This is a genomic window from Halobellus rufus (assembly GCF_000739575.1).
GTDB lineage: Archaea > Halobacteriota > Halobacteria > Halobacteriales > Haloferacaceae > Haloquadratum > Haloquadratum rufum.
The window spans coordinates 1-49,999 of sequence record NZ_BBJO01000019.1; the positions used below are offsets into that span (position 1 = coordinate 1).

Sequence of the window (49,999 nt, forward strand, 5' to 3'; positions counted from 1 at the left end):
ACAAACCCGAACTTCGGGGGATAGAACCCTTCTATCATAGGAAAAATGGTTATGAGACTTCTGTCACCGGTGGTCCTGATTATGCCCGTAATCACGACCACTTTGAAGTACCCCGACGCTGTCGGGGAAGCACGAATGCTGCAACCGGCTCATACCATCGTTTCCCCCAGGGTAGAGCCGCCAAGAACGAGGTTCAAGATTTCCCTGGGCCCCTCAGCCGAGCCCGCGTGATCTGCGAGGACAGCCTTCGTGATTGACCAGATGCCTAGGACCTATATTACGACACCGCACGAACGGTGATGTATGACTGGGGGTGAATCGAGTTCCGAGGGCCCGATGGAACGCCAACCCACGGGTGAAGACCGGGTACGAATGATCGCCCGGCAGGTTTCGGAGCCGCGGACAGCTAACTGGATTGCCTCCGAAGCGGACTGGTCACACGAACCAACTAAACGTGTCCTCGAACGTCTCGTCGACAACGGCGTACTCCACCGTGACGACACCGGGGCCCACACGACATACTCGCCCGATTATCGTCGTCAAGCGCTCAACGAGGCCATACGCCTCCGGGACAGCGGTCATACCGTCGAAGACCTCACTAAACGACTCACTGAGATGAACGCTCGGATTCGAAGATGGGAAGACGAGTTCGATGTCGAATCCCCGAACCATCTTCGCGGGACGATTGCCGACCAGGGACTCGACGTCACCGAAGAGGATCGTCGCCGAGAGATCGCGCGTGAGTGGGAACAGCTCCAGCGGCGAATCGAAATTGTGGGTTTTGCCATCCGAGAGTGGGACTTTCTGGCCCCAGCGACCGAATGTGGTGAGCCCCTGAGGTGACGGACCTCGTTCTCCGCACGTCCGCTGCTGGCAGATGAATATTTAGGCTGATCCCGATTCACGTATAATGTTTTTATAGTAGTGGTCCGTGATACGGCATATGAACCGCGAGACAGATAGTACGAATTCGTCTGGAGCAGCTATCTCCCTTTCAATACCGCCTTCAGATCCGACTTTATTCAAACACAAGGCAACGAGCGACGCCCTCCTCTTTTTAACAAATCACCGATTCAGTGAGTTCTCACTGCGAGAACTCGCAACACAAATCGGTCACTCACACCAGTCCGTCCGACGGGCAGTAGACGTTCTCAGAGCGAACGACCTGGTCGTCGAATCGCCTGAAAGCAACCAGCGACTCGTACAGATCAACAGACAGCGCCTGTCGATTCCGGACGACCCGATCCTTCGCATTCCCCAACCAGAGTATCAGGAACCGGTCAAAGCAGCGGTCACGGAACTTCGTGAGAACATCACCGACGTGGTCGGCATCATCCTCTATGGGAGTGTGGCTCGGGGCGAGGCTGACCGACGGAGCGATATCGATCTCTGGGTGTTAACCCGATCTGGGCGGGCCGAAAGCCAACGAGAAGCGAACGCCATTGCCCGTGACCTCGAAGACACGGAGTTCGATGGTGATCGATACGCCTACGATATCGATGTCGAAGCCGTCAAAGCGATTCCGGCCTACACTGAGGGCATCCGGGAGATCGTCGTGTCAGGAATTCCGGTCTACAAGACGAGTGACTTCGAAACCGTCGAGAACCTCCTCTTGGAGGAAGGAGTCGCCGATGAGTAACGGCTCGGACCCGACCGCTGTACTCTCAGCACTCGACCGCGCAGAGGATGCCTTCGAGATGGTCGGACGCGGTCGGGCAGCGTTCGAGGACGGGATTAGTGCCGACGAACATTGGAAGACTCAACTGACGAAAGCGTGTCGCCTCCTCAAGGTTGTTGACACCCTCCAGTCACAGGACGGGTACTACACGGCCGTCATCGAGGTCTGTTTCGGCGCGATTGAACGGTCGATCGAGGCGTACGCGCTCGCGATGACGAACGATACGCTTCAGGACTTTCAGGACCACCAGTTCAGCTACGAGCGTGCCCACCAGATCGGGCTGTTTGAGCGGGAGACTGCAGAGGCGATGAAGGACCTTTACAGCGAGAATCGCACAGAGAGTTATTACGGCGGCGGACGTCCAACTGAAGAACAGGCGGAAGCAATGACCGACCTCGCCAGTGCCGTCCACCAGTTCGCAGTGAACCAGATTCGGGAAGGTGGCGTCTGTCTGTGTGACTGACTTGGATATCTCAAGAGAGCACTATGGACCGGACTACACCCACGGAACGAACGCCATTGACCTCACTCTCCGACTCGTTCGAGCGATACCTCCAGGACAAGGGGAAAGGTCGCGGTGGCGACGGTGGAAACTATCGACGGAACGCTGCACGCGAGCTCGAGCGATTCGTCGAGTGGGCTGCCGGCGATCGGGGTCGTGACGACTGGACCGGGATCGTCCCCGACGATGTCGACAGAGAGCCCACCTTCGAGGACCTCGACGAACGGGTCTTCCGCGAGTACGCCCGACATCTCGCCGGCGACCGGGGACTCAAGCAGAATACTGTCCAAACCTACTACCGCTATATCTCCGCGTGGTGTGGCTGGTGCGTCAACGAGGGCTACCTCGAGGCACACTATGCGCAGCGGGCGAGTGCGATGGCGCCGCTGCCGGAAGACGACGGCCGCAAGCCCGGCGACCAGCAGGCCTGGACGTCCGAGCAGCGCCATGCTCTGACCCGCTACGTCGACGAACAGGCCCGTGATGCCGTCGAGGCGTACACGACACTACCGGAGGATACTGACCCCATCGACAAACAGCGAGCGCGCTACGCAGCGCTGAAGGCAGCTCGTGACCGGGCGCTCGTGTTCGTCCTCGCGTACACAGCTGTCCGCGTTGGGGAACTCCTCCGGGATCCCAACGACCCACGTCGGCGCGGCGTCCGCTGGGAGGACCTCTCCCTTGACGACGGGAGTATGGACGTCTACCGGAAGAAACAGCAGTGGGACGCCGCGAGTCTCCCCGATCCAGTGATTTCTCCGCTGCGAAGCTATCGCCAGCTAATGGACCCGCTGACGGAGCGGTGGCCGGTGTTTCCGACGTTCGACCAACGGACGCTCGCGGAGCTCGTCCGGGAAGAGCTAGCCGAACGAGGGGAACGCCCAGAAGCAATCACTGAACGCCGTGCGGAGTACGCTCGCGACCTGCTGCTGGCGCTCGATGAGGACATTCGGCCGCCGTCGATCACGACGGACGGCGCACGGTCGATTCTCCAGCGGCTCTCGGATGCCGCAGGGATCGACATCGACCACCCGAAACACGATTATCTTGCTCCGCACGGCGGTCGCCGAGGGATGGGAGAGGTGCTTGTCCGAGCGTTCGGATACACGGTGGCGGCCCGGTATCTCGATAACTCGGAAGAGATGGTTCGGGAGCGATACTCGCATATCGAGGCTGGTGAACTCGGTGATGTCGCAACCGAAGCACTAGAACAAATCGATTGAAGAGTGAAGGCTATGGACTCTCCCTCAATCATAACAAAAAGGCTCTGTTGGGGATCAGTGTAGCACCTTTCCGATTTCAATGGGGCGCTCTGTGGACGGAGCAGATATCATCTAAGCCGGTTGGAATCTGCCTGAAATAGTGTCACCAGTAGATGGCGACTATTTGCGATTCGATTTGGAGGGCATCAACATCGATAGCTTCTCCTTCACTACCCATAGATCTGCGTTCCTCGAATATCATGTAGTCAGTAGCTTTTGCTTCGTCTTCTTTCGAGAGGGAGACATCGTGGTCTCGAAGATACGTCGCATAATCAGTATAAAAGTCAATCAGTTCTGTTCCGCCATAGGGGGAGAGTGCTGGGACCCCTTCTTCAACTACATACTCGGTTATGAACCCCCGATGAAGATCGTCCCCGACCTCGTCAATCCCTGCTCGTTCATCAAATTCAGCGAGCGTATCTATCCAATCAACTAGATCCGCATCATCACTGAACTGTTCGCTCGCCTCCTCTTTGGCGAGGGCTGCCGCACGTTCCATAAATTGGGTTAATAGCTGAGCCAGCGGCGGAGAGACGGTTTCGATTTTCTGTGCGAGGCTCAGCGGGTGCCACGACTCCTCCTCATACGTCTCTTTGACACGACAGAATATAGTGTAATCTTCCTCGTCAAACAGGGCATCAGGAACGTCTTGCCAGAGCTTTAGGGCGTTCAGCTGGCCCACGATATGGAGTGGCTCCCCGTCAGAATCGTCCGGATTACCTGGCTGAATCCTCCCATTCTTTACCTGGTAACCGAGAACGCGTCCACTCACTGGAATCTCCGCCCCAAACATTGATTCGATAAGCTCTAGGACATCTTCGTCCTCTGGACCAACTGCCTCAGGAATGTTCTCCTGGAGGTACATCATCACCTTATAAAACCGATACAAATAGTGCGTCTCCAGCTCAACATCAACTCGAAGAATCTTCCCTCGGATTACTTCGGAGACATCTACCTTGGTATCCTCGTCCGAATCGATGAGACCGACATCCCCGTCGCGCCGTCGATGCTGATCTAACTGGTCGAAGAGGGACTGGATCGCGTAGTTGTGTACCACTTCGGATGAACTCTCACCCATCTCCACCTGTTCGCCCTCTACCTTCGCGCCCACCCCAGAAATACTTGCATTCACGCCACCAGCAACACGCTTCGTTGACTGACTCCCAATCTGCTCAATCCGTTCCTGTTTGATAGCCCCTTCAATCGATGCGAGAAGACTCACAACACTATCCCGATCCAGATAGACGAACTCTCGAAGCTCCCTCTCGTACTCACGATCGTCTACTTCAACGTCAGGCTCTCCGTCACCGAAGTCCTCAACGGAATCATTCTCTGGTGATTCATCACTTGGGGATTGGTCCTCTCCATTCTCCCTTCCTAACCGGTTCGAAATCCATTCTCTTAGTCCCATTAGTCTGTGCCCTCCTCGGCTTCTTGCTCTCGTCGTCGTTGTGCCTCCTTGTTATTGATTTGTGCCTGCACCCTCTCATAGGCACGTTCAACGTCCATCCGACGAATGGTCGGACTCCCCTCCCTGTCCCGTTCTCCCTTCAGCAGAATCTCTCCAATCTCCTCGAATAGTGATTCCATATGAGCGCCCGTCCACCCATTAGTCTTCTCGACAAGGTCCTCAAGATTCACGGTGTCAGCGAATTCAACGTCAGGTTTGTGGATGTTGAGGATCTCTCGTCGGCCTTCGCGTGACGGGCGGGGGAACTCGATTTCCCGCCCGAACCGACCGGGTCGCCGGAGTGCTGGGTCGATTGCCCCTATCAAATTGGTCGTCCCGATGACTACCACTCGACCGCGTTCTTCGATGCCATCCATCAGCGATAACAATTGCCCGACGGTTCGACGGCCGGCATCCCTTGTTTTGTCTCGTCGTGGTGCCATCGAATCGATTTCGTCAAAGAAGATGATCGCTGGCGGATTATTCTGAGCATTCTCGAACAGCCCGCGAAGCTTCCGTGCCGTCCCGCCAACCAACTCATGAGATAGCTCGGGGCCTCTGATGCTGTAAAACGACGCATCTTCGACTTGATTTGCGACGATTTTCGCCAGATACGTTTTGCCTGTTCCCGGTGGGCCATAGAACAGCACGCCTTTCGGAGCATTCATCCCGACGTCTTCGAATCGCTCTGGCTCCTTGAGGGGGACTTCCACTTTGTATTTCACTTCTTCAACGACCTTGTCCATCCCACCAAAATCAGCATACTCCTTGTCAGGGACGTTTTTTGGTGTGAGATCAGACGAGTCTGTCTCGTTCACCTCTCGCAGGTGATCTAGGGGAGTATCGTCGAGTTCAACGACATCCTCCTTGAATACCTTGTAGAATTCACCTAATTCCGTGAGTAACACACCATCTCCCGGTGAGACATCTTCAGCGGGGTTTTCGAGTATCCGTGGTTCGCTGTTCGTCTGGACTAGAATGTAGTTGTTGGTGACCTTCTCTACTCGTGCATGTTGGCCTGGCGGATCATCATCTCTCGCCACGCCGACCGCTTTGTCCTGTCCAAGAGTGTTTTCAACGTTGACGTAGTCTCCGGGGGTCACCTGGCGCTGAACATTATTCTGTACTTGAATGATAGAACCGTTTTCATTAACCAGTAGATGCTGATCTTCTACAGCGAGCACCGGTAACACCCGGCCATTACCCATATATCGCCAGTTCTCGCCTACTCCTTATGATATCTTTGCCAGGTCACCATCCATTACCCAAGATAATTGAAATACGACCCAGACAAATAGCTCGTAATACGCTTACCAATGACTATGAACTGGCTGACTAGGGCTTGGGGAAGGGCTCCATCTCTGTTCTCCAGAGCGAGGCAAGCGTTTATACAGTAGAAGAACTAAGATTCGGTTGACCAATGAGTCTTGACCAAGCGGTTGACGAAGCGCTCGCGACGTACAATATGTCGCGTAGCGAAGAGGCCGAGGAAACGGGCCGAACGGTCGCCACGCTTCAAGACTAGTAGAACTGCTTAGTCGAGATCCCGGATTTTCCCCGCGAATTCTGCTTTCGAGAGGCCAGACGTGTCTTTTAGCTCCGGATAGCCGGCACGTTCGACAGCCTCCTCAACAAACGTAACCCAGAGATCTTCGTGCTTCTCCGCGTAGACGATTTTCGCCTCACTCGGGTACATATCCAACTCGTATTCAGTCAGATCGATCTCGACTGCGTGTTTTCGCTCAAGCGTCCGCGCACCGAAGCTATACAGATGCTTGAAGAGGACGTTCTTCCGTCGAACGGTCAACAGTCGCTTCGATTCGTTGATGTACTCGTTTACCCATTCCCGCCAGTCGTAGGATTCTGGATCGGTCTTTACAGCGGTTTCCGGCATGGCAAAATCCGGGTTCAGACGCCGGAGGTAGAACTGAATCAACGCTACAGCGGTTCGATGGTTGGCATTCGGAAGCGCGTGTTTGAGGATTAGATTCGAGGCGAGTCGGCCCGCTACATCTGTTGCTGATCCTTCCCACGACGTCCGGTCGAGAACGTCCGGCAGTGCATCGACGTCGATATTCTTGTACGCCTCAACGGGAGTTCCCTCTTCTTCTTCGTTCTGAGCGATAAGTGCGCGGTAAATCTCGAGGAGACGAACGACGATGGTACTGTTGTCGGCACTCATCTCTGAGAGCGACTCGTTCAGGTTAAAATCAATCTCTTGAACAGGTCCACCGCCGACGCGGGATGTGTAGATGACGTAGAACGTTTTGTCGATATCGTATTCTTGGACCTTCACTGCGACATCGTCGCCGTAGCCGACGATCTGCGAGATGATTTCGTCAGGATCTGGATGGACGAAGTCAAGAGAGAACTGCTTGTCGCCGGAGTGGTGGTAGTAGACGTGGCCCATCTGCGTACGAAGTACTCGTCAGCGCTGATTAATCAAGTTCACGAGCGGGAATTTCATCGAAGAGCCGGTGGACTGCTTTCAACGCTACTGATCGAGCGGAACCCCTCGCTTCTCCAGTTGGGTCATCCGTGGGCTGGATTCAGCTATCTCGTTCGAGTGTGTCTTTCCGCTGTTCGTATTCTTCGTCGGTCAGCTCGCCGCGAGCGTACGCGAGTCGGAGTTCCTCGAGTGCTTGGTCTGAGTCACTTCCGTTCCCCGTGATCGCGCGGTAGACGAGATAGCCCCCACCGACGAGGGCGGCGAGGAACAGCAGCTGCATCAGTAGTCCGGCGAGGACCATCCACCCGGGGACCGTTCCGTCACCCCACATATGACCACCCCACATTCCACCCATCATCGGTCCGAACCCCATCATTCCAAATCCCATGAAGAGGACGGGGAGAATGAGGAGGGCACTGAGGACGACGAGGACGATGGTGACGAGCTGGTTGTCGGTTGAAGTAGTTGGCATAATTATCCCCTGAGAGTGTTCTCGGTTGAATATAGGGTCTCCTACTTGATGCTCGTTTCTATTAATAAACCAAGGCTCAGAAGCGAGGATACTTTTGAGATATTGGGTTTATGCTACGAATTTCCACCGAAGGAGAGAGTCAACAGCGACCGGCCGATGTCGTTAATACGTCAACGGTGCCCTCTACGAAACTCTTTCAGTCGCGTTCCCCCTTTGTGGAGGTATGTCTACGACCGTCGCAACACCTGATGTGGACGAGACGTGTACGTACTGTGGGTCGCGTATTTTCGATCACGATCCAATCTGTGTCCGCGACTGCGACGACGACTGTGGCTCGCCTGAGTACTTCTGCAATTATGCCTGTCTCTCGACGTATATCGACGAGAACGATCTGACGACGGGGAATGCGTGTGCGTGGTCACCCGACGAGGGTGATTGCTGTTAATCAGGTTTCTTGCTGTGCTCTCGGTCGGCACAGGGATATTTCACACCCGGCCGAGTAGGTAGAGAGAGTAACCTGATGTGAGGTCTCACGATGGAATCTGATGCCCCTCCAAACCACTCGTCTGCCACGCACGAACACCACGATCACAGTACCGATTCTGGTGAACACGACCACCACCAGGGGGACCACGGTGGGATGCACGAAGGCCACGAGCAGATGTTCCGACGTCGTTTCTTCGTCTCCACGCTCCTCTCGATTCCTGTCCTGCTCTACAGCCCGACCCTCCAGGAATGGCTAGGCTTCACCGTCCCGACGGTTCCCGGCAGCGAGTGGATTAACCCCGTCTTCGCGGTGATCGTCTTCGCGTACGGTGGGATTCCGTTCCTCCAGATGGCTGTCCCGGAGCTGAAAGACCGGTCACCGGGGATGATGACGCTGATCTCGATGGCGATCACCGTCGCGTTCGTTTACAGTCTCGCGAGTGTGGTCTTCCCGACGCAGTCGGCGTTCTTCTGGGAGCTCGTGACGCTGATCGACATAATGCTGCTGGGCCATTGGATCGAGATGCGGTCCGTACGCCGGGCCTCAAGCGCGGTGGACGAACTGGCGAAGCTGATGCCGGATACCGCCGAGCGCATCACCGACGACGGCGACACCGAGGAAGTCCCGGTGAGCGAACTCTCCGAGGGCGACCTCGTGCTTGTCCGGCCCGGCGCGAGTGTCCCTGCTGACGGGATCGTCGAAGAGGGTGATTCGGACGTCGAGGAGTCGATGATTACTGGCGAGTCGAAACCGGTCTCGAAGGAACCCGGTGATGAGGTGATCGGCGGGACGATCAACGGCGACGGGAGTCTCCGCGTGCGCGTCGGTGCGACTGGTGATGAGACGACGCTCGCGGGCATTATGCGACTTGTCGAGGAAGCCCAGCAGAGCAAGTCCAAGACGCAGGTACTGGCCGACCGTGCGGCTGGGTGGCTGTTCTACGTCGCGCTCGGAGCGGCAGTCGTGACAGCAATCGCATGGACACTTGCAGTCTCGTTCGATGCGACCGTTATCGAGCGTGTCGTGACGGTGCTCGTCATCGCCTGTCCGCACGCACTCGGGCTCGCCATTCCCCTTGTGGTCGCGATCAACACGTCGCTCGCCGCTCGGAACGGGATGCTTGTTCGCGACCGGATTGCAATGGAGGACGCACGGAATCTAGACGCGATCATCTTCGACAAGACGGGGACGCTCACCGAAGGCGAACACGGTGTCGTGGATATGGCGACCGTCGACGGCGTCACCGAGGATGACGCACTCGAGATGGCAGCGGCCGTAGAGAGCGACTCCGAGCACATGATCGCACGAGCCATCCGCGAAGCAGCCGACGAGCGTGATCTTCGCGCCCCTGACGCGACCGACTTCGAGGCGATCAAAGGCCGAGGCGTCCGCGCGATCGTCGACGGCAACGAGGTGTACGTCGGCGGGCCGAACCTGTTGACCCAACTCGATAGCGAGATACCAGCCCACCTCCAGCGCTTTGCTGACGAGGCTGGTGAGAACGCACAGACAGTAGTGTATCTCGTTCGCGACGGAGAACTGATCGCTGCCTTCGCGATGGCCGACGTGATCCGGGAGGAAAGCTACGCCGTCGTCGACGCGCTCCACGATCTCGATATCGAGGTGGCGATGTTGACGGGCGACTCTCAGGACGTTGCTAACGCTGTCGCGGACGAACTGGGTATCGACACGGTGTTCGCGGAGGTACTCCCCGAGGACAAGGACAAGAAAGTCCAGGAACTCCAGGATCAGGGGAAGCTCGTGGGGATGGTCGGGGACGGCGTCAACGACGCGCCGGCGCTGACGCGGGCAGACGTCGGCATCGCAATCGGGAGCGGCACCGACGTTGCGGTCCAGTCGGCGGATGTCATCCTGGTCCAGAACAACCCGATGGATGTCGTTCGGCTGGTCAAGCTGAGCAAGGCGAGCTACCGGAAGATGCAGGAGAACATCGTCTGGGCCGCCGGCTACAACGTCTTCGCGATTCCGCTTGCAGCAGGCGTGTTGGCACCGATCGGGATTCTGCTGTCCCCCGCTGTGGGTGCGCTCCTGATGTCGTTGAGTACAGTAATCGTCGCGATCAACGCACAGCTACTCCGCCGTGTGGACCTGTCCATTCCCGAGCTTCCAAGCGGGACACCAGCTACGGAGGCACAGCCCGCTGACTGAGGCTATTCTGGCTACTACAAGAGGGATTCCTTGGGGAGACCATCGCTTCGGATAGTTGGTGGGTGCTATGCTGGAATCGATTCTTTGCTCTCCAAATACTGGTTTTCCCACTCACGTCGTGCTTCTATTTCACGCTGACCACGCTGTGTGACTGTGTATACGTTCGTCCGCTTGTCGAGTTCACCCTTCTCGAGCAGTCCTTTGTTGACGAGATCATCGAGATTCGGATAGAGACGGCCGTGGTTGATCTCCTGCTCGTAATAGTCGTCGAGTTCGTCCTTGATTGCGAGCCCATGTGGTTCCTCGAGCCCGGTTGTTACGTACAAGATATCCCGCTGGAACCCAGTTAGATCGTGCATCTGTCTGTTCCCCATTTTTGAGGGGTGGCATATGTTCTCTCTGGTACTCAGAGGCGAATTCGGCGTGACTGGTTAGGAAGACTACGTGAGAACTTCGAAACTTTATATGGTGGACAGGAGAAATCTGCGATGGAATGTCTGACCTAATCGTCAAAGCAGCCGTGAAGGACGCGCTCTCGGACCACAACGTCTCGGCGGATTTCTACGACGCCCTCAACGAAGAGGTCGCCGAACTGCTCGACGACGCCGCAGAGCGCGCTGAGGCCAACGACCGGAAGACGGTACAGCCCCGCGATCTGTAGGCCTTCATAACGCAGCCACTCCCGTCACCTGAACGTAGCTTTTTGAGGTTCCTGGTCAGAAGGTAGGAAACGGAGATGGCGGACGCACCGGATACCGAACGGCAGGCAGTCGAACCCGATGCGAGAGAGGTCCTTAGCGTGTCCCAGCTGAACGACCGGATCGCGTCGGTCGTCCAGGACACGCCTGCCCTCAACGGCGTCCGCTGTATCGGGGAGGTCACTGACCTCCACAAGAACAGTACGGCGCTCTACTTCACGCTCACCGACGGCGAGGCCGAGCTCCCCTGTATGATCTGGGCGAACCGTTACCGGGAGATGGACGCCGACCTCGAGGACGGGGCCGAAGTCATCCTCGAGGGCGATATCGACTACTGGGTTGAAGGTGGGAAAATCGACCTCAAACCGTGGGAGGTGATCGTCGTCGGCGACGGCGACCAGGCAGCCGCCGTCGAGCGACTGCGAAGCGAACTCGAAGAGCGAGGCTGGTTCGACGACGAGCAGAAACAGCAACCGCCGGCGTTCCCGGAGCAGATTGGCGTCGTCACGTCCCTTCGAGGAGACGCCCGGTACGACATCCAGAACGCAATCCACGGACAGGGCCCCACCGTCGACATCCTGGTGAAGGACGCAACCGTCCAGGGGTCGAACGCACCAACGTCCATCGCGAACGGCATCCACCATCTCGACCGCTCGGAGGACGTCGACGCCATCATCGTCGGTCGGGGCGGTGGGAGCGATTCGAACCTCCAAGCCTTCAACACTGAGCGGGTTGCGGAGGCGATCTTCACCGCGAATACCCCGGTGGTCACCGCGATTGGACACACTGATGACCGACTCATCGCGGATCAGGTGGCGGACGTCGCGACGATCACGCCGACCGCCGCCGGCGAGTATATCGTGACCTCCCGCAAAGAGTTCCTTGCGAGTGAGATTGAGCCGCTGGAGCAACAGCTCGACGCCGCGTACGAGACCTTCCAGCAGGACCACGAACACGAACAGGAGCTCGCCGAAGCAGTCGGTGAAGCGACCGCACCCGAGGGCCTTCCACCGATTTACTACAAGACCGCCATCGCTGTGCTGCTGTTGCTGTTGTTGGTCATCACCGGGCTTTGGCTGGGGGTGATTTAACCGTGGCAAAAGACGCCGAAATCCACGATCGACTGAGTCGCGTCGAGGAGATCATTGATCAGCTCGACGCGGACGAATGCGACCTCGATGAAGGTACAGCCCTCCACGAGGAAGGACAGGAACTCTTGGCCGAGGTTCGAGAGATCCTCGACGAGGGGAGCGGCGAAGTTGTGGAGCTCGAGTAAGCGAGCTGATTCTCGGCTTTAACCAACAATTGCTCTCCACACCCGCGATTTGTTGGTTAAGTTTTCTACGGAGTGAACAAGTAATCCTATTTTAGTTTATCCAACATTCTTGCACCCTTTGATAGCCAGAAAGCATTTAGGAGTCTTCCAACTACCGCGTCAACATGTACCGGGATTCAGCCGGTGCATACCCATACCCGCACGTATGATTACACGGTCAGTCACCATCGAGGAGATCGATGACCTATACCTGATGTGGAACGACCACATCAACGCCTCTGCCCTCTATCGCCGCGCCCTCCGCGAGGAAATGGACGTCCGCGGTATCGACCCAGATGAGCTCCGTGACCTCCTCGACCGGGCCCGCGAACAGGGCTACACGCTCGAAGAGATCGCAGAGGAGACGAACCGTTTCGATGATCTCCAGTCGCTCGTCGAGGAGCCACGGAGCTGCTCACCGGCTGGAGAAGCTTCCAACGACTAACCCGCTATGACACAGGATAGTACTCCCTCCGACCCTGAGCGTAGCTCCGAAACAGACTCGTCGTCGGGAAGCAGGCTTCCCAGGCAAGCCGCAGTTACGATTGTCCTGCTGAGCCTGTTCGCCGTCCAACCCGCTGCCGCGCAGACCAACGCGGTCTGCAGCGCGGATAACCTCCCGAGTATGATTGAGGGATTCTTCCAGCTCACCACCGCGCTGGGGATCGTCGGCCTCGCCATCGTCTGGCAGGCTGACTCCCTCATCGAGATGTTCACCCTCAATCCCGAACAGAAGAAGGGCCTCAAGCGCCACAAACGCTCCGCGATGAAATCAGCGGTCGTCCTCGTGGTGCTCGGTCCCCTGTACACCGTCGCCGGATCGATGATGGGCCTCCCGCTGGCCCAGTGTGTCGACCTCGTCCCCTGGTAAACCGCTCCCACCCCCGCTGTGAGCCCTATGGAACGCCGAGAGCTCTCCATAATCATGGCCGCACTGTGCGTGACGAGTGTAGTCACGGGTATCGTCACGGCTGCCCCACCACGGCCAGGAACTGAGGACAACGGGCTCACTGAGAACGAATCGGCGACGCTGTGGTCTCGCGACTCGGACGACTACATCAGCCAGGAGGAGTACCAAGAGCGGTACGGGGAGTCTCGGACCGCGATGCAACAGCTCGCGAACGGGACGGACATCACGTTCAAGCGCCCACCAGCGACCGCGGCGACGTGGACGCGGAACGACTTCAAGGACCTGAACGCCGGCGGGTCGGACACCTCCATTCACCCACCTCACGCCTCGCTGGAAGACGGCGTCTACATCGAAGATGCGCACGCCACGATATTCGCCGTCCAACCATCGACGCGAGGCCACCTAGAGTCGGGCGAAACCCCGCTCTACATCGCGCCGAACGGGACGATGCGTGGGTTCGTCGACTACCGTGTTCGTGTCCCCAATGGGAGTTCGTCCGGCAATCGGACGGTCGAGTGGTCGCTGACGAACCACGAGGTCGACGAGGTCCGGCTCATCAACGATGGAACCACCATCGTCGAGCAGGAGGGCTCGCACACCCCCGCGTTGGAGTACCAGATCGAGGACGATTGGAGTACGACATTCACCCTCGAAGCAGAGATAGACGTTCGCTTGAAGAAGACGGTCCGGATCGACCGAGGTGATGAGACGGACGTCGATGTCACGTACCAAACCAAGTCGCTCAACGTCACGGATTCAATCAATGTCGAGATCTACGACCTTACGGCGTACCCCTACTACGCCGAATACCCGAACGGCGATGCCGGGGTGGCGATCTTCCAGTCCCGCCCCTGGCAGGGCTACACGCTAACCGAGAACGGGAGTGCTCGCGTTCGCGGTGTCTGGCGGTTCTACACTGCCCGGAACACGAACTGGGATACGCTTGTGCAGTCCAGCCGGACGGGGAGCTCGACCGTCGAGTCCGACGCGATCCCCGTCTACGTCCACGCGTATCCCTCCCGGATCGGTCCCCGTGCTGAGCCAGTCCGTGATGGTCCTGAGATCATCGATACCTGGGGGACGGACCGTCCATCGCCGGTGGGAACCCTCGGGGAGAACATCAACATCGAGATCGTCAACCAGTCCTACACGACGACGTATGGTCTCGCCGTCCGCGCCGAGACAGTCGACCGTGAGGATCTCCACGTTGCAGGCATCGTCCGTGGCGTAAACGCCTCTATCGTCGCACCTGATGCCGGTTCTGAGCGACAGCTTCGGCGCAGTAACCTCTCCGTCGAGGTGATCCGGCAAAACCAGTCACAGGCGACGCTCCGTATCGAGCTTCGAGATAACCAGACGGGAACTCCGATTGGACTCGGCGGAGGCGGTCGCCGGTATCCGATCGGTGGCGGGGCTCGGAACGGATACATCACCATCGCGGACCAACGGGTCGAAACGAACGCGTCTGGCGTCGCAATCGTGACGGTGGAGCAACCGGGGATCTACACCGCCCGGTATCACCCTGGGTCGTGGCTTGGCCACAATCCCGCCTACGTGAGTGATACGGCGACGGCCCGCTGGCATCCACTCGGGACAATCGAGGGCTGGTTTGCTCTCTTCGTCGAGGTCGGATGGCAGCTCCTCCCCTTCTTCGTGATGTTCTACGCCGGGAAACGGCTCCTGCGGATGCTCGGCCCCGAAGACATCTTCCAGAACAATCCATGACGCGAAACAATCACCACCTCAGCAGACGGACCGCCCTTCGAACAGTCGCCGGCGCCGCGCTCGCGAGTGTGGCCGGGTGCCTGGACAGTAACGGAAGTACCACTCCGAATGGGAGTGAGAGCCCCGCAGATGGGTCGGGAGTGTTCCGGCAGGTGACCGTCGATGGAACAGCACTCGTCGTCGAATTCGCCGCCGACTCAGAGTTCGACCAGATCAACCTCATTCAGCCGAATGGGGAGCTGTTCGGTCAGCGGGAAGTCGCTGCGGGGTCACAACAGGTTTCCTTCGATCTCGGAACGAGCTACGCACCGGGCGAGTACGAGGTTGTTGCTCTCAACGGTGAGGAGACGGTTGGTGAGAGTTCCCTCTCTGTCCAGCCGACCTTAGAAATCGTCGAGATGGGAATTGGCAGAAACCAACCCGATGAGATGTGGGATGGACCAGAAGACAAGATCGAAGAGGAGGCTTTTGTCACCGTCGAAAATCGGGGGAGTGGACCAGACGCGGTAACGAAACTACTCTTCATCGGTGATGTTCCCTACCCCTCTGACGAGGAGGGTACGAACTACGTAGACGATGAAGATGTGAGCGGGATCTACGACCCTGAATCAGATTCGGAGGTCGAACAAGTCACAATCGCTCCAGGGGCCCAAGTCACGCTTTACAGTTCACGCTCGCCATTTGCCTTCGTTCCTGGAGCAGGAACTTCCTGCTCTGACGAGGCGAAGACTGGCGAGTTCGAGCTGATCCTAGAAACACGGGTGGGTGGAGATCGCATTACAAAAACGTACAACATCCAGTATTCAGCATCTCAGGACTCAGATAGCTGTGATATTTCCATCAGTGAGGCCTAATCATGGTTGATCTAATCGACGTCGTACTGGAGGGGTTCAAAGAGGTCGTGGATTGGTTTGTCGGCCTCTTCATGGACGGTCTCCGCTCTGGCTACGAGACCCTTACTGAGGAGATGTTCGGAACACCGACACCAGATACCAACGGAGCGTTCGTCTTCGGTGAACCCCAAAATGCTCCCTGGCCTGCAATTCAGGATGCACTAGTCGGAGGTGAGATCATGTTGATCTCACTTCTCCTCCTCGTAATGTGCGTCCAAGGCCGACACACGGTCCGAATCTTCAATATCGGTAGTGCATACGAGGCCAGGCGCACCAAGAAAACCGCGTGGGTCGGTGCGTTCCTAATCATCACCTGGTACTGGGTGAGTATCCTCGGCCTCTACATCGTTGATGGGTTCACCGTCGCCCTGATGCCGAGTCTGAGTTCCTTGGGAGAGGCGATGCTAAACTTCCTCGAAGTCTCCCTTACGAACCCCGGACTTTCGCTCGTCTTCGCCCTGGTCGGTGGTCTTTCGATGTGGGCCTTGGAGGCTCTCTACTACATTCGAGAGGTTCTACTCTACGTCTACGTGTACGGAATGCCGATTGCGTTCGCTCTTGCATATGGCAATATTCCGGTTCTCTCCGATATCGCGATGGGATTCAGCAAGCGATTCGTGCCATTAGCCGTCCTGCCTCTGCCGGCAGCGGTGGTTTTCAAAGGATACGATCTACTGTACTCACAGAACGCTATCGCCCCGAGTAGCCCATTTTTACGCTACTTGGTCGCAGCGTCACTCCCCCTGATTGCGCTGTATCTGACTTGGAAGACGTTCAAGTACGCAACCCCACTGACAGCGAAGGTTCTGGGTGGCGCCACGAAGGGTGCGGCTCTCATCGGCGGCGTGGCTGCCGGGGCCTACGTTGGTGGGGCTGGCGTCGCGACGACCGCAGCCCGATGGGGGCCCAAGGCCGCCGCAGGGCACGCGGTCGCCCAGAAAGCAGCAGCTCGAGGGACGAATGGTGACGAAGACAGCGGGACGCCGTCCTACCGGCGGACCGAGAACGACCCTGGAAGCTACTAACAACCCATGTCGATAGATCAAGACGCAGCCGCACGGCGCATCATGGATCAGTTCGGTGAGGAGAGTCGCATCCCTTACCTCAACATCGAGGAGGGTGACGTGGGCGTCCTGATCGCCTTCCCGATCGTCGGCCTGTTCATCGCTGGCCTCACGGGCATCGAATCGCTTGCGCTTCCGTTCGTCGCCGGCGGCTTCGGCTTTGGCGTCGCCATCGTCTACGTCTCTCCCGATCACCTGAACGCGTGGACATGGACCAAGGACGTCTATCGGTACGTCAAGCGACCGCAGATTACCTTCAGTGCTCCCGAAGACGCTGACGGGAGTACCAACGAGACAGAGCGCAACGAGGGCGGGCTCGCAAACTACACGCCGTTTAAGCCCGACGAGCGGACGCAGGACATCACGAACATCGAGCGGGCGTGGCCGGGCGCAGGAGCCATTCAGCGGGCCGACGGGACGATGGAGGCGTTCATCGAGATCGACCCCGACAACATGGACTTCGCGATGTCCGACGACTGGGCCCAACTCCAGGACGCCGGCGAGGACTTCGCCAACAAAGAGCTGGACTCGAAGCTCAAACTCCACGCGACGACCCGCTCGTTCCCGGTCGAACAGATCACGGAGAAAATCGAGGACCGCCTGAACGACGAGGACGTCACGGAGAATCCGATCTTCAAGGAACTCCTCGAGGAGTACCGGGAGACCCGGCCGAAGGAGATGCGGGAACGGGGTATCCAGCAGGTGCGATACTACATCGGCGTTCAAGTCTCCCCGCTGGAGGTCTACGACCGCTTCCGCGACGAGGGCACGCCCGCTGAGAAGCTCACGCAGTTCCCCGTCATCGGCTTCCTGTTCAACCCGTTCGTCACCCGTCGCGAGGACCTCACTGACGTCGAACGTCGCGCTCAGATGTTCGAGAAGCTGGACAGCCGAGTCAACGACGTGCGGTCGGAGTTCATCCAGCAGGCGTCGGGCTGGTCCGCTCGGCGGCTCAGCACGGTCGAACTCTTCGTGTTGAATATGGACTTCTGGAACGGTCGGGAACACGACTACGACGAGGCAGAGCGTGTCGTTCGCGAACAACCGATCATCGGCCAGTCGCGCCGGGAGGATGCGTTCGATGCGTAGCTCGGTCCTTCAAGCAGGGGGCGGCGTGGGCAGCCAGCTCGTCAGATGGCTCTCCAGTCCGACCTCTACGGAGGGCGCAGCGCTCTATCTCCTCCTCGTCGTACTGCTCGGTATCGGTGGGAAACTCCTCTGGGACTGGTACACCGAGGACGACACAGAAGAAGTCGAGTTCTCGGATGTCCTCGACGAGGAGACACTCGAACAGGGCGAGGCCGAACGCCAGCTCCTCGACGACATCGCCGAGTCACACAAGACGGTGACCGCGCCGGCTGCCGCCGAGTGGGAAACGCGAGCCGCACGAGTCGGCGAGCAGTGGACGACGACGCTGTACATCGCCGACTACCCGGACTACCCCAACGACGGCTACCTCAGCGACCTCTTCGAGATGACCGACGTACAGTTCGACCTGACGGCCCACATCACGCCGAAGAATCAGGAGCGGGCCCGGAACGAACTACAGGACATCGCTGACGATCTTCAGGTGGATGCCGACCTCGAACAGAGCGTCCGGAGTGCCTACCTTCAGGAGCGGGCCAACGAGGCCGCAGCGACGTACACAGCTGTCGAGAACGGCGCGAGCGTCTTCGACCAGGGGATGTTCATCACCGTTCGGGCCGACGAGAAGGACGACCTCAGAGACGCCGTCCAGAAGGTCAAGAGTGCGCTTCGTGACGATCCGGCGAACCTCACGCCGAAGACCGCAATCTGTCGGCAGGACCTCGCCCTTCAGTCCGCCGCGCCCATCGGCGACAACGAGTTCGGCCGCACGTCAATCGCACTCGGCGGCGCCGTCGGCGCATTACTCTCCTCGCCGCACAACGCGACGATCCTCGAGGAGGGCGGCGTCGAGTTCGGGATTCACAAGGACAACCAGAGCCCTGTGGTCATCGACCCGTTCGCCCGAGACAACGGGTACGCGATGTTCACCGTCGGCGACACGGGCTCAGGGAAGTCGTTCAGTTCCAAGCAGAACTTCATCCGATCCATCGAACAGAGCAAGGACCGCATCGGCATCATCCTCGAACCGCTGAACAACTGGGCCGGTGTCTCGGAAGCCCTCGACGCCAAACGGATCACGGTCGGCGGAACGCTCGGTCTGAATCCGCTGGAAATCCGAGAGACGCCGGAGCACGTCCAGCGGGCGATGGGTGAGGACGCGAGCCCGTTCAACGAGAAGCTCGACGACGCGATGAGCTTCCTCACGAACTTCTTCGCCCTCCGCGGTATCTCGCTGGGCGACCGGCGGACGACGCTCGAACTCGGGCTCAAGCGCGCCTACAAGCGCCAGGACATTACGGACGACATCTCCACGCACAGCAACCCGAGCCCGACCATCCGCGACATGATGGACGTCTTCGAGGATATGGTCGACGACCCCGAGGAGTTCGTCGTGCGGTCCGACGAGGAAGCCGGGAAGATCAAAGAGGACGCAACGTGGCTGCTCGACCAGCTCCGCCCCTTCGAGGACGACGGTCGTCACGCCAATCTCGGCCAGGAGTCCGATTTCGATATCCGGGACGAGAAGGTCATCTATCTCGATCTCGCCCAGCAGGAAGGGAGCGTGGACAGCAGCACAGCGCTGACGATGCAGCTCCTCATCTCGCTGGTGTACGAGCGAGCGAAGGTCTCGGACAAGGAGGTCGTGTTCTACATCGACGAGGCCCGCTACATCATGCAGGACGCCGCCAGTCTGGCGTTCCTCGAGACTGTCTTCCGGCACCACCGCCACCACGACCTCTCGATCCGGCTGGTCACACAGACCGTCGACGAGTTCTTCGAGCACGCCGAATCCGAGGCGATCCTCGATCAGTGTGCCGTCAAGCAGTTCCACCGCCTCGACGGGATGGACGAGGAGTGGGCCGACGAGTTCGGCCTGAACTACGCACAGATGCGATTCGTCCAGGATGCGGTGCCTGGAAACGAGGACGCCGGCTTCTCCGAGGCGCTGGTGGGCGTCGACGGCGAGTGGCGCGGCATCCAGGTCAAAGCGATGCCGAAGGAGAAACAGGTCATCGACTTCGACCCGACCTCCCAAGTTCGGTCCTCACTCCCCGGCGCCGGCGACAGCGCTGTCGATAGCGAGATGGAGGAATTCCAAGCGGACCTAGAAGAGAGAGTAACGAACGGAACGAACGAAACGAACACCACCGAAGATGAATCCGACGCCGTCGCAGCCGAGCCAGACGGCGGGTCAACGGAGGGAACCGACAATGGCTGACTACCTGCGCGTCACCCCGACCTCCGAACAACTCGATGCCGAAAGCATCCCCCGCGTCCTCGACAGCCTCTACAAACTGACCACGCCGGGGTCGTCGGGCCTCGGAGCAAAGCTAAACCCGCTCAACAGCGAGACACCGCCTCGGTTCGAGTTTCTCGCGATCAGTGAGGGGCCGGATGAGCCGGTGGAGTTCTTCTACGGCGCCGATGCCCACCTCGATACTGTCGAAAAGCGGCTCCGCTCAATCTACCCGTCCACGTTCGATATCGAACGCGTCGACGTCGACGTCGCCGACCGTCTCATTCAGCCGGTCGAGTTGACACCAGAAGAGTTCGTCGAGCACTACGAAGCCGGGCGGCTTCAGTACGAGTTTGGTCCAGGGGAGCAGTACGAGCACGTCGACGAAGAGCCGGCTGACGGTGACGCAGCCAATACGGACCCGGTCGTCGACGGCGGCACGGTATCCGCCACAATTCCCGACCATCACGTTGTCGTCGGCGACTCCGTTCTCGAACTTGCCTCCCCTGAGACACTCCCTGAGGATGAGCAGCAGCCATCGATCGAGAAGCCGACGATGACGACGAGAGGTACGATCCTGGCACGGCCAGCCGAGGACGCCGTCTCCCCGCTCGGTGTCCAGTGGTGTGGGTCCGCGTCGCGGAAGCAGGACTGGATGACGTCGCTGACGCCGTTCACAGCGGACGAGTCAGACGGGAATCTCTCCTCGGTCGACCAACCCGGTGCCGCGCTCGCGACGCTCATCGACCACCTTATGGAGGCGACAGCCCCGACCGCGTTCCAAGTCGTCTTCCAACGACGCAGCAGCTGGCAATCCGACGCAGAAGTGCGGAAAGAGGACCTCGTCGACGGCCGCGATACGTTCTTCCAGGAGGTAGTCGGGTCGTTCCTCGAGGTCGAAGACCACCGGAGCGACCAGGACGAACGACAACTCAGTGAGTCCGTCGAGAAACGGATCGAGTACATCGACGCGAAAAACGCCAAACGGTCGTTCACGGCGAACATCCGCGCCGTTGGCGTCCCTACTGATGGCACTCGCGACGACCTCGATGCACGCATGGATTCGCTTCTCCCGGTGTTCGATCCGCTCGACGGGCCGTTCTACGAGGTCGAGGGACAGCGTTTCCGAGAGAGTGGTTTTCGTGAGAAAACAAAGGAGAAAAACGCACGGGCCGCGCTCCAGCGTCTTCTCAACCGAGAGCTGACGACGGGCCGGGGGAAGACCCGACCCGAATTGGTCCTCTGTGGGACGGAGCTCGCGAACTTCATCCTCGTCCCTTCCTCCGAACAGTTGACCGTTGAGGGAACACGGGGGACTCGAGCCGAACAGCAGAGCCGCAATCCGCTCCCGTGGCCGAATCCCGACCTGATCCAGCAGTTCCAGGACGGGATGGAGATCGGGTATGCCCTCGACGATAACGGGGAGCCGCGACCGAATCCGATCCAAATCCCGCCGGACCTGTTGCCCACGCATTACGGGCGGTTCGCGTCGACTGGTGGCGGGAAGTCGAAGGCCATCATCAACGACGCGCTCTCGCTCCGCGAGACGACGGGTGGCCCCGTCGTCCTCGTCGACCCGAAGGGGGACGGAATGTGTGAGAACTACCTGCGCTGCCACTACGAGCGGTTCGGTGGCCTCGACGACATCTACCACTTCCGCGTCCCCGAGACGATCCCCGCGTTCTCGTTCTTCGACATCCGCCCAGCGCTCGAAGCGGGCCGGAACCGTGAGGACGCGATTCAGGACAAGGTCGACCACTTCCACGACATCCTCCGGATGATCATGGGTCGCGAGCAGTACGGCCAAGCGTTCGTCGCGAACGAGATCCTCAGCTACCTCATCAAGGCGCTGTTTGACGAGGAGTACGGCAGCGACGTGTTCGGGCTGGACGACCTCTTCGCCGCCGCCTTCCGGATGCAACGCGAGCAGACGATTCCCCCGGTCTCTGCGGACAACCAGAATATTGAGGAATCGCTGACGCGCCACTTCGCGAAGGACAACCACCAGTTCCAGGTGTCGATGGACGCCGTCGGAAACCGCCTCGACAAGCTCAAAGAAGACGCGCATCTCCGCCGGATCTTCAGCCACGTTCCCGAGCAGAACGACGCCGGCGATTACGTCGACAACCGCTTTGACTTCCGCGAGTTCCTCGATGAAGACACGACCATCATCTTCGACCTCGGCGACCTGCGGCCGGAGGCACAGCGAGCGATCACACTCCTGCTGTTGAGCAACCTCTGGGATGCCGTGCAGGTGCGCCGGCGCGACGGTCAGACCGACTACGAGAAGCTCACGAACCTCATCATCGAGGAGGCGGCACCGGTCGCGTCGACGAAACTGGTCTCCGAGCAGCTGCTACCGCAGGGCCGATCGTTCGGCCTGAGTATGGGCCTCGTGATGCAGTTCCCCGAACAGGTGCGGAACCGGAACGAGCGAGCCTATGACGAGGTGCTGAACAACATCAAGACGAAGCTTATCGGGAACATCTCGATCGAGCGCGACCTAGCGGAGTCGCTTGCCCACGAGGACCTCAGCCCGACCGAACTCCGCAACCGGATCAACACGCTGCCGAGCGGCGAGTGGATCGCCCAGCTCCCGAGCCCGTCCTTCGGGGAGACTGGTCCGCCGCCGTTTTCGTTGAAGCCCCTCCCGATTGCGCCGGGGCATCCAGAAAGCGACCAGCCGCTCACAGAGCCCCAGGAAGACCATTTCGAGTCCGTGTCCCGGCCACGGATGGTCGAGCGGACACAGGCCCAGTACGGACTGACAGCGACGACTGAATCGAGTCCGGCTCCCGAGGAGGCGGGGTGGGGGAGTTCAAGAGCCGACACGACGGGCTCATCGGCTGATGGAGATACGGGGGACGACCCGAACCAGTCCGCGTTCATCAGCCAAGCGACAACCGAGGACGGGTCGACGTCGACGACTCAACCCGAGACGGACAGCGAGTCCGGTGGAGACCACGGGGAGATCAGTTCGTTGTTCGGGGAACCCGCTGCTAGCGATGGTGACCCAGCTCCCGACCAAGCAGCGCAACCGGCGAACGGATCAACGCCCGTTCAGGACAGCGGTGTACCCGTTCCCGATGACGACCTTCGAGAACGCGGGCTCAGTCGCGACGATGTCCGATTCCTGAGCCAAGTCCTTGACGTGATGAACAGGGACGACGACGAGTACACGCTCTTGAAGAGTATGCGCCAGCTGCGAGACGACTACGAGGACCTCCATCTGGAGCGGCTCACGGAACAGGAGCTATTGGACGAGGGATCTGCTGCTGGCCGCAAGTACTACACCGTGCTTCCGGCCGGGCGAGACCTCCTCGGCAGGGAACTGAACGCCGGTCCCGGCGAGGGTGACCTCGGCGAAAAAACCCCGCACAAGGTCGGCGTCCGACTCCTCGAGTTGTGGCTCCAGCAGCAGGACGGCGTCGTTCGCGTCGAACCGTACTACGAATACGACGATGGAATGGTGCTGGATGTAGCCGGGTTCGACGATAAGGGCAATCTGGTCTGGGCTGGTGAAGCGGAGCTCGCGAGTAACAATAGGCACGCCCCGGTCGAGGATTACGACAAGCTCAGCGCCGTGGACGGCGACGCAGTTTGGGCGTTCAACACTCGGGAGACAGCCATCGGCGTGCTCGACGCGTTGGCCGACGCCGACAGGATCGACGAGCCTGTCAGTGGGCGGTCGGCGCGGTCGTTCGCGAACATTAGAGACGCTGTCGAGGAACTCAGTGCTGACGGGCTGACCACCGTTCGGGGGTTCAAAAATCTCAAAGAGGGACTCGAGTCATGACGTGGCGACAGGCAACGCGTGAGGAGATCTATGCCTACTACGCTGAGGAATTTCCCCGCTATGTCGACGACCTGCCGGAGTTCATCACGGGGACCGGTCCGAAACAGTACGCTGTCGCCTTCCGCGAGGCCCATCCGGTGCGCAACGATGAGGTGCCGGACAAGGACTTCATCCGGCGGGATACGTGGCAAACGAATCCATCAGGCGATCGGACGACGGCGGAGTTCAACAGCTTTGAGGACGTCGTTGAGTTCGTTCGCCATCCCGCACGGAACGACCCGCTGGGCCGAAGCGAATTCGCACTTGCTGATCCAGAAGTCTTGGAGCAACCGGATCCACGCCCCGATGCCGTCTACTACGCACTCGATCACTGGGAGCGGCCGTGGGTCCTCCTCGTCGATATCGACGCCAAGGAGATCGCTCGAGAACGAGCCGCGGATGCTGTCTCGGACAACATCGACGACCGGGACGACGAGGCACTCCTCGACGCCGCCGGCATCCTCGACGCCGAGCCAACCGGGTATCCGTACGCCTTCGAAGACGTCGACCGCGCCATCGAGTACGGGTTCGAGGTGCGCGACATCTTCGAGGACGATTTCGACGCCGAGGAAACGATGGTCGTCTACAGCGGGCAAGGCGTCCACGTCTACCTCCTCGACTCTGACCCGGCGCACCGATACGACGAGCAGAGTCGCGAGGTGTTGAACGACCTCCTCCTCAAGACCTACGACATCCCCATCGACCCCGTCGTGACGGCGGACCGCCGGCGTGTCGCTCGCCTGCCCTACTCGCTGCACGCCGACGTCTGTAGCATCGTTCAACCCATCGAGAGCCCGGCGTTCGACGTTCGGTCGGCGACACCCGAGGTGATCGACGAATGAGCCCCAGTACGCCTACCGACGACGAGGACATGGCGTATCGAGTTGCGGCACTCCCGCTGCAGTACGGTGAGACCCGCATCAACCAGCTGTTTACGCGTGGCTACAACCGATACGTCGTCGACGGCGAGGACCAGCCCGAAGACCTCGTGAATGACGTCGAGCGGTTCGGGACGGCAGCGTTCAAAGAGCAGGTTCGTGCCGACGCAGCCAACGAGCCGTTCGTCGACGAGCCGGGAACGCTCGCTGTGCTCGCGACGCTGAGTGCGATCTGTGTGAAAGAGCACCCGAAGTTCGAGCACGCGTCGCCCCGGAACATCCAGGTGCTCTACGACATCCGTGAGTTGTACGTCAACAATCTCGCCTCCCTCACCCGTGCTCGCGGTGATGGGGCACTCCAGCAGGACATCGCCGACGTGCTGTACAGCAAAGAGCCCGGCGAGGATGGCCCGCATCCGGGTCGGGTCTGTACGGGCATCACAGAGATGCAGGAGTTCGGGGATGGCCTGTACCTCGAAATCCCAATGGCCGCAGCCTCACGCAAATGTCTCGTTCGGGAGGACAAGGATTCGACGGGGAGTGACGACGGAGAGATACTGACGCGAGTGAAGGACAACAAGCTGTACGTCCCGGTCGGTGATTTCGACAGCAAGTATCGGGACTACGCTGAGCGGGCGTTCAAGAAGCTCCTGCGAGTCCAGGAGGATGGGCTCTCCAACGACCAGCTGACGTGGCTGACCACGAACGAGTCCGCGATAACGGAGCGGATCGACCGCTTCCTCGAGACCGGCCATCACGAGCGCATCTGGCGGAACTGGGACCGTGGCGAACGGACGATCCGCGTCCTCCGGCGAGCCCTGAGTGACGCCCCCGACGACGTCGCCCAGAGAGGGGAGTTCCTTACAGCGAAAGAGCTCTATCGAGCGGTCGAGGCGTACGAGGCCGATGACGACTGGGAATCGTCTGTAACGGATTGGATCTCGAGTCCGAGCAGTCTCGCCAAGACGTTGGCCGACCACGAGTCACATTCGGCGGTCACCATCGACCGCGACGGGCGCGTCAACACCTATCGAATCGGGCGGGACGGAACCGGCGCTGAACAGATCGAGGTGCGGGAAATCGACGACCTCTTCGAACTCCCCTGTCTGGCGAATATGGAGGAGCGACTACACGAGAAGAAGCCCGTCCGGAAGGACCTCTATAACTTCGCGCGGATGGTGATGTGGCTGCCGCAGTACCGAGACAGCAGCCTCGACGAGATCGTCGCGGACCTCAAGGACGTCTTCTCCAGGTGGCCGTGGTACGACGAGCAGGAGACCGAGTACCAGGTTCGCTACGAATTCTCGAACACGATCGACGGCGACACGCCGTTGCCGATGAACTGCGATAACGACGATCTACAGCGCTACTGTATCGGCCAGGACCAGTGTCCCTACTCGATCTGGGGCAGCCTCCCGTTCCCGGATGAGATGTACGAACAAGTCGACGAGGAGTCCGCAGGCCCCGCTGAGCAGTTCTGAAAAGGATTTTGACGAATGCTCAACGCCCCGAGATAGCCTATCACAAGCCACTCACGGAAGGTTATTCAGATCGGCACGCGAAGTATCCAACTATCCAAATGCGTGACTCCACATCACAAACATCCCCCAGTCAGAGTGCCATAGAAGCGCTTGTACAGAACTTCCCGAATGGCGTTCTTGTTCTCTTCGATGATGATCTCCGATATCGGGCTGTGGGCCCCGATGTATTGCCATTCTCTAATGCGAACGCTACCGAGCTTATTGGACACTCAATTCACGAACTATTCCCAGAACAGACAGCCCGTCGTCTCGAGCCAGAATTACGTGCGACGCTTCAGGGAAACGCACGCTCCTTCGATATCGAGTATGACGACCGCATCCATCACATCGAGACCAAACCCGCGAAGGTCGATGACGAGGCGTATGGTGTCCTCGCTACACAGGACGTGACGCAGGAGCGCGAGACTGCCGATTCACTACAGGAGCAGAACGAGCGTCTGGATCAGTTTGCGAGTATGGTCTCACACGATCTTCAGAACCCACTTTCAATCGCCACCGGCCATTTGCAGTTGTACCAAGAGACCGGCGATCCCGACCATCTTACGAAAGTCGAAGAGACACTCACCCGCCTCGACGAACTCACACAGGACCTTCTGACACTTGTGCAATCAAACGAGATGACGGACACCATTGAGAACGTCTCGCTGCATGCGGTCGCCCACGATGCGTGGGAGATGATCGAGACCCGCAGCGCAACCCTGACTGTCTCTGATCACTCGATAAAAGCAGACCACGGTCAGTTGCAGGCGCTCTTCGAGAATCTATTCCGAAACGCAATCGGGCACGGTGGGAACGAGGTGACGGTGCGGGTTGGGCCGCTCGAGGACGGCTTCTATATCGAAGACACGGGAACGGGAATCCCCGAAGAGAAGCGCGAAACCGTCTTCGAACACGGCTTTTCAACGGGGTACGGGGGGAACGGCGTTGGACTGACCATCGTCAGTCGAATCGCCAATCACCACAGTTGGTCGGTCGAACTGACCGAGGAAGAATCCGGGGGGGCACGCTTCGAATTCACCGGTGTCGATCTCGCTGATTGATTGCTACGCAGGCAGCGAACCCGTTTCCGCTGGAGTGACCATTACTCCAAAACCTCGGATTGTCCCTTCTGAAGTGTAACTGGCAATGATCGTCGCGGGCGCTGTGAACGTACTCCCGTCGCGCTGGCGCCATTCTACGTCTGTCGTTACGTCGCCATCAATGCGAGCAGATTCGATGAGGTCATCGGCTCGCCGTCTATCAGGCCCGTCTGACGAGAGCAGTGTTCCGAGATGTATCCCGAGGCCGTCCCCGATCGAATAGCCTAGGACATCCCTAGCGTTGTCGTTCCACCGGGTCACGTAGCCCTCGTGGTCGAGTGTGTAGAAGGCCTTCTCGTCTGCGTTCTCGAAAAGGTGATAGAACTCTCCGGGATGGGCCGCCGTTGACCGCTCTCCGCTGAGGTCTCGAGCCGTACAGACAATGCTCCCATTTTCCGTTTTCGCCAATCGATGGTCCGTAACGAGCCGGTCCCCCTGCTTCGTGAGACGGACGGTCTCACCGCTCCAGTATCCAAGCTTCGACACCTCTGGGAGGATGCTGTGTTCGAGTCGGTCCGCTTCCTCGTTGTGATAGAGGATTTTCCACGACCGTCCGACGAGTTCGGACCGTTCATAGCCGAAGAGCGTAGCAAATGCAGGGTTCACGTACGAGAACGTTCCATCTGGTTCGACCAGACTGATCCCCTCAGTCGCAGTTTCGATGACGCGAAGTCCGTGGTCCTCCTTGTACGCCGTGATATCTTGGACATAGCCCACGATCCTGACGACGGATCCCTCGTCGTCGAAGATCGGTTTGCTCTGTCCGCGCACCCACCGGACGCCCTGTTCGGGATGCACTACACGATACTCGATCTCATCAGGCGTTCCGTTCGATAGCTTCTCCATCGACGAGAGTGCTTTCTCACGGTCTTGCTCGTGTACGTGGGTGAGAAATGCATCCGGCGTGTCCTCAAGTGTCTCAATAGGGATACCCCAGATCTCCTCGAATGCAGAATTGATGAAAAGCAATTCGTCCCAATCCGCAGTAACGCTAAACAGGATGTCGTCCGAGTTCTCCGCAAGTTCCGAGAATCGCTGTTCAGTCTCTCGGATGGTCTCCTGTGCAGTGTAGCTAGCGACGGCGTTCTTGATCCGATTCGCGAGAATTGTGTACTGGCTGGATCCCGCTTCCTTTTGGAGGTACTCAGTAACACCCGCAGAAATCGCATCACTTGCGACGTCTTCGCTACCTTTCCCTGTATATAGAATGAAGGGTATTCGGGGATGGGCTTCTCGAACCGCTGTGAGAAAGTCGAGACCAGTCTGCCCGGGCATTTCATAATCCGAGACAATGCAATGAAACTCCCCAGCTGAAAAGGCTTCCAACCCGTCACTCACATTCGTTTCAGACTCGACAACAAAGCGATCATCCTCTCGGCTGAGAAACATCGCAGTAAGCTCAGTGAGATCCGGCTCGTCGTCGACGTGGAGGACCCGGATATTGGATGGAAGGGTGTTCATTACCTACCTACAAGTAAATGAGTCTCCATAGTTTAGTGGGGTTTGTAGACAGCTACCCAGCGAATGACTGTCAGAGACGGCCATCTATCAAAATAATTTACTGAATTTGTAGAGCGTGCCAAAACGACCTCCCAGTTGGCCGTCGAGCAATTTCAGCACCTAATACGGACAGAATCTCTTGTTTTGAGGGGTCTCGCGACTCAGGGTACTGAGATGGAGTTCCTCGAAGGGGGAGAATAGATGGAGCAGTAACTCAGAAAAATTCAGATACCGCCGAAATCACCTTCATAGCCCCTTCGTCGAGCAAATTCTGTACTTCAAGAACTATTCGTGAATCCGTCGCGGTATTTTCTACCGCCTCAAATCGGCCCGACGGGGTTCTTCTTCGATTAGAGTCCGTCATGGCGTCTTGCATATCGCGGTTTTCGTCCAAAGAAAGAGGCGATATGCAGTGTGCGAAGGCCGCCGGCTCTCTCGGGCCGAGGGGCCGTCACAGGGGTAGCGGAACTACAGAAGTATCAGATGTAGCGCATAGGTTGACCGGGTGTGTGTCGGTGGTGTCTGTCGCCCCCGCCAGGGGGTGGCGGGGCGCATCACGTGCCCCCGATTGACGATGGCTTCGGACCAACGCAGCAAGACACGAGCAGCGCATCGAGCAACAAGTACTCCCGACGGTCAAGCCCCGTGGGCAGACCTCGAAGTGACGGTTCCGACCGACCGGGATCACGCGTCCGTCGTCGCGCTCGTGGAGTGTGCTCTCGTCGAACTCACGCACGAGGCCGTAGGCGCCGTCTTTGTCTCCCGACAGGTCGGGCGGTCGACGCGGACGCAGTACGTCGCCGGCGACGACGTCGGCGAGCAGTTCCAGAAACGGCACTTCGATGACCGACTGGGCTGGCACGAGACCACCGTCCCTCGACGAACCGTTCGCGACGAACTGATCACCCAGCTCACGCGACCGGCTGAACAGGCAGATGAAGGAGCAGCCAACGAGTCAGACACTTTCGTCGTGAAGCCAGTTCGAGAGCTCCAGACACCGTAGCGACTAGACTTAACCAACATTCCTTGGTCTTTTCAGGTCACAACGAGACACCCACGACAGACCCCCGTCCTGCCGAACACGGCCAGCCCGGTCGAAGAACTCGATGTCGCATTCCAGCTGAAAAGACCAACCCGACCGGTACCGGCACTGTGTTGGTTAACTCTGGGGCTGGATCCACCTCCTCGCCCCCACCCACCGCCCTGTACCTCGAGTAAGTGTATCCTGGCGGACGGGCGACTCGAACAGCGGTCGCGACGGGGTTTATCGGGCCGCTACTCCTCGAGAGCGAGTATGGTCGTCGTCGAGGAGGTCACCAAACTGAGCGAACGCCGCACCCAAACCTCGTCCGAGGCGTTTCCGGATGAGTCGCTAGCGTCGATTCGGGCGGCCGTCGAGGCTGTCCCGACCAGCGTTTTCGACGGCTCGACGAAACACACGGAGGTCGGCGGCTTCGATGCCGCAATCGCCGACGGACTCCCGCAGTACGAGTACGAAGGGGACGCCGCCGGCGGCTACAACCCGAACTGTAAGCTCTGGGCGCATCAGGGGTTTAACTACAGCGTCGATCTCTACGACGCCGACGCCCGCATCGCCATCGAGGTCGAGAAGAGCGAGCGGAAGAACGTCAGCGACGACCTCCTCAAGTTCCAGAAGGGGTACCGCACCCAGAAGGACGGCCGGCCGCGACGTCGACGGGGAGGACGAGTGATGCAGCAGACCCTCGTTGGCTGTGCGTTCTGCGACGCCCCGCCCGGTACCGAGACTGGCGAGGCGCACACCTGGGGGCAAGACGAGCGGGTCACTCACCCGATCTGCGTCGACTGTGCGATTCAGACGCGGCCGAATCCCGACGAGCGCGATCACGTCGCCTGTGACGGCTGTGGGCTGGTCGTCGATACGCTCGCAGCGCTCACGCGCTTCCGGGTCGAACTGGGGCATCTGGAAGGCCCGTTGCAGCTGTGCGCCCGCTGCAGTCTAGGTGGTCTCGCGACGTACTGGACGCGCGATCTCGAGGAGCATCTCGTCGCGACGCCGGCGGAGTGACCCAACACTCTTTACGGTTTCGCTGTAATCTGTAATCAAGAGCGACCCGTGTCACGCACCTCAAACCGCGCCGACGGCGACATCGTCCAGGACTTCCTCTCGGTCGCGGATCTCCTCGAGGAGCCACAGCTCGCCCAGCTGTACGCCTACCTCGCCCGGGAGAGGGAAGCGACCGTCCAGGACGTAATGGACGACCTCGAACTCGCCCAGGGGACAGCCTACAGCTACGTCAACCGGCTCGTCGACGCCGGCGTCGTCGACGTCACCGACGACGAACAGCCCCGGCGATACGCCGCCCGAGAGATCGACCTGACCGTGACCACGGCTGCTGGCGACCGCGAGTACACGATCACGCCGGCGCTCATCGACGCCGTCGGCCGCCGTGAGACGGACGCCGATATCGACACGTACATCGACCGGCACGGCGTCGCCGGCCTCGCGACCGCGCTCACCTACGCCGTCGCCCGCGAACGCGGCGAGGTGACCCACCGGCTGATGGCCGACGACCTCGACATCTCCCCGCTGGCCGCGGAGATGATCCTCCAGGCGCTTCGGCCCCTCGTCTACGAGCAATACGACATCGAGGAGGCAGGAGCGGGACTCGACGAGTTGGACATCGACGGGGACGTCTCCGCTGACGATCGTCGACACCGCTGACGGAGACAACCGATAATGGGCCACCTCGCGCTACCGATGAGAAGTCCTGATCTCGATGGTTGAGAAACGGTTAACGGGCGGCGTGAGAAAGTTGGGTACGTGACTGACGATCTCGCGTATCCCTCTGTCGAACTTATTCTGGATCTCCACGAACAAATCGTGGCGGAAGGCAACACCACAGAACCAGGAGTTCGATCAGAGGACGCGATTGGCTCCGCGTTGCAGTACATTTCGGAGGGATTCTTCGGGGAGGTACCCGAGACGATCCACGACAAAGCGGTACACCTGATGCGGCTGCTGGTTGCAGAGCATCCGTTCGTCGATGGAAACAAACGAACGGCGCTCCGAACAGTGGTGGTTTTCTATATGTTGAACGGGTACACGTTCGACTACGGCGATGAAATTCGGGCCCTCTTGCACCGCTTCGCAACCAACGAAGCCGCGGTCGACACGGATACTGCAGTTATCTACTTCCGGGCATGTGCTCGTCGCAACTGATAAAGGGACACACAGAGTATGTTCAACAGAACAATGGCGTCCAGCACCGATTCCGCGACGGCGGTCGACGACGAAGTCCGCCAGCTCTACGAGCGGTATCAGGCGGCCGAGAGCGACGCCGAACGTCACGATATCGCCCTCGAGATGGGGAAGCTCGACGGACGCCGTCACGCGGAGATCTACGCAGCACTTGAAGACGAGTGAACCGTCCTTCTTTCAGGATACCGGCTGCGAAGTCGATCGGCACTGGCGACTAGCTGGTTTTTGATCTAGATTTTTCGCCAGCGGGGTTCATTCAGCTTCGAGGTCACGTGCGTCGATCTCGCGGCGAGATACTGCTCTCCCTGACGAGTGATGTCGTAGACGCCGTTGCCGAGGTGGACGAGAAGGCCATAGGTGACCAGCGTCTTGCAGCGAGCGTTGATGTGTTGCCGGGAGAAGCGCACGCGATCGCTGTCCGCCATTTCCTTCGGGGTGTCAGGGCCGTCCTCAGAGAGATGCTCCAGAATGCGGTCATCAGCGCGAGACATCCAGTCGGCGTCAAAGCGCATAATCGCTTCTGGTTGCGCCGACGCTATCCCAAACGCGCTAAGTCAAGTAGCAGAGCGTATCGCTTCTGTGGTTGACTCCTAACGTTTTAAACGCCCGCCACCCTAACCTCCGAGCGTACAGATGCATTCCCCGTCCACCAGCAGTTCGGATGGATCGAGTGACCTCCTCGTTGAGATCATCGAGACACTCGAAGCGTGTGGGCTCGAGGACGATTCCTACCAGCTCCACGATTACGTCGACCCCGGTGCGCTCGAACAGCTGCTCGCCTCCGCCGATGAGACCATCACTGTTCAGTTCACCGTCGAGGGGATCCCGCTCGATGTCTCGCCGGGGGGCGTGGAGGTCATCGTCGAGGACGAGTCCGACGCTGACACCGAATAACGCCCAGAACAGGGAAGATACCGATTGTTCTCGAAAGCCCTCGGCCGCTCGACGTCCCGCGACCGCCGCTGCGCGCCTCGTGGCTGCGGTGCTTGCGGGGTCGGGGGACGGCCGAGTCGGCCTCGCCCTTTCTGAGTCCACCAGGACTGTAGATGGCTCACCGAGCGATGTAGCCGGCTGGACAGGTGTGTACGTAGCGGCCCGCCCCGCTCGCCGCTGCCGCCCTCCGCGTCGCTCGCGACCGACCATTCCAGTATGAGAAAAGTCGATCCGTATTCGCGGTTATTTGCTACCGAACCGGATGTGACTCCCCGCCCTCCTGCCGACGGGAGGACAGAACCAACCCAATAAGCCCAGGACCGAACACGGCAAGGAGTATCTCTACGAAGATCGCACCCGCCAGTTGGGAGCTGATTTCACAGAATCCCACCAGACAGACTGTCGGCCCTTGAAGATCGAAGAGCGTCCCCTGAGCGAGTCCGCCAGGAGCAATGAAGGTTCCAAAGGTGACGAGCATAGCGATCGGCCAGCCGGCTACCGTGTCTCGAAGCGCTGCTTCCGGCTCGATATGCCGCCAGTGGTGGATGACCTTTTGACCGACTGCCAGCGGAAGCGCCGTTAGGATCAGCAGTGAACCGACTCCCGTGATCACAAGCGTCGCCGGAATTTCCCACAGTTCCGGGTCTAATCCGCCTCCAGCGATTGCCCAAACGACGGTGACGCCGACGAGATAGAGCAGACTGGCCTCAAGGACCGCTAGTCGGAGTACCCTCCTGATCGGCGGCGTTTCCGTTCGGGAGGCCAGAAGCGTTGTAACGGCGACTGGACCCGAGATCCCCACGGTGATGACGAACGCGAGAACGGGGAGTAACCCTGTCGGGAGTGTCATTCACCACGTCACCCCTGATGAGCGTATCATACTCGCTCTTTGTTCAAGCCAAGGCATAACCCCCCGCTTGGTTCAAAATTGGTTTTGACGGATACTGGGGAGTCCTCCTATCGATTCCACTGCCACCAGAACACGACTAGGCCGAGGATGAAAAGCCCACCGAGAAGGAACTCAAATCCAGGAACTGACAGCAGTGACTGAATCCCTGATTCATTACCGCCGCCCACACCGAGACCAAACCCGCGGTAGATATAGAGTAGGACTGATCCAAGGAGAAGCAGGCCCGTCGCGCCGATGAGACGCTTGAGGAGGTCAATAAATCCAGTCTTGCGTGTCTCCGTGCCGACGAAGACGACAACCGGGTCGTCGGCTGGCGCATACACCTCCATCTCCTTGCCTTTCTCGGAGTACCGTGTGTCAGTTACCTGCACGACACCTGCATCCTCGAGGTTGTCCAGATGATAGGAGACGTTCTGGACCGACATATCGAGCCGCTTCGCGAGTCCAGACGGTGGCGCAGGCTCGTCGTAAATGGCTGTCAGGACACGTCGTGCTGTGTCCGACGCAAGGGCCTCAAACACATCTGCCGTCCCCTCTTCATCAACGCCGAGAACTTGGATCTCTCCCTCCTGTGTCGCAGACACATCGTCGGTGGAGGGCAGTAAGGACATACTGCATGATTTTGCAGGAGCCGACATAAGCTTCGGGTGACCGCCGAAACGCTCCGACATTCCGGTCAATCACCTTCTGGAGAACCAACCAGCTGGTAGCGTCAGTTGACGTCATTTCGAAAGCCCCCGAGCGCTCGACGACCGCGACTCGCTGCGCGCCTCGTGCCTTCGGTGCTTGCGTCGTCGGGGCACGTCGAGCGTCCGGCCCCTTTCAGTCCTGCCCTGGAGGCTAGTGTGGAGTCAGCACCCTCCATCGGTTGGATCGGTGGATCGTACCGGTCCGCCCCGCTCGCCGCTCTCCGCACCGCCCGCGTCTACTCGCCAAAATTACGGCTCACGAACCGCGAGCAGTCGGCTCTCGTAATTATGCCCCGGGTTCGTCTGGATATACGCCGTATCCCCAACGACAACCGGTGGGCCACTCCGCTCTCCAATGTCCAGTCGCCATCGACGTGTCCCGTCTGCCCGTGCGACAGCTGCAAGCTCCTCACCCTGACTGATGTACACCGTATCCCCTGCGACAGTCGGCGAGAGGACCGCTCCCTTTTCGGTCTCGTACGTCCAGATGTTGCTCCCGTCACTCACATCGAGTGCATGCAACCGCCCAGTATCGGCATCAGGATACCACTCGCCCACGTACAGCGTCCCGTCTGCGTATGCGGGCGGGCTGAGCGTCTTCTTCGGGAGCGTCCAGTCCCACGCAACCTCACCTGAGGTAGTCTCGAGGGCGAATAGCCGTTCTGCCCCCGACCACGGTGAGTCATCCAATCCAGCGGAGACGTGCGGCTTCAACGCGGAGACGAAGACACGATTCGCGCCAGCGACGACGTGTCCTTTGAGCCCCCAGTCATCACCAACATTCAGTTTGGCAGTCCACTCCCGGTCACCGGACTGCGTGTTCACCGCATACACCTCCCGCGTCGCTCGGTAGCTCTCGTTCATATCGAATGTGAACGCAAGATTCGCGGTTACTGCTGGTTTCGCCCAGTCAGTGCGCCACGTTGGCCCATCGTCAGTCTCGACGACGTGTGGGCCGAGTGGGGCCGTCCACTCGATGTCTCCTGTCGTTGCATCGCACGCGATAATCCCTCTATTTGACCCGATATAGACTGAATCACCTCTGACCGTCGGGCCGATCGGCGGCCGTTCGCCGCTTGATGCGGTGATTCCGTCCTTCAGGATCCACTCCTGCTCACCAGTCGTGCGATCCAGCGCGTGGAGCCGAACCACGTTCTCCTCCGTGCGGGTGATGACGAGCAGCCGGTTCTCGTGAAGCGCCGGGGCCCAGCGCATCGGAGGGAGGTCACTGTTCGACCATTGCTCTGCCCCGTCATCCGACGCCAGCGCGAACGCTGTTCCATCAGTCCATGCCTCAGTCAGATAGAGAGCGTCGTCGACGACTGGCGGATACACCGGCCGGTCGCCAAGCTGTTCCCACGCAATCGTCGCATCGTCACGGGGACCACGCACTTCCGGTGTGTGCCGTGTATTCCGGGCGTCGTAGCCAATCTGGGGCCATGTCCCTGCGGGGATGGAGTCGTCAGTCGACGGCGTTTGGTCCCCCTGATTATCGGTTCCACTGCCCGGACTAGCCAGACAGCCAGCCAGGCCGCCCGTGAGGATTCCACCTGTCGTGGCGAGGACCGTACGACGGCGCATATCTGTTCTGTTGTTCAGTACAGCTAATGGTCTTGTGGTCGCTCAAACGCCTGTTTGTCCCTCATCCAGAGAGGCGACGTGCCTCGTGGGTGGTGTACTCCTCGCTGATGTGGTTTTTGAGCGCCTGCAAAGGGTGCAGGCGCGTTCGGTCGTGCCTGCACAGCACAGGTGATTCGAGATGCAACACCACACACAGCGACTGGTGTACCGACAGACGGAGGCGCGATGACCGATGGCGGTCGAACTGAACGAGATCGAAGAGGCCGAAGTCGACCTGGAGGAGTGGCTAGTCGAACAGGCCGAGAACGGTGTTCCGGAAATCGTCCTGATTGGGCTTCTTCGGGACTACGCGGACGACATCGAACAGCTTGGCTACGTGCCGCGAATGTGGTGTGCGTCCGACCGATGAGGCGGACTAACACCTTCGAGGTCGTTCCCCAATCGGAACAGGCTGACACCATCCTCCGACGCCTCCTCGATGCGTCAGCGAGCCTCTGGAATCAGCTCACCTACGAGCGCCGGCAACAGTTCTTCGCCGGCGAGAGTATCTGGGACGGTGCGGATTACTACGACGAGTACGTCGACGTGCTTGGATCGGCGACGACTCAGCAGGTCACCCGCATCAACGACACCGCCTAGCGGTCGTTCTTCGAGACGGTCGAAGAGGCCGACCAGGAGGTCAGTCCCCCCGGCTACTGGGGGAACCAAGCCGACGGGCGTGACCTGCGGACCTACATCCGCAACGACGCCTACACGATCAGGTGGAGCGAGCGCTCCCGGCTTGAGGTTCCTATCGGCAGTCAGCTCAAAGACGAGTATGGTTTTGGGCGTTCCGAACGGCTTCAGGTTGCGATTCGAGGCGACCCACACTGGCAGGGTGATCAGGGTCGCCTCCACCTCACCTACGACGACATCGATGAGACGTATCGCGCCCACCAGCCAGTGACGGTCCCCGAAAGCGGGCAGGCGACGCCGACTGGGACGGACGCCGCCGCACTCGATATCGGTGCGAACGTCCTCGTAGCGTGTACGACGACGACCGGCGACCAGTATTGGTACAGCGGCCAGGAACCGTTCCGGCAGTTCCGCGAAACCACCGAGCGCATCGCCGACGCCAAGGCGAAGCTGCCGGATGGACAGCAGACCAGCAACCGAATTCAGCGGCTCTATCGGAAGCGGTCCCGCCGGCGCGACCACGCCGTGAACGCGCTCCTTCGAGATCTGGTCGAGCGACTCCACGAGGACGGTGTCGAAATCCTCTATCACGGCGACCTCACCGGTGTCCTTGGCGAGTACTGGTCGGTCGAGGCGAACCTCAAAGCCCGCACCTTCTGGGCGCATCGGCAGTGTCTCGACCAGCTTGCGAACGTCTGTGAGGAGTACGGGATCGAGGTGGCCTCACTCTCCGAAGCGTGGACTTCTCAGACGTGTCCGGAGTGCGGCGAGCGCGAACAGACCCGACGGCATCGCGAGACGCTGACGTGTCCGTGTGGCTTCGAGGGCCACGCCGATCTCGTCGCGTCGCAGACACTGCTCGAACAGGCAACGAACACCGAGGTCAGGCCGACGGCACGGCCCGTGCGGTTCCAGTGGGACGACCACCAGTGGTACCCTGTCGAGGGAGCCACGGTGGCTCCCAACGAATAGCGCACAAACCCGCAAGGTGCCGCCGTGGTGTCGCCGTGACACCAGCGAGCGGACGCTCCGTGTACGCGGAGTGGATGTCGATCCGCTGGTCGCTCGCTTTTCCAGCTGCTAGCGCTTTCAGTACAACTTTTCTTGGGCGTTGTTTGGCCGAGATTCGGTGGTTCAACGAACGCCTCAGCTGCGGTTTATTGAGCCGGCAGTAGTTTCTCGCGGCTGGTTGGTGTGGTACTCTACGGCTCGCACCGCTCGCCGCTGCCGCCCTCCGCGTCGCTCGCGACCGACCATTCCGGGCGGTCTGCCTGCGGTAGCGGGCGGACTGCCGGGCTAAAGTGAATATGGTCTCGACGCCAGCGCTTCACCCGTTCGGGTCCTGCGGACCTCGGCGACGCCGACCGCGACGGACGTGGTTGCGTCGCGGCGAACGGGGAATGCGCTGGCCGCTCGCTCCGGGCGGGTCGGCGCGCGGTGCTGGTTGGGTGACCTTCCTGAGGCGCGCTCTCGCTCGCGCCCGGTAGGGCGCTCGCGAAGGCGCGAGCGAGAGCGCGCAGATGGTTCTGTCGGTCGTTGTCGTCGGAAAACCGCGATGTTGGAGCATCGCGGTGTCGGCGCGTGAGCGCCTTCGGAATCAGGTCGATTCCAATGTCTAGTAACAACGCTAGCGGAAAGGTCGTTTCGGTCGATGAACAGGCATTCGAGAACGCGGGCGAGCAGGCGGTCGATGAAGAGGGCTTCCCGGTCGTCGACGAGACGCCGGAGTTCGAGGCGACGGTCGAGCAGGAGACGCAGGCGAAGGTGGATGCGAACCACCCGGACGGGATCGCGGACACGAGCGGGGACCGGATTCACGGTGTCACCCTCGAACAGGAAGAGCGCATTCAGGCGCGGGAAGCCGAGCTGGAGCACATCAGTGCCCAGGCGGAACTCGGTGGCCAAGACGGTCGGGCGGAGCGGACGCGGGAGGTCGTCGTCGAGCAGTGTGGCCGTGACGAGCCCGAACCGGTGGAGCGCACGGATCCCCGAGAGAAGCTAACGCAGGAAGAACTCGGAGCGGTGAACACGCAGGCGATGCGGATCAGCGACGAGGTGCAGGGCGGCTGGTCGAGAGCGGTCGTCGCGAAGCAGCTGGCCGAGAAGGTGGCGCGCGGTCGGGACGTCACGAAGGCGGTGCTGGAGACGCTCGAGGAACTGAAGGCGGCGCCGGGGGCGATCGTGCCCATCGCGGACGTGCCGGACGTTCCGGTCGGTGAGGTGACGGTCGAAGGAACCATCGAGACGCTCTGGGAGCCTTCATCGACGAGCATCCAACAAGTGGGCCTGATAGCGGATGACAGCGGGAAAATCAAGTTCACCGTTTGGAACAAGAGTAACCAGACGGTCGTGCAGGAAGGCGAAACGGTCCGGTTCCGGGCGGCAGCCAAGAACTGGTACGAAGGCCGGTGCTCAATCGCGCTGACCGGGTGGTCCCGGATCGAGTTCCCGGAGCGCGGTCGGTGGTGGGAAGAATAGCCAGCTGACGCTGCCCTCTTTTTTGCTGTGTGCCGGACCAACCCAGACCCCACCGCCCCACCCACCGCTCCGTGCTCGCTTCGCTGCGCGCGCAGCCACGACCGTGGTGTAGGGGAGAAGGTGAGTTTGTACCTCCTCTCGTCCAATGCGTAGTACTGAGAGTTTATCTGCGCCGCCGATGGGCGCATCGCGATGTCAAATAGTTCACCCGAGACCCACGATTTCGATGCGTGGTTCACTGGCTTCTTCGACGGCGAGGGCTGTATCCGTATCTCAATTGCCGACCGAGAGCGGTACAGTACCGGCTTTGAACTTGCACCAATGCTCCGAATCACCCACGAACAGTTGACTGGAACTCTCGACGCAGAAGGATGGATTGGCGTGAAAGTAGACCAGAATAGTGAGTATCGAGTCGATCATCGACTTCAGCCGCAGATCGAGGTCACCGAAACGTATCGTGACCACCTGATGGAGGCGCTTTGTGCGTACTGTGATGCTCACGGCGTGAACTGTCATGTGTCGAGTCTCGAATCCAATGAGAACCGGAGCGATCAGTACATTTGGGGCGTGCAGGGTATCAGCAATACGCGGACGCTCCTGACCCCGCTCCGCGATCAGTTCATTGTAAAACGCGAACAGGTTGATCTCCTCCTCGACGAGATTCTGCCCCGGATGGACCAGGGCGTCCATCACGAGAAAGAAGGCTTTCTTGAGGTGATGTACTACGTCGATCGGTTCAACTCGTATAAGGGCGGCAGTCGAGGGAAATACACACTCGAGTACTTCGAGGATCTCTGGGGAATGGAACACCCTCCCAAGTAGCTGTATCGCGCGGTGGCCCCACGAGCGGGCCAAATGGGGACACCTCTTGTTTTAGTGAGCACCGGACCACCCCAAGCCCCACCGCCCCACCCTCCGCTCCCGGCCTCCCTCCAGTCGGCCGGCAGCCACAACCGGAGTCACAGCTTTGGGAGTGGTATATCCAGAGACAAGACCGCTGTCGCGACGGAATCTGTTTGTTTCCCCCTTGGAGGGGCGGAGGGCACACCAAAACGTGTCCCCCGAGCACAAATGTCTGATGACACGACACTCACGGCCCGAGAGCGGCTTCGCATTCACCTTCGCGAAGCCCGTCGCACGACCGACTCGCCAATCGTGGAAGCACAGTTAGCGGCTGCGCTGGACGCCTGGAACGACCTGCCGCCGACACCGCTGCGAGAGTGTCCCATCTGCGGGAAGGTCGGACTCCCAGAGCGGATTCAACAGCACCGGTGCGCTAGCCGGTAGGTGCTCCCACCCTGACAATAGTCATTATGCAGCGGTAAAATCGGTAGGTAATCCGTTAGATCAAGAATAGCCATGGCGGCGTTGCCGTGAAGCGAACAAGGAGTCGGTCAAGCCTGAAGTTGCCAAATCACACGCAGCTAAGCACCAATGTTTAACACGGTCGAATATGTTGCCGACAGTGTATATGACAAAAGCACTCAAAGCAAGCGGGTTCCTCGGTCTTGCAACGATGATGGTCGTCGGACTGTACCAGTTCACTCTGTTGGCCGGAGGGAATGGCGTCCCCGGCTGGATGATCGGCGGCCATGCCCATCTGGGTGTGATTTCGATCCTTGCGATCGTGATGGGATTCGCCCTTCCCGCGATCGGAGTCACAGGGAGACTACGGACGGCAGTGACGGGTATGTTCATCGCCGGCCAGTGGGGGATTCCCGGTGTCGTCTGGCTCGGAGAAGGTGCTAGCCTGACCTTCCTGATGCCGACTGCATTCCTCTGGGGGATCTGCCTCATCGTTTCGATGTTGATTATGCTGTACGCCACTCTGACCCAGGATGCTTCGGCTGCGGGGCGGGGACCAACAGGGGCGACACCCGCCGACGACTGACCCGTCCGTAGCTGGCGACCCTATCGGAATTTTGGTGTAATTGCGTTGCTCTTTCAGTAGTTCTATTGGAGGTGAATTGTAACTAGGCTGTAACTGATGAGACGGCGGAACTTCCTTCGGACCGGGCTCGCTGTCGGGTTGCCAGTGACGCTGGCAGGCTGTTCGAACAACGCAGATGATGGGACTAAAACAGGTTCACCAACCGGCACAGCAACTGACACCGCCACAGAGACAGCGTCACAGGCCGACGAAACGACGACTGTAGAGGAGACAGCGGACGACTCAGAAGTCGACAGACCGGCCAATTATCGCTGGGATATGGCACCTGGCCGGAATAACGAAATCCGTAGCCGGCTGGGCCAGTACGTTGAGGAAAGCGTCGGCGGAGTCGTTCAGAACCATCCTGCATTCGATTTTTCCACTGATAGAGATACAGATAATCAAACAGTCGACTTTGAAGGCTTGAAACTGTACCGAGACGCTACGTTCGACCTAATGGCGAACGACAATCCAGAGAACCCTATGGAGCAGATGGTGCAGGCATACGTAGACGAGGACTTATTCACAGACGCCAAAACAGGCGGCTTCTTCGCACGGCACGACACTGAAGCACCATCACAGTACGATGCAGAAGGATGGCTGAACGCAGAAACAGTCGCAGACTCACTTGACTACGGACATAATCTAGCCGTAGCAATCACATGGGAACAAGCAAACAGAACACCCGATACAGTAGAGGAAACTGCAGCGGTAATAAGAGAAGCCTACAAGAGACATCATGACTTCGATGTACTTGCCTGGGCTACAACGATGGGTAGCCGTACTAGAGAGGATATAAACGACCCGACAGGTCTTCTATATTCTCCAGACGATGATACTCTCAGGAACTTCAACTTCAATACCGATGAAGGTAACGGAGAAGACTCCCGACAAATGCACGCACCAATAGAAGAATGGAGCGTAATACAGGGAGAAGGACCAAGCGGAGAAAGTCGCTACCACCCGCTACTATTCCATACTGATCGACGTATGAGCGGCCAAGCATCAGATTTCATGGAAGCAAAAGAGGGTGCTGCAAACACGGTCAGAAATATAGCTTCTGGTCCTACTCCTAGAAACAAACAGGTAGACCCCGAACACAATTATTCGATGACGACGGGAATGACAGAGCAGTTGAGCCGCACACTGTTCGAATACAATAGTAACGATGCTGATTTTGAAGATGTATGGAATCTTGCAAGCGTGATAGAGGATGTGCGGAGAAGAGATGGAAACTACATCTTCGATACTGCTGATCAAGACGATGATTACAGCGGATTCTTCGATGGCGGCTTCGCAGTCTACGAAGTAGAAGACGATTCACTAGTCAACGAGGTCTGGCAAGACGAAGCAGGTCAGTACGACAACTTCGGCCAAGTCTATGACGAACTGGAAGCAGCGAGTTAGTTACTAAATCCTCTTTTCTCTTATCTTTCTCGCGACTACCTCTAGTAATATGTACATCCGTATATTGGACAGAAGCCACCAGGCGGAATTACCGGATCAAATGTGCACGGCATTGTAACGTTGTAGTTGAAGTATGTCTCGCCAGGTACACATCCAAGATCGGTTCTGGAGTAACCTGCATCATTCTCCCAGACCTCTGAGAAAGTTCTGAACGTATTCGAACTCATCTCATTAGTATAATCCGTAGCAACAGAAACACCGCTTCCCGTAGAGGGATCACTCTATCTAGCATATATAAACAGGTTTTGGTATATACTCCTGTACAGGTGACACAAGCATTGATAACTACAGACGAAAACGAAGGACTTGGATCCGGATTCAAATCCCTCATGGAGAAAGCTACGCCGAAAACAGAGCTCTACGAACAGATGCAGCAGGACCAGGGTAGGTCTGAGGAAGAGCTTGAGGATGAGGTAACCCGGGAAATGATTGAACGAGCAGAAGAAACAGAGAACCCGGAACACAAGGATACCAAGCTCACAGGATACATCTCAAATTAGAGTAGACGGTCAGACTCCACCGGGCTTGACCACGTACCAGGTAAAAGAATTAGAGAGCTGAATCTGAAACATCAGTTAGTACCTTCCAATGTCGATTCTCTGTATCAGCGATATCCTGTGGGAAATCTCCGACACGGATACCTTGGAAACACTGAAAACCGAGATCTCAGATGAGGATCCCTCACTGGTTCTGTTTGCAGGAGATGTGATCAACGACGGCATGAACAGCGAGGAGCATACCTCCGAGTTCATCGAGCTACTGGAGTACTTAGAAGGACTAGAGATCACGTCTTTCACGATAGAGGGAAACCACGACGAGTATTCGAATTATGAAGCTGTAGTCGAGCGAACCGAGGAATTGGAGTACGCAAGGGAGATATCCGGGGAAGTCGCTGAGTTTGACGGTCTACAGGTTCTGGGGATTCGGCCCTGTTGAAACCCTCAGTCGATGATAGGTTTCAGTAGGCGTGCTGAATACAGGGCGCGAGTCGGTCAGACTGATCACACGATTCCAGCGAACGAGAGAACGGTATAACTCAAAGCGGACAGGATCAGAATAATGCTGATGATACCGAGAATGCGTGCCTGTTCTTCGCTCATACTGGCCACAGGAACCGGAACTTGATTACTCTAATGATGGGTAACAGAATGCTGAACTCACGCTCTGTATTCAGCAACCCGTCCCTCTCGGAATCACTTACATTCGCCCTCCTCGGATGCAATTGCAAGCTCTCGTTCGAGGTTGTGAACGACACACTTGATGACGAGTTCCCGGAACTGCTTCCACCAAAGGCGTGACCGCACGAATGCACCGAACTTCTGTTTGATCGCTGCGTTGACTGTCTCATTCATGTTCCGCCGATGGTAGAGATCGCTGTCCAGCCGTGCATTCCACGCTTTGTGGAGTGAGGTGAACTCACGATGCTTGATAAGTGGTCGAATATTGTGGTTGCTGGCGAGCTGCCGGAGCTTCTGGTCATCATATCCCTTGTCAGCAGTCAAGACGGCGATGGACTCTGCGTTCCGTTTGACTATCTGTGGCCCAATTTGCGTATCGTGCTTTCGCGTTGTCGTCACGTGAATATCGAGAACGGCGTTGGTCGCTGTATCGACCAATAGCGTTGTCTTCAACTGCTGGATGGTGAGGTTCGTTCGCTTTGTGTAGTGTGTTGAGGCATGCGCTCGCTCAAACCCGGACGCATCGATGCCGGTGACACCGTTCAGCGGCAAGTCCGCGAGCGAGACGTTCAGTAACACTCGCCAGATGGCCATCTCTAAGCGGTCGAAGGCTTTGCAAAGTGTCGAGGGAGCAGGGATCGAATCGAGATCGAGCGCGTCACGAATGCGGGGCATCTCGATAAGTTCATCGACAAGGTCGCGGTACGTGGTTGTCTTTTTCACCTTGAGACAGAGCAGGACAACGTGTTGCCGGAGCGTGAACCGCTTGCGGGAATAGCGAGTCGAAAACCGTGTGACAGCACGGCGAGCCAACACCAGAGCCCGCTCAACGAATCGAAGGAGCCGTGACTTCGGGAGAGCATCCATCTCCTCTCCACTACTCACCTGTCGTGTTTGTCAGCAAGGGTTTCAACAAGGCCGAGTCTCACTATATCGGATTCCTCCCTGACCAAAGCGTAGGTTTCCTCCTTGAACCTCTATGAATCGTCACATCGTTCCGTAGAGAGTTGCTCTATCTGTGAGCAGCGAGAGAACCCTGTCGTTTATGTCGGGCGTGAATCGCGTCATTTGATGACGCGATAGTCGGCGTTGGGCATATCGTCGGGGCGAGGTCGTTGACCACCGCAAGTGGACCGGTTCACTGGCCGGACGATCCAGAGGCGCACGCTTCGATTTCACCGAGATCGAGAGGGTTGAATAGTCACTCGAATTGCAGCGATCGAGTCAGTAGTCCGTTGTATCTCGGGCGAGGTTCGTCCAACAGGCCCTACTCAGTCGAAGATTTCGGTGAGTTCAGGAACGACATCGAAGAGATCGCCGACGATCGCGTAGTCGGCGATGTCGAAGATCGGCGCGTCGGGGTCGTCGTTGATCGCGACGATCCGCTCGGCACTTTTCATCCCAGCTACGTGCTGGACCGCGCCGGAGATCCCGATTGCCAGATAGATCTCAGGGGTGACAGTCTTTCCGGACTGCCCAAATTGGCGGTCCTTCGGCAGCCAACCGTTGTCTACAACCGGTCGCGACGCGGCGAGAGTGGCACCGACGACGTCGACTAAACCCTCGATGAGTTCGAGGTTTTCCTCTTCCTCGATCCCACGTCCGACAGCGACGATGAACTCTGCCTCGCTGATATCGACATCGACAACTTCGAGCGGGAGTTCACCGAAGGGCTGCAGTCGCCCCAGCTTATGTTGGTCGCGTACACGATTACCGACGACGTCCGGCGGATGACGCGCTGGCTGCGGGATGCCCACGACCTGAAGATCAACTGCGTCGAGTTTGACTACTATGAGAAAGACGACGCCGAGATGTTCGTCCCGACTGTGATCGGCGTCGACGAGACCAGGGGATCAAGGAGAAGGAGGAGTCGCCCAAGCAGAAGACGTACCGGCGGTTCTTCAGCGAGGTTCTTGAGCGCTTCAAGGAGGAACTCCCCGGAATCGAAGTGTAACTTATGGGCTCCACCCCCCGTCATCGATGTGAAACCGATTTCATCTTACATTCTCCTGCCAGCTATTGATTTACACTTCGAACACGGGGGGAATGTCGATAGAAAACGATAGGTCTCCTGACGCCGCCTTGCTATTTGTCAGGGTTGACTGATCCTTTATACTGGGAGCGGATTTTGTCCCCCTCTCGCCACTGCCAGTAGGAGTAGCGGTTGTCGTTGATCTCCTCGATCGTGATCGTCGCCTTCGCCGGCACGCCGTCCGGGAGGTCATCGGGTCGCTCCTCGACGTCGGCGTCGTCTGTCTCCTCCTGAAGACGAGCTTCGCGTTCCTTGTGTTCGGCCAACGCTTCGGCGTAGGTAGCAACGTCTCGGAGCCGCTCCGGAGACGACTCGTTGAGCGTATTGACGATCTCCGTCGGGAGGTTCGTAGGACATCGGCAGCTCGACTGATCCGTCCGAGCCGCTCGCGAACAACCTCGAGATCGTCCGACTCCCAGGTAGGCAAATCAGAGCCACGCGTTCTATGACGCTGTTGAATCATCGGCTTTTGACCGCCCCAGTACCTCTTCACGCACGCTGGGGACTTAGCAGGCTTCCATCCCATCAGAGCCGATGCGTTCCAAATGAGGTGTCGATGTCGAGGAACAGCGCCCCAAGGACAATCGGTGGGCCAATTTGGGCGATCATTTCTATGGCCGCGAGTGAAATGGCCCCTTCCAAAATAAATCCAAGTCCCATACTCAGAAACACGGGATTTTCGATATGCCCTCGCTCATTAATGGGAAATCTCCATAGGGATATACGGCCTCTGGTAGAAACCTTGTGGCTGAGATGCTAGCTGTCTGCGGCAGACCGGAAGTACGAGATCACTTTTTAATGAGACATCGTGATTAGGGTAGCTGAAGAATCAGTAGATTAAGGTAGCGCAAAAAATGTTTTCTCGATATAGCTGCACCACCACGATGGCCGTCTCATCTAGCGACGTAGAGCCTCCTCCAATCATCCCGTGGGGAGCGAGCACGCTCTACGTTATTCTGTCCTGTTCCTTAATGGCCGTTATGGGCGTGTCGCTCATCAGCCCAGTTCTCCCGGCTATCAGAGGGGCCTTTGAAATCTCCGACGCGCAGGTCGGGCTCGTGATCACAGCGTACACACTCCCGGGAATCTTCCTAACGCCTTTTATGGGGCTGATTGCCGACCGAATCGGCCGTCGAAGGACGATCATCCCCCTTCTGTTCGTCTACGGCGCAACCGGTGCCGGAATCACGCTGACTACCAGTTTCACCACTCTCCTTCTCCTTCGCTTTCTCCAAGGGATTGGAGCGGGCGCACTTATGTCCCTGTCGGTCACGTTGATCGGTGATATCTACGAGGGATCTCAACGGGATGCGATTATCGGGCTCAACGGGAGTATGACCGGGACCGGTGCGGCGCTGTACCCGCTGATCGGGGGCGTGCTCGCCGGCATTCACTGGAAAGTGCCATTTCTCCTCTACGGCTTCGGGATCGTTGTTGGGTTGATGGCTCTGTTAGCGCTCCCGGAGCCGAGTGGAACCAGTGTATCCGAAGATGTCGGAACGTACCTCTCTCAGCTCAGTGGCGCCCTTGTCCACCCTCAGGCGGTAGCGGTCTTCGGTGCATTACTCATTGGGTTTTTTATGTTTTATGGGATTGCTCAGACGGCGTTACCGTTACTGTTGAATGATAAGTTCCGCCTGACCACGGGCGAAATCGGATTTATATTGGCTCTCCCAGCAGTCGCACTCGCCATCGTTTCGACACAGCACGACCGACTCTCGCGGTGGCGCAACACGGAGGAACTCCTCTCGCTCGGGTTCGTCACGTTCGGGATCAGCTTACTTGGACTATCGGTCGCGCCGTCCCCGTTCGTCATTGCTCTCTCGCTGCTTATCCTCGGCGCCGCATTTGGCCTCCTGATGCCCTCGGCCGATACGGCCCTCGTGACGCTTGTTCCAAGCCGGCTACGAGCGGGTACAATGGGTATGCGGACCAGCGTTATGCGACTAGGACAAACGATCGGGCCCGTTGCGTTCACCTATCTGGCCGTTGTTGGCTTCGAGACGCCGACTATCGGTTACCGCGTACTCATTTTCATTAGCGGGGTTGCGATCTTCATCATCGGTATCGGCGGGTACACTTTCCTTCGTCGTTAGCGTTGGTCTGTATCATCATACCAACGTCAGGTATGTCCTGCTGTATAGAGCATCGAACGATCGATTTAGGAAGCTGGCAGCTGTTGGAGACCGTTCTGCTTGATGCACCACGGGCCTCCCCTACGTCAGTCGACACTGACCAATCCCTGAGTGGATCCCTAAGAAAAGGACTCAGATCGAGGTGATGCGGGTAAAATCATCGTCAAGCGCCTAGGAGTCCTCGGGGAGGAGTGCGACGACGAGGAAGACACGTAGTCAGCAAAATACTCGATAAGCTGGGCAATGCGATTGGAGTCAATCGTTTGCAAGGAGTCCAAGATCATAAACGGAATTGTCCTGTGGAGGTCGTGGACAAGATAACCCGCCAGGGCAAAGATGAGGCCAGTAACCCCGCGTTCACCACGGAGAGATAATCGATCGTATCCTCGTAATCTGAGCCACTATCAGTTGTCCGCACGATGTGCGGCTCGAATCGCGTTTGAGTCCCTCCGTCTTCAGCCCCCATTGCGCTCAATCTAGGTCGCTCGATGCTCTCATAATCCAATAGATCGAGGATCGACTCTCTGTGATCGTTAAAGGGGTCGACAGCTTCGGCTTCGATCTGGTCGATCTTCGTCCGTTGATCCGTGAGCGGTCTCCGATTTCGGTACGCTCGTCGTGGAGTTCATCAGCCCGTTTGAGATCAGCCTTGATTTCTTCGATTTCCTCGGTTACCTCGTCAAGTGCGGATTCGAGAATATCGATTTCGAACTCCATTTGGTTGGCTTCTTTGTGGAGCGAGAGGATCTCATCGAAGTAAGCAGATTCGAGGTTATCAACATCAGCCTCGAGGGTTTTGATTTCATTGGTTAGTTCCTCGCGGGTCTCTTTGATAGCGCCAACATTGTCGCTCCGGTGCTCCATCTCCTCCTCGATTTTAATAATTTCCGCTGATTTTTCGTAATGGCACTGTTTTTCGGTAGCTTCTTGCTTTTTTGAGCTCGTCGAGTTCGCCTTCGACGTCGTTGAGCTGTTCGACCCTTTCGGCGCGGAGAGTCTTCAGCCGCTTGATGGTGGACTCGACATACTCACGTTCAACGGAGAACCCACACGTTCAGCAGACCACGGTCTCATCGCTACTGACGAGTTGGTCGGTTACCGAGCCAGCCTGTGCCTCAGGACCTCCATCCTCGAGAAATTCGTAATTATCGGCTTCAAGGCGCGGTCGTCGGTTTATGAATATATAGCAACGGCACTGTCTAGTTAGCAGCTTCAACGGGCGTTCGATCATTGAGCGCTTGGTGTGGTCGTTTAAAGTTACAGTAGTACAGAAACCGTAGTGTTTAGTTAGGAGCATTGAGCCAGGCGGCAAATGCTTGGATCCAATTTTCAGCGGTTTTAGGCTGAACGTGGCTGAAACAGTTCGAGAACGAGGAAGTCCGGCGTTTGAGTTCTCGAAAGATTCGCTCGATGGCGTTCCGATTTCCAGTCCGTTCGGTTTGAAATCGGATCCAAGCTCTGGCCAGCGCAGTTTGGAGGTGTTGAGCGCCATCGACCAGAAACACGGCGGATTCGACA

General features: G+C 58.5%; 46 protein-coding genes and 5 pseudogenes. 36 read left to right on the forward strand and 15 right to left on the reverse strand.

Going from position 1 to position 49,999, the window contains the following annotated elements; translation table 11 throughout:
* Window positions 1-303 precede the first annotated feature (303 nt).
* The 4 genes from ACP99_RS08940 (at window position 304) to ACP99_RS08955 (ending at window position 3,403) form a co-directional block, all read left to right on the forward strand.
* Window positions 304-843 (forward strand): DUF7342 family protein, encoded by a 540-nt coding sequence (locus ACP99_RS08940; protein ID WP_049986276.1) that lies wholly within the window; start codon window positions 304-306, stop codon window positions 841-843.
* A gap of 100 nt (window positions 844-943) precedes the next feature.
* Window positions 944-1,639: a nucleotidyltransferase domain-containing protein gene (locus ACP99_RS08945; protein WP_049986277.1), complete on the forward strand. Its 696-nt coding sequence runs from the start codon at window positions 944-946 to the stop codon at window positions 1,637-1,639.
* The gene (locus ACP99_RS08950) at window positions 1,632-2,141 is read left to right on the forward strand and encodes a DNA-binding protein (RefSeq protein ID WP_197052410.1); all 510 of its coding nucleotides are present in this window, start codon (window positions 1,632-1,634) and stop codon (window positions 2,139-2,141) included. The genes ACP99_RS08945 and ACP99_RS08950 overlap by 8 nt, the downstream gene beginning before the upstream one ends.
* A gap of 23 nt (window positions 2,142-2,164) precedes the next feature.
* The gene (locus ACP99_RS08955) at window positions 2,165-3,403 is read left to right on the forward strand and encodes a tyrosine-type recombinase/integrase (protein WP_049986278.1); all 1,239 of its coding nucleotides are present in this window, start codon (window positions 2,165-2,167) and stop codon (window positions 3,401-3,403) included.
* 142 nt (window positions 3,404-3,545) lie between these two features.
* Here the strand turns inward: ACP99_RS08955 and ACP99_RS08960 are convergent, their stop codons facing one another.
* The 4 genes from ACP99_RS08960 to ACP99_RS08975 all read right to left on the reverse strand — a co-directional run bounded on the left by ACP99_RS08960 (window position 3,546) and on the right by ACP99_RS08975 (window position 7,813).
* Window positions 3,546-4,853, reverse strand: a complete 1,308-nt coding sequence (locus ACP99_RS08960; RefSeq protein WP_049986279.1) for a DUF6414 family protein — start codon at window positions 4,851-4,853, stop codon at window positions 3,546-3,548.
* On the reverse strand, window positions 4,853-6,076 hold the full coding sequence (locus ACP99_RS08965; RefSeq protein ID WP_197052411.1) for an ATP-binding protein: 1,224 nt from the start codon (window positions 6,074-6,076) through the stop codon (window positions 4,853-4,855). The genes ACP99_RS08960 and ACP99_RS08965 overlap by 1 nt, the downstream gene beginning before the upstream one ends.
* Before the next feature lie 350 nt (window positions 6,077-6,426).
* Window positions 6,427-7,302 (reverse strand): hypothetical protein, encoded by an 876-nt coding sequence (locus ACP99_RS08970; RefSeq protein WP_049986281.1) that lies wholly within the window; start codon window positions 7,300-7,302, stop codon window positions 6,427-6,429.
* Between the two features lie 139 nt (window positions 7,303-7,441).
* A complete protein-coding gene (locus ACP99_RS08975; protein ID WP_049986282.1) occupies window positions 7,442-7,813 on the reverse strand; it encodes an SHOCT domain-containing protein in 372 nt (123 codons plus the stop codon).
* Window positions 7,814-8,036: 223 nt separating this feature from the next.
* Between ACP99_RS08975 and ACP99_RS20860 the strand changes: the two genes are divergently transcribed.
* Window positions 8,037-8,258 (forward strand): hypothetical protein, encoded by a 222-nt coding sequence (locus tag ACP99_RS20860; RefSeq protein ID WP_081927329.1) that lies wholly within the window; start codon window positions 8,037-8,039, stop codon window positions 8,256-8,258.
* A 195-nt stretch (window positions 8,259-8,453) separates the two neighbouring features.
* Entirely contained in the window at window positions 8,454-10,469 is a 2,016-nt protein-coding gene (locus ACP99_RS08980) for a copper-translocating P-type ATPase (RefSeq protein ID WP_049986283.1), read from the forward strand.
* A 65-nt stretch (window positions 10,470-10,534) separates the two neighbouring features.
* On the opposite strand, the gene ACP99_RS19135 is transcribed toward ACP99_RS08980, so the two are convergent.
* The gene (locus tag ACP99_RS19135) at window positions 10,535-10,828 is read right to left on the reverse strand and encodes a PadR family transcriptional regulator (protein ID WP_081927345.1); all 294 of its coding nucleotides are present in this window, start codon (window positions 10,826-10,828) and stop codon (window positions 10,535-10,537) included.
* A gap of 134 nt (window positions 10,829-10,962) precedes the next feature.
* Between ACP99_RS19135 and ACP99_RS08990 the strand changes: the two genes are divergently transcribed.
* From ACP99_RS08990 to ACP99_RS09055, 14 genes are all read left to right on the forward strand, one after another.
* Complete coding sequence (locus ACP99_RS08990; RefSeq protein ID WP_004048632.1) at window positions 10,963-11,130, forward strand: DNA-binding protein; 168 nt, start codon at window positions 10,963-10,965, stop codon at window positions 11,128-11,130.
* 75 nt (window positions 11,131-11,205) lie between these two features.
* The gene (gene xseA / locus ACP99_RS08995) at window positions 11,206-12,258 is read left to right on the forward strand and encodes an exodeoxyribonuclease VII large subunit (protein ID WP_049986285.1); all 1,053 of its coding nucleotides are present in this window, start codon (window positions 11,206-11,208) and stop codon (window positions 12,256-12,258) included.
* Between the two features lie 2 nt (window positions 12,259-12,260).
* Complete coding sequence (xseB, locus tag ACP99_RS09000) at window positions 12,261-12,443, forward strand: exodeoxyribonuclease VII small subunit (protein WP_049986286.1); 183 nt, start codon at window positions 12,261-12,263, stop codon at window positions 12,441-12,443.
* Window positions 12,444-12,648: 205 nt separating this feature from the next.
* Window positions 12,649-12,927, forward strand: a complete 279-nt coding sequence (locus ACP99_RS09005) for a hypothetical protein (RefSeq protein ID WP_049986287.1) — start codon at window positions 12,649-12,651, stop codon at window positions 12,925-12,927.
* A 6-nt stretch (window positions 12,928-12,933) separates the two neighbouring features.
* Window positions 12,934-13,353 carry a hypothetical protein gene (locus ACP99_RS09010; protein ID WP_049986288.1) on the forward strand — a complete coding sequence of 140 codons (420 nt, stop codon included), beginning with the start codon at window positions 12,934-12,936 and terminating at the stop codon, window positions 13,351-13,353.
* Between the two features lie 27 nt (window positions 13,354-13,380).
* Window positions 13,381-15,117, forward strand: a complete 1,737-nt coding sequence (locus ACP99_RS09015; protein ID WP_081927331.1) for a hypothetical protein — start codon at window positions 13,381-13,383, stop codon at window positions 15,115-15,117.
* A complete protein-coding gene (locus ACP99_RS09020) occupies window positions 15,114-15,971 on the forward strand; it encodes a hypothetical protein (protein ID WP_345775637.1) in 858 nt (285 codons plus the stop codon). Before ACP99_RS09015 ends, ACP99_RS09020 begins: the two co-directional genes overlap by 4 nt.
* A 2-nt stretch (window positions 15,972-15,973) precedes the next feature.
* Window positions 15,974-17,035 carry a hypothetical protein gene (locus tag ACP99_RS09025; RefSeq protein WP_049986291.1) on the forward strand — a complete coding sequence of 354 codons (1,062 nt, stop codon included), beginning with the start codon at window positions 15,974-15,976 and terminating at the stop codon, window positions 17,033-17,035.
* A 6-nt stretch (window positions 17,036-17,041) separates the two neighbouring features.
* On the forward strand, window positions 17,042-18,163 hold the full coding sequence (locus ACP99_RS09030) for a hypothetical protein (protein ID WP_049986292.1): 1,122 nt from the start codon (window positions 17,042-17,044) through the stop codon (window positions 18,161-18,163).
* Window positions 18,147-20,381: a VirB4 family type IV secretion system protein gene (locus ACP99_RS09035; RefSeq protein WP_197052412.1), complete on the forward strand. Its 2,235-nt coding sequence runs from the start codon at window positions 18,147-18,149 to the stop codon at window positions 20,379-20,381. Before ACP99_RS09030 ends, ACP99_RS09035 begins: the two co-directional genes overlap by 17 nt.
* The gene (locus ACP99_RS09040; protein WP_049986294.1) at window positions 20,374-24,195 is read left to right on the forward strand and encodes an ATP-binding protein; all 3,822 of its coding nucleotides are present in this window, start codon (window positions 20,374-20,376) and stop codon (window positions 24,193-24,195) included. The genes ACP99_RS09035 and ACP99_RS09040 overlap by 8 nt, the downstream gene beginning before the upstream one ends.
* On the forward strand, window positions 24,192-25,076 hold the full coding sequence (locus ACP99_RS09045) for a DNA primase (protein ID WP_049986295.1): 885 nt from the start codon (window positions 24,192-24,194) through the stop codon (window positions 25,074-25,076). The genes ACP99_RS09040 and ACP99_RS09045 overlap by 4 nt, the downstream gene beginning before the upstream one ends.
* Window positions 25,073-26,593: a primase-associated protein gene (locus ACP99_RS09050; protein WP_049986296.1), complete on the forward strand. Its 1,521-nt coding sequence runs from the start codon at window positions 25,073-25,075 to the stop codon at window positions 26,591-26,593. The genes ACP99_RS09045 and ACP99_RS09050 overlap by 4 nt, the downstream gene beginning before the upstream one ends.
* Window positions 26,594-26,691: 98 nt before the next feature.
* A complete protein-coding gene (locus ACP99_RS09055) occupies window positions 26,692-27,693 on the forward strand; it encodes a sensor histidine kinase (RefSeq protein WP_081927333.1) in 1,002 nt (333 codons plus the stop codon).
* A 3-nt stretch (window positions 27,694-27,696) separates the two neighbouring features.
* Here the strand turns inward: ACP99_RS09055 and ACP99_RS09060 are convergent, their stop codons facing one another.
* On the reverse strand, window positions 27,697-29,193 hold the full coding sequence (locus tag ACP99_RS09060) for a PAS domain-containing response regulator (RefSeq protein ID WP_081927335.1): 1,497 nt from the start codon (window positions 29,191-29,193) through the stop codon (window positions 27,697-27,699).
* A gap of 613 nt (window positions 29,194-29,806) precedes the next feature.
* Between ACP99_RS09060 and ACP99_RS09065 the strand changes: the two genes are divergently transcribed.
* From ACP99_RS09065 to ACP99_RS09090, 6 genes and pseudogenes are all read left to right on the forward strand, one after another.
* Window positions 29,807-30,235, forward strand: coding sequence for a hypothetical protein (locus ACP99_RS09065; protein WP_049986299.1), 429 nt, complete (start codon window positions 29,807-29,809; stop codon window positions 30,233-30,235).
* A gap of 291 nt (window positions 30,236-30,526) precedes the next feature.
* Window positions 30,527-30,964, forward strand: a pseudogene (locus tag ACP99_RS09070) (hypothetical protein); the annotation flags it as partial.
* A complete protein-coding gene (locus tag ACP99_RS09075) occupies window positions 30,944-31,279 on the forward strand; it encodes a DUF7558 family protein (RefSeq protein ID WP_049986316.1) in 336 nt (111 codons plus the stop codon). The pseudogene ACP99_RS09070 and the gene ACP99_RS09075, both read left to right, overlap by 21 nt.
* A 48-nt stretch (window positions 31,280-31,327) precedes the next feature.
* Entirely contained in the window at window positions 31,328-31,936 is a 609-nt protein-coding gene (locus ACP99_RS09080; protein WP_049986300.1) for a DUF7437 domain-containing protein, read from the forward strand.
* Between the two features lie 99 nt (window positions 31,937-32,035).
* Window positions 32,036-32,434, forward strand: coding sequence for a type II toxin-antitoxin system death-on-curing family toxin (locus tag ACP99_RS09085; RefSeq protein ID WP_049986301.1), 399 nt, complete (start codon window positions 32,036-32,038; stop codon window positions 32,432-32,434).
* An 18-nt stretch (window positions 32,435-32,452) separates the two neighbouring features.
* Window positions 32,453-32,638, forward strand: coding sequence for a hypothetical protein (locus ACP99_RS09090; RefSeq protein ID WP_049986302.1), 186 nt, complete (start codon window positions 32,453-32,455; stop codon window positions 32,636-32,638).
* 87 nt (window positions 32,639-32,725) lie between these two features.
* Here the strand turns inward: ACP99_RS09090 and ACP99_RS09095 are convergent.
* Window positions 32,726-32,985, reverse strand: a pseudogene (locus ACP99_RS09095) (MarR family transcriptional regulator).
* Between the two features lie 121 nt (window positions 32,986-33,106).
* Between ACP99_RS09095 and ACP99_RS09100 the strand changes: the two are divergent.
* Window positions 33,107-33,367, forward strand: coding sequence for a HalOD1 output domain-containing protein (locus tag ACP99_RS09100; RefSeq protein ID WP_049986303.1), 261 nt, complete (start codon window positions 33,107-33,109; stop codon window positions 33,365-33,367).
* Between the two features lie 289 nt (window positions 33,368-33,656).
* On the opposite strand, the gene ACP99_RS09105 is transcribed toward ACP99_RS09100, so the two are convergent.
* The 3 genes from ACP99_RS09105 to ACP99_RS09115 form a co-directional block, all read right to left on the reverse strand.
* Window positions 33,657-34,256: a hypothetical protein gene (locus ACP99_RS09105; RefSeq protein WP_049986304.1), complete on the reverse strand. Its 600-nt coding sequence runs from the start codon at window positions 34,254-34,256 to the stop codon at window positions 33,657-33,659.
* A gap of 107 nt (window positions 34,257-34,363) precedes the next feature.
* Window positions 34,364-34,927 (reverse strand): ArsR/SmtB family transcription factor, encoded by a 564-nt coding sequence (locus ACP99_RS09110; RefSeq protein ID WP_049986305.1) that lies wholly within the window; start codon window positions 34,925-34,927, stop codon window positions 34,364-34,366.
* A gap of 327 nt (window positions 34,928-35,254) precedes the next feature.
* The gene (locus ACP99_RS09115; protein WP_231554260.1) at window positions 35,255-36,586 is read right to left on the reverse strand and encodes an outer membrane protein assembly factor BamB family protein; all 1,332 of its coding nucleotides are present in this window, start codon (window positions 36,584-36,586) and stop codon (window positions 35,255-35,257) included.
* A 232-nt stretch (window positions 36,587-36,818) separates the two neighbouring features.
* Between ACP99_RS09115 and ACP99_RS20505 the strand changes: the two genes are divergently transcribed.
* The 8 genes and pseudogenes from ACP99_RS20505 (at window position 36,819) to ACP99_RS09145 (ending at window position 44,072) form a co-directional block, all read left to right on the forward strand.
* Complete coding sequence (locus ACP99_RS20505) at window positions 36,819-36,995, forward strand: hypothetical protein (protein WP_197052413.1); 177 nt, start codon at window positions 36,819-36,821, stop codon at window positions 36,993-36,995.
* Window positions 36,992-38,233 (forward strand): annotated as a pseudogene (locus ACP99_RS09120) (RNA-guided endonuclease InsQ/TnpB family protein). Before ACP99_RS20505 ends, ACP99_RS09120 begins: the two are co-directional and overlap by 4 nt.
* Before the next feature lie 639 nt (window positions 38,234-38,872).
* Window positions 38,873-39,739: a DNA-binding protein gene (locus ACP99_RS09125; protein ID WP_049986306.1), complete on the forward strand. Its 867-nt coding sequence runs from the start codon at window positions 38,873-38,875 to the stop codon at window positions 39,737-39,739.
* 192 nt (window positions 39,740-39,931) lie between these two features.
* Complete coding sequence (locus tag ACP99_RS09130) at window positions 39,932-40,561, forward strand: hypothetical protein (protein WP_049986307.1); 630 nt, start codon at window positions 39,932-39,934, stop codon at window positions 40,559-40,561.
* A gap of 649 nt (window positions 40,562-41,210) precedes the next feature.
* Window positions 41,211-41,630 carry a hypothetical protein gene (locus tag ACP99_RS09135; protein WP_081927349.1) on the forward strand — a complete coding sequence of 140 codons (420 nt, stop codon included), beginning with the start codon at window positions 41,211-41,213 and terminating at the stop codon, window positions 41,628-41,630.
* 144 nt (window positions 41,631-41,774) lie between these two features.
* Window positions 41,775-43,076: a hypothetical protein gene (locus ACP99_RS19925; protein ID WP_156105637.1), complete on the forward strand. Its 1,302-nt coding sequence runs from the start codon at window positions 41,775-41,777 to the stop codon at window positions 43,074-43,076.
* Between the two features lie 326 nt (window positions 43,077-43,402).
* Complete coding sequence (locus tag ACP99_RS19930; protein ID WP_156105638.1) at window positions 43,403-43,636, forward strand: hypothetical protein; 234 nt, start codon at window positions 43,403-43,405, stop codon at window positions 43,634-43,636.
* Window positions 43,637-43,724: 88 nt separating this feature from the next.
* The gene (locus ACP99_RS09145) at window positions 43,725-44,072 is read left to right on the forward strand and encodes a metallophosphoesterase (RefSeq protein ID WP_049986309.1); all 348 of its coding nucleotides are present in this window, start codon (window positions 43,725-43,727) and stop codon (window positions 44,070-44,072) included.
* Window positions 44,073-44,329: 257 nt separating this feature from the next.
* Here ACP99_RS09145 and ACP99_RS09150 read toward each other — a convergent pair whose 3' ends face one another.
* The 3 genes and pseudogenes from ACP99_RS09150 to ACP99_RS09165 all read right to left on the reverse strand — a co-directional run bounded on the left by ACP99_RS09150 (window position 44,330) and on the right by ACP99_RS09165 (window position 46,678).
* Complete coding sequence (locus ACP99_RS09150) at window positions 44,330-45,181, reverse strand: IS5 family transposase (RefSeq protein WP_049986310.1); 852 nt, start codon at window positions 45,179-45,181, stop codon at window positions 44,330-44,332.
* A gap of 404 nt (window positions 45,182-45,585) precedes the next feature.
* Window positions 45,586-45,957, reverse strand: a pseudogene (locus ACP99_RS09155) (electron transfer flavoprotein subunit alpha/FixB family protein); the annotation flags it as partial.
* Window positions 45,958-46,399: 442 nt separating this feature from the next.
* Window positions 46,400-46,678: a hypothetical protein gene (locus ACP99_RS09165; RefSeq protein WP_049986312.1), complete on the reverse strand. Its 279-nt coding sequence runs from the start codon at window positions 46,676-46,678 to the stop codon at window positions 46,400-46,402.
* Window positions 46,679-47,230: 552 nt separating this feature from the next.
* Between ACP99_RS09165 and ACP99_RS09170 the strand changes: the two genes are divergently transcribed.
* Window positions 47,231-48,442 (forward strand): MFS transporter, encoded by a 1,212-nt coding sequence (locus tag ACP99_RS09170; RefSeq protein WP_081927341.1) that lies wholly within the window; start codon window positions 47,231-47,233, stop codon window positions 48,440-48,442.
* A 510-nt stretch (window positions 48,443-48,952) separates the two neighbouring features.
* Here ACP99_RS09170 and ACP99_RS09175 read toward each other — a convergent pair.
* Complete coding sequence (locus ACP99_RS09175) at window positions 48,953-49,345, reverse strand: hypothetical protein (protein ID WP_049986314.1); 393 nt, start codon at window positions 49,343-49,345, stop codon at window positions 48,953-48,955.
* A gap of 419 nt (window positions 49,346-49,764) precedes the next feature.
* Window positions 49,765-49,999: pseudogene (locus tag ACP99_RS19155) on the reverse strand (IS6 family transposase); the annotation flags it as partial.

Coding starts and splice junctions, on each gene's coding strand:
- ACP99_RS09065 (WP_049986299.1), top strand. CDS start 29,807: ATGGCTTCGGACCAACGCAGCAAGACACGAGCAGCGCATCGAGCAACA.
- ACP99_RS09115 (WP_231554260.1), bottom strand. CDS start 36,586: ATGCGCCGTCGTACGGTCCTCGCCACGACAGGTGGAATCCTCACGGGC.
- ACP99_RS08975 (WP_049986282.1), bottom strand. CDS start 7,813: ATGCCAACTACTTCAACCGACAACCAGCTCGTCACCATCGTCCTCGTC.
- ACP99_RS09050 (WP_049986296.1), top strand. CDS start 25,073: ATGAGCCCCAGTACGCCTACCGACGACGAGGACATGGCGTATCGAGTT.
- ACP99_RS09110 (WP_049986305.1), bottom strand. CDS start 34,927: ATGTCCTTACTGCCCTCCACCGACGATGTGTCTGCGACACAGGAGGGA.
- ACP99_RS09125 (WP_049986306.1), top strand. CDS start 38,873: ATGTCTAGTAACAACGCTAGCGGAAAGGTCGTTTCGGTCGATGAACAG.
- ACP99_RS09035 (WP_197052412.1), top strand. CDS start 18,147: ATGCGTTCGATGCGTAGCTCGGTCCTTCAAGCAGGGGGCGGCGTGGGC.
- ACP99_RS09135 (WP_081927349.1), top strand. CDS start 41,211: ATGACAAAAGCACTCAAAGCAAGCGGGTTCCTCGGTCTTGCAACGATG.
- ACP99_RS08955 (WP_049986278.1), top strand. CDS start 2,165: ATGGACCGGACTACACCCACGGAACGAACGCCATTGACCTCACTCTCC.
- ACP99_RS09055 (WP_081927333.1), top strand. CDS start 26,692: ATGCGTGACTCCACATCACAAACATCCCCCAGTCAGAGTGCCATAGAA.
- ACP99_RS09020 (WP_345775637.1), top strand. CDS start 15,114: ATGACGCGAAACAATCACCACCTCAGCAGACGGACCGCCCTTCGAACA.
- ACP99_RS09040 (WP_049986294.1), top strand. CDS start 20,374: ATGGCTGACTACCTGCGCGTCACCCCGACCTCCGAACAACTCGATGCC.
- ACP99_RS09105 (WP_049986304.1), bottom strand. CDS start 34,256: ATGACACTCCCGACAGGGTTACTCCCCGTTCTCGCGTTCGTCATCACC.
- ACP99_RS09060 (WP_081927335.1), bottom strand. CDS start 29,193: ATGAACACCCTTCCATCCAATATCCGGGTCCTCCACGTCGACGACGAG.
- ACP99_RS08950 (WP_197052410.1), top strand. CDS start 1,632: ATGAGTAACGGCTCGGACCCGACCGCTGTACTCTCAGCACTCGACCGC.
- ACP99_RS09100 (WP_049986303.1), top strand. CDS start 33,107: ATGCATTCCCCGTCCACCAGCAGTTCGGATGGATCGAGTGACCTCCTC.
- ACP99_RS20860 (WP_081927329.1), top strand. CDS start 8,037: ATGTCTACGACCGTCGCAACACCTGATGTGGACGAGACGTGTACGTAC.
- ACP99_RS20505 (WP_197052413.1), top strand. CDS start 36,819: ATGGCGGTCGAACTGAACGAGATCGAAGAGGCCGAAGTCGACCTGGAG.
- ACP99_RS09045 (WP_049986295.1), top strand. CDS start 24,192: ATGACGTGGCGACAGGCAACGCGTGAGGAGATCTATGCCTACTACGCT.
- ACP99_RS09025 (WP_049986291.1), top strand. CDS start 15,974: ATGGTTGATCTAATCGACGTCGTACTGGAGGGGTTCAAAGAGGTCGTG.
- ACP99_RS08960 (WP_049986279.1), bottom strand. CDS start 4,853: ATGGGACTAAGAGAATGGATTTCGAACCGGTTAGGAAGGGAGAATGGA.
- ACP99_RS09130 (WP_049986307.1), top strand. CDS start 39,932: ATGTCAAATAGTTCACCCGAGACCCACGATTTCGATGCGTGGTTCACT.
- ACP99_RS09010 (WP_049986288.1), top strand. CDS start 12,934: ATGACACAGGATAGTACTCCCTCCGACCCTGAGCGTAGCTCCGAAACA.
- ACP99_RS09030 (WP_049986292.1), top strand. CDS start 17,042: ATGTCGATAGATCAAGACGCAGCCGCACGGCGCATCATGGATCAGTTC.
- ACP99_RS09145 (WP_049986309.1), top strand. CDS start 43,725: ATGTCGATTCTCTGTATCAGCGATATCCTGTGGGAAATCTCCGACACG.
- ACP99_RS08940 (WP_049986276.1), top strand. CDS start 304: ATGACTGGGGGTGAATCGAGTTCCGAGGGCCCGATGGAACGCCAACCC.
- ACP99_RS08990 (WP_004048632.1), top strand. CDS start 10,963: ATGTCTGACCTAATCGTCAAAGCAGCCGTGAAGGACGCGCTCTCGGAC.
- ACP99_RS19135 (WP_081927345.1), bottom strand. CDS start 10,828: ATGCACGATCTAACTGGGTTCCAGCGGGATATCTTGTACGTAACAACC.
- ACP99_RS09150 (WP_049986310.1), bottom strand. CDS start 45,181: ATGGATGCTCTCCCGAAGTCACGGCTCCTTCGATTCGTTGAGCGGGCT.
- xseA (WP_049986285.1), top strand. CDS start 11,206: ATGGCGGACGCACCGGATACCGAACGGCAGGCAGTCGAACCCGATGCG.
- ACP99_RS09005 (WP_049986287.1), top strand. CDS start 12,649: ATGATTACACGGTCAGTCACCATCGAGGAGATCGATGACCTATACCTG.
- ACP99_RS09015 (WP_081927331.1), top strand. CDS start 13,381: ATGGAACGCCGAGAGCTCTCCATAATCATGGCCGCACTGTGCGTGACG.
- ACP99_RS09090 (WP_049986302.1), top strand. CDS start 32,453: ATGTTCAACAGAACAATGGCGTCCAGCACCGATTCCGCGACGGCGGTC.
- ACP99_RS09075 (WP_049986316.1), top strand. CDS start 30,944: ATGCAGCAGACCCTCGTTGGCTGTGCGTTCTGCGACGCCCCGCCCGGT.
- ACP99_RS08945 (WP_049986277.1), top strand. CDS start 944: ATGAACCGCGAGACAGATAGTACGAATTCGTCTGGAGCAGCTATCTCC.
- ACP99_RS09175 (WP_049986314.1), bottom strand. CDS start 49,345: ATGGAGCACCGGAGCGACAATGTTGGCGCTATCAAAGAGACCCGCGAG.
- ACP99_RS09170 (WP_081927341.1), top strand. CDS start 47,231: ATGGCCGTCTCATCTAGCGACGTAGAGCCTCCTCCAATCATCCCGTGG.
- ACP99_RS08980 (WP_049986283.1), top strand. CDS start 8,454: ATGCACGAAGGCCACGAGCAGATGTTCCGACGTCGTTTCTTCGTCTCC.
- ACP99_RS08970 (WP_049986281.1), bottom strand. CDS start 7,302: ATGGGCCACGTCTACTACCACCACTCCGGCGACAAGCAGTTCTCTCTT.